The organism is Blastopirellula marina (assembly GCF_002967765.1).
In the GTDB taxonomy this organism is placed as follows: domain Bacteria; phylum Planctomycetota; class Planctomycetia; order Pirellulales; family Pirellulaceae; genus Bremerella; species Bremerella marina_A.
Map to the genome: position 1 here is coordinate 921,593 of NZ_PUHY01000012.1, position 57,671 is coordinate 979,263.

39 protein-coding genes (2 of these 39 running past the window's edge) are annotated in these 57,671 nt (G+C 53.9%); 23 read left to right on the forward strand and 16 right to left on the reverse strand.

The window, feature by feature from the left end:
• Nucleotides 1-3,313, reverse strand: the 5' portion of a protein-coding gene (locus C5Y83_RS20315; protein ID WP_105331572.1) for a hypothetical protein. Its footprint begins 689 nt before the window's first position; only the first 3,313 of its 4,002 coding nucleotides appear in the window; the start codon lies at nucleotides 3,311-3,313; its stop codon lies off the left edge, out of view.
• Between the two features lie 404 nt (nucleotides 3,314-3,717).
• Here C5Y83_RS20315 and C5Y83_RS20320 point away from each other — a divergent pair, with 404 nt between their 5' ends.
• From C5Y83_RS20320 to C5Y83_RS20345, 6 genes are all read left to right on the forward strand, one after another.
• Complete coding sequence (locus C5Y83_RS20320; protein WP_105331573.1) at nucleotides 3,718-5,385, forward strand: PQQ-binding-like beta-propeller repeat protein; 1,668 nt, start codon at nucleotides 3,718-3,720, stop codon at nucleotides 5,383-5,385.
• Nucleotides 5,386-5,766: 381 nt separating this feature from the next.
• Complete coding sequence (locus C5Y83_RS20325) at nucleotides 5,767-10,746, forward strand: PVC-type heme-binding CxxCH protein (RefSeq protein ID WP_105331574.1); 4,980 nt, start codon at nucleotides 5,767-5,769, stop codon at nucleotides 10,744-10,746.
• A 290-nt stretch (nucleotides 10,747-11,036) separates the two neighbouring features.
• The gene (locus C5Y83_RS20330) at nucleotides 11,037-14,831 is read left to right on the forward strand and encodes a S8 family serine peptidase (RefSeq protein ID WP_146117852.1); all 3,795 of its coding nucleotides are present in this window, start codon (nucleotides 11,037-11,039) and stop codon (nucleotides 14,829-14,831) included.
• 168 nt (nucleotides 14,832-14,999) lie between these two features.
• A complete protein-coding gene (locus C5Y83_RS20335) occupies nucleotides 15,000-17,861 on the forward strand; it encodes a DUF1553 domain-containing protein (RefSeq protein WP_105331576.1) in 2,862 nt (953 codons plus the stop codon).
• A 38-nt stretch (nucleotides 17,862-17,899) separates the two neighbouring features.
• Nucleotides 17,900-19,354 (forward strand): DUF1501 domain-containing protein, encoded by a 1,455-nt coding sequence (locus tag C5Y83_RS20340; protein WP_105331577.1) that lies wholly within the window; start codon nucleotides 17,900-17,902, stop codon nucleotides 19,352-19,354.
• A 487-nt stretch (nucleotides 19,355-19,841) separates the two neighbouring features.
• Entirely contained in the window at nucleotides 19,842-20,813 is a 972-nt protein-coding gene (locus tag C5Y83_RS20345) for an SPASM domain-containing protein (protein ID WP_105331578.1), read from the forward strand.
• 20 nt (nucleotides 20,814-20,833) lie between these two features.
• Here C5Y83_RS20345 and C5Y83_RS20350 read toward each other — a convergent pair whose 3' ends face one another.
• From C5Y83_RS20350 to C5Y83_RS20360, 3 genes are read right to left on the reverse strand one after another with little or no spacing between them, the layout of a single operon-like run.
• Nucleotides 20,834-21,385, reverse strand: a complete 552-nt coding sequence (locus C5Y83_RS20350) for a hypothetical protein (RefSeq protein ID WP_146117853.1) — start codon at nucleotides 21,383-21,385, stop codon at nucleotides 20,834-20,836.
• Between the two features lie 29 nt (nucleotides 21,386-21,414).
• Nucleotides 21,415-22,272 carry a ThuA domain-containing protein gene (locus tag C5Y83_RS20355; protein ID WP_105331580.1) on the reverse strand — a complete coding sequence of 286 codons (858 nt, stop codon included), beginning with the start codon at nucleotides 22,270-22,272 and terminating at the stop codon, nucleotides 21,415-21,417.
• A 24-nt stretch (nucleotides 22,273-22,296) separates the two neighbouring features.
• On the reverse strand, nucleotides 22,297-23,841 hold the full coding sequence (locus C5Y83_RS20360) for a family 16 glycoside hydrolase (protein WP_105331581.1): 1,545 nt from the start codon (nucleotides 23,839-23,841) through the stop codon (nucleotides 22,297-22,299).
• A 208-nt stretch (nucleotides 23,842-24,049) separates the two neighbouring features.
• Between C5Y83_RS20360 and C5Y83_RS20365 the strand changes: the two genes are divergently transcribed.
• Complete coding sequence (locus tag C5Y83_RS20365; protein ID WP_105331582.1) at nucleotides 24,050-24,598, forward strand: phosphatidylglycerophosphatase and protein-tyrosine phosphatase 1 family protein; 549 nt, start codon at nucleotides 24,050-24,052, stop codon at nucleotides 24,596-24,598.
• Nucleotides 24,599-24,642: 44 nt separating this feature from the next.
• Here the strand turns inward: C5Y83_RS20365 and C5Y83_RS20370 are convergent, their stop codons facing one another.
• The 3 genes from C5Y83_RS20370 to C5Y83_RS20380 form a co-directional block, all read right to left on the reverse strand.
• Nucleotides 24,643-24,996: a hypothetical protein gene (locus C5Y83_RS20370; RefSeq protein ID WP_105331583.1), complete on the reverse strand. Its 354-nt coding sequence runs from the start codon at nucleotides 24,994-24,996 to the stop codon at nucleotides 24,643-24,645.
• A 124-nt stretch (nucleotides 24,997-25,120) separates the two neighbouring features.
• Nucleotides 25,121-25,483 carry a 4a-hydroxytetrahydrobiopterin dehydratase gene (locus tag C5Y83_RS20375; RefSeq protein WP_105331584.1) on the reverse strand — a complete coding sequence of 121 codons (363 nt, stop codon included), beginning with the start codon at nucleotides 25,481-25,483 and terminating at the stop codon, nucleotides 25,121-25,123.
• 137 nt (nucleotides 25,484-25,620) lie between these two features.
• Nucleotides 25,621-27,369, reverse strand: coding sequence for a tetratricopeptide repeat protein (locus C5Y83_RS20380; protein WP_105331585.1), 1,749 nt, complete (start codon nucleotides 27,367-27,369; stop codon nucleotides 25,621-25,623).
• A gap of 168 nt (nucleotides 27,370-27,537) precedes the next feature.
• Between C5Y83_RS20380 and C5Y83_RS20385 the strand changes: the two genes are divergently transcribed.
• The 5 genes from C5Y83_RS20385 (at nucleotide 27,538) to C5Y83_RS20405 (ending at nucleotide 38,660) form a co-directional block, all read left to right on the forward strand.
• A complete protein-coding gene (locus C5Y83_RS20385; RefSeq protein WP_105331586.1) occupies nucleotides 27,538-28,833 on the forward strand; it encodes a PQQ-binding-like beta-propeller repeat protein in 1,296 nt (431 codons plus the stop codon).
• Nucleotides 28,834-29,293: 460 nt separating this feature from the next.
• Nucleotides 29,294-30,601, forward strand: coding sequence for a DUF1501 domain-containing protein (locus C5Y83_RS20390; protein WP_105331587.1), 1,308 nt, complete (start codon nucleotides 29,294-29,296; stop codon nucleotides 30,599-30,601).
• 234 nt (nucleotides 30,602-30,835) lie between these two features.
• Nucleotides 30,836-33,253: a PPC domain-containing protein gene (locus tag C5Y83_RS20395; RefSeq protein WP_105331588.1), complete on the forward strand. Its 2,418-nt coding sequence runs from the start codon at nucleotides 30,836-30,838 to the stop codon at nucleotides 33,251-33,253.
• A 127-nt stretch (nucleotides 33,254-33,380) separates the two neighbouring features.
• Nucleotides 33,381-35,771, forward strand: a complete 2,391-nt coding sequence (locus tag C5Y83_RS20400) for a DUF1549 and DUF1553 domain-containing protein (protein ID WP_233207318.1) — start codon at nucleotides 33,381-33,383, stop codon at nucleotides 35,769-35,771.
• A 96-nt stretch (nucleotides 35,772-35,867) separates the two neighbouring features.
• Nucleotides 35,868-38,660: a c-type cytochrome domain-containing protein gene (locus C5Y83_RS20405; RefSeq protein WP_158262428.1), complete on the forward strand. Its 2,793-nt coding sequence runs from the start codon at nucleotides 35,868-35,870 to the stop codon at nucleotides 38,658-38,660.
• Between the two features lie 90 nt (nucleotides 38,661-38,750).
• Here the strand turns inward: C5Y83_RS20405 and cysK are convergent, their stop codons facing one another.
• Nucleotides 38,751-39,692, reverse strand: a complete 942-nt coding sequence (gene cysK, locus C5Y83_RS20410; RefSeq protein WP_105331590.1) for a cysteine synthase A — start codon at nucleotides 39,690-39,692, stop codon at nucleotides 38,751-38,753.
• Nucleotides 39,693-39,835: 143 nt separating this feature from the next.
• On the opposite strand from cysK, the gene C5Y83_RS20415 reads away from it, so the two are divergent.
• The gene (locus tag C5Y83_RS20415) at nucleotides 39,836-40,201 is read left to right on the forward strand and encodes a cupin domain-containing protein (protein ID WP_105331591.1); all 366 of its coding nucleotides are present in this window, start codon (nucleotides 39,836-39,838) and stop codon (nucleotides 40,199-40,201) included.
• A 14-nt stretch (nucleotides 40,202-40,215) separates the two neighbouring features.
• Here the strand turns inward: C5Y83_RS20415 and C5Y83_RS20420 are convergent, their stop codons facing one another.
• On the reverse strand, nucleotides 40,216-40,608 hold the full coding sequence (locus C5Y83_RS20420) for a CbiX/SirB N-terminal domain-containing protein (protein ID WP_105331933.1): 393 nt from the start codon (nucleotides 40,606-40,608) through the stop codon (nucleotides 40,216-40,218).
• Between the two features lie 82 nt (nucleotides 40,609-40,690).
• Here C5Y83_RS20420 and C5Y83_RS20425 point away from each other — a divergent pair, with 82 nt between their 5' ends.
• A complete protein-coding gene (locus C5Y83_RS20425) occupies nucleotides 40,691-42,169 on the forward strand; it encodes an AEC family transporter (RefSeq protein ID WP_158262429.1) in 1,479 nt (492 codons plus the stop codon).
• Here the strand turns inward: C5Y83_RS20425 and pyrE are convergent.
• Together pyrE and C5Y83_RS20435 are read right to left on the reverse strand one after the other, a co-directional pair.
• Entirely contained in the window at nucleotides 42,153-42,707 is a 555-nt protein-coding gene (gene pyrE, locus C5Y83_RS20430; protein WP_105331593.1) for an orotate phosphoribosyltransferase, read from the reverse strand. The two genes, C5Y83_RS20425 and pyrE, sit on opposite strands and share 17 nt — an antisense overlap.
• A 105-nt stretch (nucleotides 42,708-42,812) precedes the next feature.
• Nucleotides 42,813-43,580, reverse strand: coding sequence for a hypothetical protein (locus tag C5Y83_RS20435; protein WP_114304693.1), 768 nt, complete (start codon nucleotides 43,578-43,580; stop codon nucleotides 42,813-42,815).
• Nucleotides 43,581-43,818: 238 nt separating this feature from the next.
• Here C5Y83_RS20435 and C5Y83_RS20440 point away from each other — a divergent pair, with 238 nt between their 5' ends.
• Nucleotides 43,819-44,061 carry a hypothetical protein gene (locus tag C5Y83_RS20440; RefSeq protein WP_105331595.1) on the forward strand — a complete coding sequence of 81 codons (243 nt, stop codon included), beginning with the start codon at nucleotides 43,819-43,821 and terminating at the stop codon, nucleotides 44,059-44,061.
• An 11-nt stretch (nucleotides 44,062-44,072) separates the two neighbouring features.
• Here the strand turns inward: C5Y83_RS20440 and C5Y83_RS20445 are convergent, their stop codons facing one another.
• The gene (locus tag C5Y83_RS20445; protein ID WP_105331596.1) at nucleotides 44,073-44,867 is read right to left on the reverse strand and encodes a PhzF family phenazine biosynthesis protein; all 795 of its coding nucleotides are present in this window, start codon (nucleotides 44,865-44,867) and stop codon (nucleotides 44,073-44,075) included.
• 148 nt (nucleotides 44,868-45,015) lie between these two features.
• On the opposite strand from C5Y83_RS20445, the gene pdxA reads away from it, so the two are divergent.
• The 8 genes from pdxA (at nucleotide 45,016) to C5Y83_RS20490 (ending at nucleotide 54,639) form a co-directional block, all read left to right on the forward strand.
• Complete coding sequence (gene pdxA, locus C5Y83_RS20450) at nucleotides 45,016-46,014, forward strand: 4-hydroxythreonine-4-phosphate dehydrogenase PdxA (RefSeq protein ID WP_233207295.1); 999 nt, start codon at nucleotides 45,016-45,018, stop codon at nucleotides 46,012-46,014.
• Between the two features lie 198 nt (nucleotides 46,015-46,212).
• Nucleotides 46,213-47,427, forward strand: coding sequence for a PQQ-dependent sugar dehydrogenase (locus C5Y83_RS20455; RefSeq protein ID WP_105331597.1), 1,215 nt, complete (start codon nucleotides 46,213-46,215; stop codon nucleotides 47,425-47,427).
• Nucleotides 47,428-47,550: 123 nt separating this feature from the next.
• Nucleotides 47,551-48,102 carry a hypothetical protein gene (locus tag C5Y83_RS20460; protein ID WP_105331598.1) on the forward strand — a complete coding sequence of 184 codons (552 nt, stop codon included), beginning with the start codon at nucleotides 47,551-47,553 and terminating at the stop codon, nucleotides 48,100-48,102.
• 43 nt (nucleotides 48,103-48,145) lie between these two features.
• The gene (locus C5Y83_RS20465; protein WP_105331599.1) at nucleotides 48,146-48,547 is read left to right on the forward strand and encodes a hypothetical protein; all 402 of its coding nucleotides are present in this window, start codon (nucleotides 48,146-48,148) and stop codon (nucleotides 48,545-48,547) included.
• Between the two features lie 776 nt (nucleotides 48,548-49,323).
• On the forward strand, nucleotides 49,324-49,815 hold the full coding sequence (locus C5Y83_RS20475; RefSeq protein ID WP_105331601.1) for a hypothetical protein: 492 nt from the start codon (nucleotides 49,324-49,326) through the stop codon (nucleotides 49,813-49,815).
• Between the two features lie 700 nt (nucleotides 49,816-50,515).
• Entirely contained in the window at nucleotides 50,516-52,024 is a 1,509-nt protein-coding gene (lysS, locus tag C5Y83_RS20480; protein WP_233207319.1) for a lysine--tRNA ligase, read from the forward strand.
• A gap of 100 nt (nucleotides 52,025-52,124) precedes the next feature.
• Nucleotides 52,125-53,822 carry an ABC transporter permease gene (locus C5Y83_RS20485; protein WP_105331603.1) on the forward strand — a complete coding sequence of 566 codons (1,698 nt, stop codon included), beginning with the start codon at nucleotides 52,125-52,127 and terminating at the stop codon, nucleotides 53,820-53,822.
• A complete protein-coding gene (locus tag C5Y83_RS20490; protein ID WP_233207296.1) occupies nucleotides 53,815-54,639 on the forward strand; it encodes an ABC transporter ATP-binding protein in 825 nt (274 codons plus the stop codon). Before C5Y83_RS20485 ends, C5Y83_RS20490 begins: the two co-directional genes overlap by 8 nt.
• A gap of 78 nt (nucleotides 54,640-54,717) precedes the next feature.
• Here the strand turns inward: C5Y83_RS20490 and C5Y83_RS20495 are convergent, their stop codons facing one another.
• The 4 genes from C5Y83_RS20495 to C5Y83_RS20510 form a co-directional block, all read right to left on the reverse strand.
• Entirely contained in the window at nucleotides 54,718-55,569 is an 852-nt protein-coding gene (locus C5Y83_RS20495) for a hypothetical protein (protein ID WP_158262430.1), read from the reverse strand.
• Nucleotides 55,509-56,285, reverse strand: a complete 777-nt coding sequence (locus tag C5Y83_RS20500; protein ID WP_105331605.1) for a hypothetical protein — start codon at nucleotides 56,283-56,285, stop codon at nucleotides 55,509-55,511. The genes C5Y83_RS20495 and C5Y83_RS20500 overlap by 61 nt, the downstream gene beginning before the upstream one ends.
• Nucleotides 56,282-57,082 (reverse strand): hypothetical protein, encoded by an 801-nt coding sequence (locus tag C5Y83_RS20505; RefSeq protein WP_105331606.1) that lies wholly within the window; start codon nucleotides 57,080-57,082, stop codon nucleotides 56,282-56,284. The genes C5Y83_RS20500 and C5Y83_RS20505 overlap by 4 nt, the downstream gene beginning before the upstream one ends.
• Before the next feature lie 212 nt (nucleotides 57,083-57,294).
• Nucleotides 57,295-57,671: the 3' end of a LysM peptidoglycan-binding domain-containing protein gene (locus tag C5Y83_RS20510; RefSeq protein WP_105331607.1), read on the reverse strand. 892 nt of this gene lie beyond the right edge of the window; only the last 377 of its 1,269 coding nucleotides appear in the window; its start codon lies beyond the right edge, outside the window; it ends in the stop codon at nucleotides 57,295-57,297.

Consider the following 57,671-nt stretch of genomic DNA (forward strand, 5'->3'; position numbering starts at 1 on the left):
CAATTGCTTCCGTGCGATTGATGTTTGTTCCCATTGCCTGAATGAAGAACGGCCAGTCATCTTCCGGCCACTGCTCGCGAACGCGTTCGATCCACGTTTCGACACCGCCATGCAAAATGCTGCGGACATTTCCACGGTTGAAGAAATGCTGAGTGAAAAGGTCGCGACCGTAGCGTTGAATGAATGCCTGCACTAGCTTCCATTGGGCCGCGTCGGAGAACTTCTCGACTGCCGACAATCGTAGCGTGCGACTATGATTCAGCCACACAATGAGTAAGTTTTGCGTGACATGCTCGAGGCATTCGACCAAGGCATTGTCTAGTTCCGTGACACCTTCTTTGGCGACTTCCCAACTCTGCGAAGAAGCAACCACGGCATCGATGATCGCAAGAAAGCCGGTCTCAAAGAGGGCGTCGAACTCAGTGATCGCACCCGGACCAATCGGATTGTCATTCTCCATCTTGCGGGCCGTGTCGAGCAGTTGCCGAGAAAGGTCGTACTGACCAACACGAGGAAGCCAATGTAGTAGTTCACGAATGGTCGACTGCCGCACGCGAGCCGAGACGATTCGTAGTGGGCCACCTCGCTTCGAGATCGGCACATACAGCAGCGGTTTATCTTTCAGTGTGTTTAACAGGGGAGGGAAGTGCTGCTGAACTGCATCCGTGTCGCCAGCAAGGATGGCTGCCAACAGATCGACGGCCAACGTCTGCTCAGCACCGATTTCATTCTCGAGGTTCTCAAGCGACTGCTTCTGATCCGGGGCGATTGCGGCCACGGCAGACGAAAGAATACGTGCCGCGGAAGCGGTCGAGACGGTTGTCATAATGATTCGTTCGAGCACGAATTCTTTGACGGCTCGTTGACGATCGTATTCGACCATCTCTTGGTGATCACCGCTGATTTCGCTCAGCTTGTATTGATTGACAACTAGGAGTAGTTCGAGCAGTTCGCGATAGTTGCTGATTGCTTGCTCGCGCCACTGCATCAGCTTTTCAACAACAACCGCTTCTCCTTCCGTGCGAATCGCTTGGAAGGCCGCCATTTGCCACAACTGCGCGATGCAGCTCAGAAACGAGATGTGTGTGTTGATGCGGCGCGACTCGGCTTGCAAGTCTTCACTTGTTTCGGAGTTACCCCCTTCGAAGATAGCACCCTCGTTGCCGTCGTCGGTGCTGTCCGTGTAGGTGACGTCCTCGTAAGCCGCGTCGAAGATATCGTCGGTGTCGGGCTCTTCGCCGTGGAACAGTGCTTCTAGCTCTTCGTCGAACTGTCCCTTCTTTGCGGTTTGTGAAAACCAGCCTGGGACCTTGTAGTACGGCCCAGCGTTGGCCTCTTGGAAGTCGAGAAAACGCTGGATCATCTTCCAGGTTTCTGCTTGAATCTCCGGTGAGTCATCTAGCGACGTACGATATTTTTGATACGCCAAGATCCACTGAGTCGCGATGCTAAAGTAAGACGTATCGAGATGATGCAGCGGAATCTCATCGGCACGTTCTAGCCAATGCATCAGCAAGGCAAGCGTCGTAACAAAGTCATTTCTTTCCAGCAGTGCTTCAATCACCAGGCCGTAGGCCTTAGGGGAATCAAACATCTCCGCATGGGGCGACCAGAAGGCGACGTCGCCAGCTTCTGCGCCAACTTTGTGCCACAGACGCAAGGCATCGGCAACGCGACGTGCGGCGGCGAATGCTTCGTCCCCGCTGGGCGAGTCGACGCTGGAAAGCTCGTGGGTAGCGAACTGGTGCCACCACATCGAAAACTCTTCAAAAGCCCAAGCGGTCTTGGAACGTGCCGCTTCGTCATCGCGAACGGCCGCTTCGCTTAACGCTTGCGACATCAAGTCGAAGATCTGTTCGATTAGCCGAGCCAAGTCATCCACGCGATGATCGCGAACGCTGTTCTCATAAGCAGGGAACAGGCTGAACTGACCGTCGAAGCCGAGAATGTTCCAAGGATCAACGATCGCCCCACATTCGATCGCTCGATGTAGTCGGTCAACGATCTTGTGAATGTAGTCAATCGTCTGGTCTAGATCACCTCGCTTCATGGCCTGATGGGCGAGCGTGATGAAGCATTCGATTCGGCACTGCATCCGCGCAGAGGCGGTCGGCACGATATCGACCTGCTTACTAGCCGCATCTGGATAGCCCATCCGCGAATAGATTAGAGCTAAACGCACGTGCGCGAGTTGCTTTGCGCGACGGTTGCTTAGGTAAGCATTTAAATGTTGCCGAGCCGCCCCGAAAGGCTGGCGACGCTGGATCGACTCTTCATTGAGCCGTTCGGCCATCGGGGCAGGGCAGCTATCGAGCAACTGGTTGTAAAAGCGATCACGGTAATTTGCGATGACGGGTACTAGCTTCGAGAGGGTCATCTCCGAATGGTAAGCACCCGGTCCGTTTCCGGTGATGCCGGCGCCCATCAGGATCACGCCGGCCAGTACCGCAGCCGCCTCGTAAACCAACTCGTCATGTGATAGGTCGCTCGGTGGATTCCTGTCAACTCGATCGGTCAGCGCTTCGAGCGTGACCTGTTGTACGACGAAGCGGGTATAGCGTCCTTGAAGGTCGATGTGATCCGGATCCCACTGGCCAAATTGATAGTTGGGCCGTTTGTTGACGGGATGCTCAAAGTCATAAGCTCGCGGGTCGATTGCCAGTTCATCGAGTTGATCTGGTGTGAAGCCGGCATCTTGCAAGATATCGTCGTTCGTGGCTTGCAGTAACTCGAGCGTCTTTTCGACGATCTCTTGGTGCCGACCCAAACAGGCGCCTGCTCCCTTCAGCCAGATCGGAATTGGCCGACAGAACTCGTGAGGGTACGGCTCAGTCTTGCGTGTTTCCAGGGCCGGTACAGGGCGATGGCCGATGTAGTCGTTCAGGTCTGCCAGGCAAAGTTTGCTAACTCTGCTTTCGTCCTCCCATTGATCGGAATGGGAAAGGACCGCCTGGGTGGCTCGGACAATAAAATAGGGAGAGAAGAGCCTCTCGCCGCTTTGGTGAAACAGTAAGTCCTGATGGAACTCAAGATAGGCTGGCAGAACAACATCGAACACATAGTGCAGGGCTGTTTCAGCCTGGCTGGACTGGGAAAGGGCGGCGGAAGAGGTCTTCAGGGCGGATAAACCCGATTTCATGCGTTCGCCAACGGTTTGCCAGGCCCAATCGTGATCGGGAGCCGTGGAGGGACACAGGAGGCGAAAAAGCTGGTCCATCGCGCTGGCAAAACGCGCGTCGTATTCTCCCGAAGAGAAGTTGTAATAACCGAGAACCTTCTCTAGCAGAGCATTCTCTTCAGATCGATCACCCATGTACCTGCCGTTTCATTTTCCTGAGCCCGCCATTTTGGGCAAAGGATGTAGTTTGCCTTCCCCTCAGAAGGGTGTTGTCCCCGTTGCTCAAAGTTCATGGTAGAGGGGACTGGCGACGGGGTCTAGGCGATACAACTCGCCGAGAATCGTCGAAAAACAAGGATTTAGCGAAAACCGGGCCAAAAACGTGACGACAGCATGTCATCTGAATTAAGATGGAAAAACTCGGCAAGGTATTTGCCTTTCGAGTGTTATGCTTGAAAAGTACGCCATCGGCGTCTTTTTTGATTACGATCTTATCTAAATTACCAAGTCCCACCTGGGGCGTTGGTACTAGTCTCGCTTGTTTCCGCCAGGAAAGCTGAGCCCGTCGATGTGGCTCAGTTGAAGGAATCACGACACCTATGCAAATTCAGAAACTCGCTTCGCGTCTTGCCGTGTTTGCCCTGGTCGCCATGGCTGCGACTCCTGCAATGGCTCAACTTGGGCCGCGAACGTTCTCTCCGTACGAATTGGAACGACTCGGGCTTGAGCAAGTCTGGTCAGGTCAACTTCCGATCGATCCCCATCGGTCAGAGATGGAGACCTTCCGTCAGATCGTCAGCCTTAAAGATCCTCTGGTCGTCTTTGAGGTCGAGCAGAACGGCAAGAAGGTCACCTTCAGCTCTAACGAACTGGACGTTCTTGGCCAGCCGATGGGTGAAGAGGGTGCGAAGAAGCAAGCCGACCAATACGTCGCCCGGCAGGACGAAAGTAAGGGAGAAGTAAAGGTCACTCGCCGCGAGGTTCCCAACGAAACCTTTCTGGTGCAAAGCAGTTCCGGCATTTTGATGTCGGTCGATGGTCGTACCGGCAAGACCGACTGGGCCGAACTTCGAGGCAATGCACGGTATCCTCAAACAACGGCCGACGCGAACGACGACATCGTGGTTTCCGTGAGCGGATTCAAGCTGAGTTGTCTACGTCGTGACAATGGTGCCGTGATGTGGACCCGCGAGTTGGAAGGTATTCCGATTTCAGGCCCCGTTGTGGGCGATCAATTCATTTACATTCCACTGCTTGATGGGACCGTTGTCGCCTATAACTTCGATGGAGGCCCACGTCTCGTTCCTCGCTATAAGTCGCTCGGCAAGATTCGGATGCCGGTCTTCGCGACACCAACTTCGATTGCTTGGGCGACGGATCGCAATTACTTCTACGTCGGTTATGCCGATCGTCCCCTGGTTCGATATCGGATTGAATCAAGTGGCGAGATCATCGCACCACCAAGTAATTACGGTCCGCTACGTCTGTTCTTTACAACAGCCACCGGCTACGTCTATTGCATCTATTCGACTGATGGGTCGATCCAATGGCGTTTCTCGTGCGGCGAGCCGATCGACAGCTCGGCGATTGGTATCGGCGATTCCGTCTTTGTGACGCTTCAGCGTGGCGGCATGTACAAGTTAGGTATGGAAGAAGGGGACGTTCGTTGGTTCGTGCCGCGGATCAAAAAGTTTCTGTCTGCCGGTGACCAGTACGTCTACTGCTTGGATGATGATGACAACTTGGTGGTCGTCGACATCAACTCCGGGGCTCAGGTTGGGGCCATGAGCCTGCAAGGGTACGATTTCTTTCACACCAATTCGAAGACCGATCGAATTATCATTGGGTCGAAAAAAGGAAAGATGGTTGTCTTACGTTCGAGTGCGTTGCCTTACCCTCTGGTCCATGTCGACGTGAAGAAACCGGGTGAAAAGCCAGATCCTTCGGCCGCTAAACCTGGTGCGGAAAGTGCAGCCCCAGCTGGCGATGGCTCGAATCCGTTCGCGTCTCCAGCAGCTGCGGGCGGTGGCGTTGCCGATCCATTCGGTGCACCGGCCAGCGGTGGCGGTGCAGCTGCTGATCCATTTGGAGCTCCGAGTGGTGGTGGAGGTGCGGCCGATCCGTTCGGCGGAAGTAGTGGCGGCAGTGATGCTTCCGATCCGTTCGGAAGTGGATCGAGCGATCCATTTGGAAGCGGCGGATCAAGCGACCCGTTTGGTGGCGGATCGGATAGCGGAGCCGGCATGAGCGATCCATTTGGCAACTAAGCAATCGCCAATTGGCTAACTTGAAATTCACGAGCTCGCGGCGAACCTAGTTTTGCCGCGAGCTTTTTTCGTAACTCTCTACCCCATTGTATTCCTATCGCTTAGCCAGCTAACAGCATTCGGCAGACAGGTCGAAACATGGATCGTGTGATAAAATGGGGGTGGATTCGCCTTTGGATAGTGCATTCTGGGGCGATTTCCAGCTAAACTAACCAGTTCACTATTCGCATGTCGGTCCCGCTTGGCTAACCCCCGCGAAGCTGGCGACGCCATGAATCATTCCTCGCAAGCCCCTCCCAATTTTCGTTACCTCTATCGTATTCGCGCGCGGATTGCCGCGGCGACATCGATTCACCCATGATTGCAGGAGATAGAACTCTCATGACCAAGCATCTCGCATGGCTAGTCGCCGGCGCTATGGTCGCCCTTTGTGCGATCAGTCCGGTTCAGGCCGATGACGAAGGTTTCAAGCCGATATTTGATGGCAAGTCCTTGAACGGCTGGAGTGGAGCCGAAGGTTTTTGGAGCGTTCAAGACGGAGCGATCACCGGCACGACCACTTCCGAACATCCCACTAAAGGCAACACGTTCCTCATCTGGGAGCAAGGCAAGGTCGACAACTTTGAGTTGAAGCTGAAGTACAAGATTGTCGGCGGTAACTCTGGCATTCAGTATCGTTCGACCGACTTGGGTAACCACGTTGCCAAAGGGTATCAGGCCGACATCGATAGCGGAGATACCTACAGCGGGATCAACTACGAAGAACGTGGCCGCGGCATCCTTACCCAACGTGGCGAAAAAACCATCGTGCATGATGGCAACAAAGATCCAAAGAAAGAGCGATTCGCCGAGTCGGCCGATCTGCAAGCCAAGATCAAGAAGGAAGATTGGAATGACTATCACATCATCGCCGACGGCAATCACCTGATCCACAAGATCAATGGTGTTGTCATGTCGGAAGTGATCGACGAAGGCGAAAAGGACGCACGAACCAGCGGCATACTTGCCCTTCAGTTGCATGCTGGACCGCCGATGCAGGTTCAGTTCAAAGACATCATGCTGAAGCGACTTCCAATGCAAGAGGGCAAGAAGAAAGTTGTCTTCGTGCCAGGTCGCCCTAGCCACGGGTACGGTGCCCACGAGCATATGGCCGGTTGTCGTCTGCTGATGTTGGCGCTGACCGAGAACATGCCCCAGTTTGAAGCTGCTATCTACGAAGGTGGTTGGCCGTCCGATCCGACTGCTTTTGACAATGCGGACGCCGTGGTCGTTTATTGCGACGGTGGGCCAGGGCATTTGCTCAATCCTCATTTGGAAGAATTCCAAAAGTTGATGGATGACGGCGTCGGTCTAGCTTGTATTCACTACGGTGTGGAAACCACCAAAGGAGAAGCTGGCGACAAGTTCACCGATTGGATTGGTGGTTACTTCGAACCATGGTGGAGCGTTAATCCGCATTGGACCGCCTCGTTTGAGAAGTATGGCGAGCACCCCATTACCAATGGAGTCAAGCCATTCGAGATCAACGACGAATGGTACTACAACATGCGATTCCGCGAAGGCATGAAGGACGTCACGCCGATTCTGACCGCAGTTCCTCCGAAGAGTACGCTCGATCGTCCCGATGGTCCGCACAGTGGTAATCCGCATGTTCGTGCTATGGTCGGTCAACCGCAACATGTTGCGTGGGCGGCTGATCGCGAAAATGGTGGCCGTGGCTTCGGTTTCACGGGCGGTCACAACCACTGGAATTGGGCCGATCCTAACTTCCGAAAAACGGTCCTGAATGCAATCGTCTGGATCAGCCACGAAGAAGTTCCGGCGGAAGGCGTCGAATCGGCATCGCTTTCGCGTGACGACCTGGAAGGTTTGATTCCTGGTCCGCGTCCCGAGCCTAAGAAGCCGGCTCCGAAGAAGGAAAAGAAGGTTTCGCTGAACGTGAAACCGAAGTTCAAGAGCCAGGTTGTTACGACCAGTACTCCTGGCAATCAGGTCGACGTTAGTGTCGACCTGGAAGGGGCAAAGCAGCTGTTTCTCGTCGTCACGGACGGCGGGAACGGCTTCGCTTGCGACTGGGCCGACTGGGTCGAACCAAAGTTGGTTGGCCCCAAAGGAGAAAAGAAGCTGACCGATCTGAAGTGGAAGCGAGCCTCAGCCGATTGGGGTAATGTTCAAGTCAATCGCAATGCTGGTGGTCAACCGTTGGTCGTCAATGGTCATACCGTCGAGTTCGGTATCGGCGTTCATGCGAACTCCGTTATCGCGTTCGACTTGCCAGATGGTTACACCAAGTTCGTTGCTAAAGGTGGTCTCGATAACGGCGGTACCAACCAGCAAGACGGTACTGCGACTTCCGTGCAGTTTGCAGTCTATACCCAAGATCCTGGTGACGTTTCCGCAACTGCCGCAAGCAGTGGGCATGACCCTGAGGACGCCGTCGCTGGCTTGGATGTTTACGATGGTCTGGAAGCGACGCTTGTTGCGGCCGAACCTGACTTGAAAAGCTTGACGAACATCGATATCGATCATCGGGGCCGCATCTGGGTGTGCGACGTGATGAACTATCGCGGTAACAACGGTTCGCGTCCCGAAGGGGATCGCATTCTGATTTTGGAAGATGAAGATGGGGACGGAGTGGCCGACAAAACGAAGGTCTACTACCAAGGTCGCGATGTCGATACGGCGATGGGAATTTGTGTGCTGGGCAACAAGGTAATTGTTTCTGCCGCACCGAATCTGATCGTTTTCACCGACGAAGATGGCGACGACAAGCCGGACAAAAAGGAACTACTGTTCACCAAAACCGGCCAACCACAGCACGACCACTCCGCCCACAGCTTCCTCTTTGGTCCTGACGGCAAGCTTTATTGGAATGTTGGTAACACAGGCCGCCATGTTCACGATGCCCAAGGGAATGTTGTCGTTGACGTGGCAGGCAACGAGGTCGTGGATAACGGCAAACCTTACTTTGGTGGTATGCCGTTTCGCTGCAATCTGGATGGAAGTGAATTCGAGGTATTGGCCCACAACTTTCGAAACAATTACGAAGTGACGGTCGACTCGTTTGGTACTCTGTGGCAAAGCGACAACGACGACGACGGCAACCGCGGTGTCCGCATCAATTACGTAATGGAATATGGTAACTTCGGCTACCTCGATCAAATGACAGGCGCCGGTTGGCGTACACCACGTACCAACATGGAAACCGAAGTGCCGCTCCAGCATTGGCATTTGAACGATCCTGGCGTGGTGCCGAACCTGCTGCAAACGGGTGCTGGATCGCCAACGGGGATTTGTATTTACGAAGGAAACTTGCTTCCTAAAATCTTTCAAAACCAAATCATCCATTGCGATGCGGGCCCCAACATCGTGCGGGCTTATCCCGTCAAGAACGATGGTGCCGGCTACTCTGCTGAGTCTGTCGATATCCTTAAAGGAACACGTGACAATTGGTTCCGCCCGGCTGACGTCTGTGTCGCTCCCGATGGATCGATTTTTGTCAGCGACTGGTACGATCCAGGCGTCGGTGGCCACGGCCAACGCGATCTTGATCGTGGGCGGTTGTTCCGCGTTGCACCGGAAGGTGTGAAGTACAAGGTGCCAAAGTTCGACTTCTCGAGCGTCGATGGTTGTATTGCCGCTTTGAAGAACCCAAACCTAGCTACGCGTTATATGGCTTGGACCAACCTGCACGCTAAAGGAGCAGAAGCCGAATCGGCTTTAAAGGCCGCTTATGATTCGTCGAACGATGCTCGTTATAAAGCTCGCCTGATTTGGTTGTTAGGAAACATCGAAGGTACGGGACAACAATACGTCGACTTGGCCCTCTCTGTTGACAATCCCAACCTGCGAATTGTCGGCTTGCGAATGGCCCACGAACTAAAGATCCCAGCCACAGAAGTGGTGGCAAAGATTGTAGATGACAAGTCGCCCCAGGTGCGGCGTCAAGCGGCAATCGAACTTCGCTTTGACGGAAGCGACGCCGCTTCGCAGCTATGGGCGAAGCTCGCCCAGCAATACGATGGGAAAGATCGCTGGTACTTGGAGGCCTTAGGTATTGGTGCTGACCTGCACTGGGATTCCCGTTTATCTGCTTACTTGAAAGCGATTGGCGGCAAGGTGGATACGGCTGCTGAGAAGGACATCGTGTGGCGAAGTCGCGCGAGCCAGACACCTTCGATGTTGGCGGATATGATTGAAGATACCGCCAATCCTGCCGAACAGTTGCCACGACTCTTCCGTGCCTTCGACTTCCAGCCGAATGCGGAAGGGGTGAACAATGCCATGGTTGCATTGGCATTTGGTAATTCACGTCAAGATAATGCCGAGACGATGATCATTTCCGAATCGGTCAAACGCTTGCGGAATTACGATGTTGCTAAAAATGCTGAATCAGCCGCTGCGATGGACAAGGCGCTCAGCAAAGTGGCGGGCAGTTTAGCGTATGTTGAACTGGTGGATCGCTTTGAGCAGGCGAAATACTATCCACAACTGCTGGCCCTGGCGATCTCGCAGCCTGAATCGGAAGCAGGTGTCGCGGCTGCCGACGTACTACTTCGACGCGGCCAGAAGGATCTCTTGCAAAGCGTTCTTACCGAAGGAACTCCTGAGGATAAGGTCGCGCTGACGACTGCAATTTCTAACAGCAGCAGTGGTCAGGCAAATGCTTGGATGCGACGGATGCTCAACGATTCGTCCCAAGACCTTCAAGTTCGTCGCATCGCCGTGAAAGGCTTGGCCAGCAACAAGGGCACCGCTACTCAGCTTCTCGAGATGGCCAAAGCCGGCAAACTGGACGAAGAACTGATGCAGGCCGCAGCGGCACCGTTGAAGATTTCCGTGTGGGGCGACATCCGTCAGAAGGCGTCCGAAATCTTCCCCCAGCCTCCTTCCAAGGATAACAAGCCGCTGCCGCCGCTCGATCAATTGGTGAGAATGCGTGGTTCGGTTGACAAGGGAAAACAGGTGTTCGCGACGACGGGAACTTGTAGTAAGTGCCACGTGGTGAATAAAGAAGGCAAAGAGGTTGGGCCTAACTTGAGCGAGATTGGTTCGAAGCTGGGACGAGAAGCGATGTTTGAATCGATTCTTTATCCTAGTGCCGGTATCAGCCACAACTACGAGAACTGGGCGGTTCTGACCGATAGTGGCACAGCCATCACCGGACTGAAGACCAGCGAAACGGCCGATTCGATCACGATCACTAACTCGGAAGGGTTAGCTCGCAAGATTCCGAAAGACGAAGTCGATGAGATCCGCAAGCTTCCAATCTCGGTCATGCCGAATGATTTGCAGCGACTCATGACGGTTCAGGAACTGGTTGACGTGGTCGAATACATCTCGACGCTGAAGAAAAAGTAACTTTCTTCTTTCAGTTATTAATAGACGCTTTTCAGGCACGGGTTCATCTCGTGCCTTTTTTATGGGATAGACGGCCGATTGAGCGAACACTTCATGCGCTGGCGAGTCTGAATATCGGAGTTCATGCCCCTCGGTTGTCCCATTCTGCCGATTCTGCGGAATTTTCTACATTTGGGTGCTTCGCCCAGGTGTAGGTTACGACCTACAATAGAGGGTTTGCGTCGACTTTGCGGCCGCAGCGTTCCCGATACGAATTGATTCCTCGCGAACAGATCCAACCAAAGCCAGCCATGATCCGACTTGCCTCTGCGTTCCTTCTTGCCCTTACCTTCTGTGCACCATGTCTCGCCCAGGAGAAGTTTCCAGCGGCCGACCTTCTTCCCAAGAAGGAAATCGGCGCCACCAAATTTCTAGAGCAGCATCCAGAATTTGACGGTCGCGGTGTCGTTGTCGCCGTGTTCGATACCGGCTGCGATCCAGCTGCCCCTGGTCTTCAGGTTACATCGGATGGCAAACCGAAGATCATCGATATGATTGACGGTTCTGGCAGCGGCGACGTTCGTACTTCAACTGTTCGTAAGGCTGAAGAGGGCAAGCTGGAAGGGCTTACTGGACGAACCTTGACGATACCGAAGAAATGGAAGAACCCCAGTGGCGAGTATCACTTAGGAATGAAACCCGCCTACGAGCTTTTTCCTGGCGGAGCGATTCCGCGAGTGAAGTCGGAACGGCGTAAACCTTGGGACGAAGCAGTCCGCAGCAAGATCGAGGAATTCACCCGCGAAATTGCCAAGTTCGAGAAAGAGCATCCCAAGCCGAACGACGAGCAGAAGAAAGAAAAGAAAGAGCTCGATATTCGCCTGAAGGAATTGACCAAGCTGCAAGGTAGTTGGGACGACGCTGGTCCGATCTACGACTGCGTTGTGTTCAACGACGGCAAAGCTTGGCAGGCCGTGGTCGATACCGATGAAGATGGCGACCTGGCCGACGAAAAAGTGATGACGAACTACCGTGTGAAGCGACAATACGCCACCTTCGGCGAAGTCGATCTCGTGACCTTTGCGGTCAACATTTATGAAGAAGGCAATCTGCTGAGCATCGTGGTTGATGCTGGAACTCACGGAACGCATGTCGCCGGGATCATTGGCGCGAACTATCCTGACCGACCAGAATTGAATGGTGTGGCTCCCGGGGCTCAGATTGTGTCGGTCAAAATTGGCGACACGCGACTTGGTTCCAACTCGACTGGAACGGGCGAAGAACGTGGTCTGATTGCCGTTCTCGAGAATAAATGCGACCTGATCAACATGAGCTACGGTGGTGCTTCCCCTGAATGGAACACGGGTAGAACGGCTCGCCTTTACTCGGAAATCGTAAACCGCTATGGCGTGATCTTTGTATCCAGTGCCGGGAATAATGGTCCTGCATTGAGTACCGTGGGAAGTCCTGGTGGGACGACCTCGACGATTTTAGGTGTGGGCGCCTATATTCCACCAGCATTGGCCAGCACCGGCTACTCGGTGCGCGAGGAGCTCGCCGAACGCCCCTATACCTGGTCGAGTCGTGGTCCGACAATGGATGGCGACTTGGGCGTTGATATCAGTGCTCCAGGCGGGGCAGTTGCTCCCGTTTCACGCTGGTCTCTCTCTCCAGGCAAGCTGATGAACGGTACCTCGATGTCATCCCCGAATGCTTGTGGTGGTATCGCATTGGTCTTGAGTGGTCTTAAACAGGAGAAGATTCCCTATACGCCAGAAGCGGTGAAGCTGGCCGTTAAGAACTCGGCTCGCCCGCTAGAAAACGGGTCGGTGTTCGCTAACGGCGCCGGCCTGATTCAAGTGGGGGCTGCTTTTGATTGGCTGAAGGAATACGAAGAAAAAGTCGAACCGGAAGTTCGCTATGTCGTTACCGTTCCCAGCCTTCGAACCAAACGTGGTGTTTACTTCCGCGAACGAGATGATGCCACACGCGTCCATGAAGTAACGATCGATGTCGATCCGGTCTTCAACCAAGACGCAAAGTATGATCCTCGTGCCAATTATCAAGCGGAGTTTAATCTCAAGTGCGATGCGGACTGGGTGACGATTCCCTCAAGCTTCTTCGTCTATCATGGTGGGCGTAACTTCAAAATCGAGGTCGACCCACGTAAGCTCGATCCAGGCGTTCATTTCACGCAGGTCGAAGGCTACTACGCCAATCACCCTGAAATGGGACCACGATTCCGTGTCCCAATCACGGTAATCGTTCCTGAGTCGGATCATGCCAGCCAAGAATTCCATAAGACGCTTCGACTGGCCCCTGGCGAGATCGATCGTTCTTTTGTTGAAGTGCCGATCGGGGCCACGTGGGTGAACGTTCGTTTGAGAGCGACTGGGATTGAAGATACCAAACTGTTCATCTTTCACGCGATCCAGCGATTAGAGGATCAAGCCTACAGCAAACTCGAACAGCAAAACTTCCTGCCGCTTGAGCCAGGCGAACTACGTGAGATCAGCTTTCCTGTTGAGGAAGGCAAAACGATCGAAATGACGCTGGCGCAGTACTGGTCGACTCTCGGTGAAACGGAAGTCGAGATGGATGCCACCTTCTATGGCATTCTCCCCAGCCCAGGGGCCTTAGCGTGGGATGGTAACAATCCGATCCATCGCGTCGATGTGCAAACGGTGTTAGGCCCAATACAAATTCGCCCGAGTGCGAAGTTCGAGAAGCTTCGGAAGACGTTGCGACCAGCGAAGAGCGAGATTGTTCCGCTCGACCCACAACGCGACGAACTCCTGGAAAAGCAAATGATTTACGGTCTGACGTTGACTTATGAGTTGACTTTGTCCGAAGACGCCAAGGTCGCTCCTGAGCCTGTTACTTATGCCAACGGATTTGATTCCTATTCGGGTGGCGTTTACACGATTTACGATAAGAACAAACGTGTCGTGAACATGGGAGCAGGCGGTCGCGATACTTCGCTTGAGAAAGGTAAGTACACACTCACCTTCTTTTTCCGCCATGAAGACCGCGACGAACTGCTCAAGATCGAAGACATGCCGGTTTGGCTCGACTTCGACATCAGCCGCCCAGGTATTCGGACTTACGACAATTACGAAAATGCCTTCAATCGTCGTGGCGGGTTTGGCTCCGAGTGGCTTCGCCCTGGCGAATTGGTTCCCGTTTACCTTACTACGGATCCCAAGAGTATGCCTAAGATGGCCTCGCCTGGGGATTTGCTGCTGGGTGAAATTCAGTTCGGTGATCCCGATGCCAAGCTGAGCGGTGCTTCACGTCGCCCAAAAGGCTTCGCTCTCGAGTACATCGTGCCAGTGCCAGCCAGCGACAAGCCAGAACCATCTGGTGACAAGCCGAAAGGAGATAAGCCAACTCTGGAAGACAAATTGTTCGAGACCAAGCTGGCATTCCTTAAGACCTTGAAAGGCAAGGATCAGCAAGAGGAGTTCAATAAGTTGTTCGACGAGTTGAATGAAGCCAAGCCGGACAACGTCGAGGTCTTGCAGGTAAAGCTGAACAAACTGGACGAAAACGACCGGAAAGATCACCTGCCTGAGGTCGTCAAAGCTGCGGATACGGTCTTGAAGGCGATTCCAAAAGGGAAGGTTCGGATGTACTTCGCTCAAAGACGCGATCCGGAGACCGATGAAGAGAAAGAAAAAATGAAGGAAATGACCGAGCTGAAGGAAGCATTAATCGATACGCTTTACCGCAAAGCTCGGGCGATCGCCTACATGGATCTGCCGGAAGACGATCCGGAACATCCCGAGAACAAGGACATTCGCAAAGCTCCAAAGGACGAGGAGAAGCGAACCAAGCTGTTCGAGAAGGCGTTCGATCAACTGTCGAGTTGGGTCGATACAACCGAAAAGAAGTACGCATTGCTGCACCTGCGACGCTTGCGTCGGCACGGCCAGGAAGGTGAAGCGCTGCAGTTGATCAACAAAATGATTGCGGAAGATCCGACCAATCTGTTGCTCTATAAGAAACGATCCGACATCTACGGCGAGCTAGGCTGGAAATTCGCGGAAGAAAACGAAGAACAGTGGCGCCTTCTCCGCAAGCGGGACGAGTTTCTGCCAAACTAGGCTCGTCAGAAAAAAGAGTTGCAAATTGGGTGAATAAGTGCCCAATTTGCAACGATCTAGTGGCCCGAATGAGGATCGAATCTTGTACCATCGCCCGAATTGAGAAATAATGCGGAGAGGTTGAAAGCCTTTCATATTCCTTCCTGATTTCCCCTCCTGCGGTGATCTATGAGAACCCTTTGCCAAACGCTTTTGGCTATTGGTTGCCTCGCGCTGACGACGACAAACATCTCTGCGGCAGATGCGGAAATTGATTTCGGTCGCGACATTCGCCCGATTTTGTCTGGTAAGTGCTTCCATTGTCATGGGCCTGATCCAGAAACACGGGAGGGTGGTTTGCGCCTCGATGATGCTGAAGCAGCTTCGGCCGAGCTCGATAGCGGCGAGATCGCGATCGTTCCTGGTAAGCCCGACGAAAGTGAGTTGATCGCCCGAATCGTCACCGACGACGAGTCGATCCGCATGCCTCCGCCAGAGATCGGCAAATCTCTTTCGCCCGCCGAGCAGAAGCTTCTGAAAGACTGGATCGCGCAAGGGGCGAGATTTTCTCCGCACTGGTCATTCGTCAAACCAGCCAAGTCTGAGTTGCCCACGACCTCACAGCCAGATTGGGTAAACAAGCCGATCGATGCCTTTATTCTGAAGCGTCTCGATGAAGTCGGACTCACACCCGCTGAACAGGCCGATCGGTACACGCTCGCTCGCCGCGTTTCTTTCGCATTGACTGGCTTGCCCCTTACCGTCGAAGAAACCGACGCATTCGTGAACGACAAATCACCGGATGCCTATGAGAAAATGGTCGATCGCTTGCTGGCTAAGCCGACCTACGGCGAACGCTGGACACGCGTCTGGCTGGACATTGCCCGATACGCCGATTCGATGGGGTATGAAAAAGACAACCCGCGAACGATGTGGCCATATCGTGATTGGGTGATTCGTGCAATCAACGAGAACAAACCGTTCGACCAATTCAGTATCGAGCAACTGGCCGGTGACCTTCTGCCTGAGGCGAACGAACAGCAGATCATCGCTACGGCGTTCCATCGTAATACGATGACCAACACCGAAGGAGGAACCAACGACGAAGAGTTCCGCAATGCGGCCATCGTCGACCGGGTGAATACCACGGTGCAAGCTTGGATGGGGCTGACTATGGAATGTGCTCAGTGCCACACGCACAAGTACGATCCGATCACCAACCAGGAATACTTCGAGTTCTTCGCGATCTTCAATCAAACAGCCGATGCCGATCGCAACGACGAATCTCCGTTGCATCGCATGTTCACCGATGCCCAGTTGCAACAGCAGGAAAGCCTCAAGTCGCAAATCGAACAGGCGAAAGCTGACTTGCAGAAGATGTTAGAGAATTCGACTAACATTGCCCTTTCTGAGAACAAGCCGAACGTCGGCCGTTATGTACGGGTCGAACACATCGCCGATGGTGCCTATCTGCATATTGCTGAAGTGCAGGTTTTCTCGGGTGAAGAAAACGCAGCGATGAAGGGGAAAGCATCTCAGGTCAGCGTCGATTATGATGGCCCCGCTGCAAAGGCGATTGATGGCAACACCAACGGTGACTTCTTCGGCGGTATGAGTACGATTCATACGAAACAGGAGAAGAACCCGTGGTGGGAAGTCGACTTGGGGTCGACAATGACCATCGATAAGGTCGTCGTTTGGAATCGCACCGACGGGGACTTGTTCAATCGCATGAAGTCGTGCCGGGTCGTGATCCTCGACGAGAATCGCCAACCGGTTTGGGCCGGCCGGATGAACTCACCGTTTAATCCTAGTGCTGAGTTTATCCCACCGAAAACGGTTGATGGGATGGACGAGTCCGCCCGTGCGGAATTGGCAGCCTATCTGAAAGGCAACTCGCCTGCGATTGAGAAGCAGCGGAAGAAAGTTGCTGATCTGGAAAAGAAGCTGGAAAACGTCAAACCGATCACAATGCCGATCATGCAAGAGCTTCCTGAAGACAAGCATCGCAAGTCATTTATCCAGCTTCGAGGCAACTACCAGTCGCACGGCGAGGAAGTCCATGCCAGTGTGCTCGATAGCTTTCATGCCTTCCCGAACGATGCAAAGACCGATCGCCTTTCGATGGCCAAGTGGCTGGTCGATAAAGAGAACCCGCTGACTGCTCGCGTGGTGGTGAATCGACACTGGGAACAGTTGTTTGGCATGGGAATTGTCGAAACGAGCGAGGACTTCGGTTCGCAGGGGGAGTTGCCCACACACCCACAACTGTTGGATTACCTGGCAGTCGAATTAATGGAGCACGATTGGGATACGAAGTGGCTCGTTAAGGAAATCGTGATGAGCAACGCGTTTCGTCAGTCTGCTAAGACAACACCTAAGAAATTGGAAATCGACTCTCGCAATCAATTGGTTTCTCGCGGACCACGCGTGCGACTTTCGGCCGAGATGGTACGTGATCAGGCGTTGGCAGTAAGTGGCCTGTTGAGCGACAAAATGTATGGGCCCTCTGTGCGACCTCCGCGTCCGAATTTAGGACTGAAATCGGCGTTCGGTGGTTCGACTGACTGGGTCACGAGCCAAGGCGAAGATCGCTATCGTCGCGGCTTATACACCAACTGGCGACGCACGACGCCCTACCCGTCGATGACGACGTTCGACGCTCCGAGTCGCGAGGTATGTGTCATTCGCCGGATCACAACGAATACACCTCTGCAAGCTTTGGTTACTCTAAACGATCCTGTCTACATCGAAGCCGCTCAGGCGTTCGGTCGAAAAGTTTGGCAGCAGAAAGACCTTTCGGTTGAGGCGCAAGTGGAGTTCGCCGTTCGTCGCTGCTTGGGACGCCACCCCAGCGAAGCGGAAACGCAACGCTTGGTAGAACTGTTTCATACGGCCAAGTCGCGATACGCTGCCGTGCCGCAGGAAGCCCAGAAGATGGCGACCGACCCGATTGGTCCGTTGCCGGAAGGGGCATCCGCGGAAGAGCTGGCGGCTTGGACGTTAGTAGGAAATGTTCTGTTGAATTTGGACGAAGCCCTGAATCGCTAGTCGACGAGAAACCACATTAGTCGAAACGAGAATTGCTGATGGATCCCGTACAACGTTCGCTGCAGAACATTACGCGTCGATACTTCCTGTCGAAGTGCCAGGCCGGCATCGGCGGCTTCGCACTGAGCTCGCTGTTGGGCAACTCGAGTATGGCCAACGAAGCGACTTCCGCGACCGATGCTCTGTCGGCGACGCGGCCACACTTTCCAGCCAAGGCTAAGTCGGTCATCTATCTTCACATGACCGGTTCGCCGCCGAATCTTGATCTGTTCGACTACAAGCCTGAGTTGATCAAGCATAATGACCAGGATTGCCCCGCCGAGTTTCTCGAAGGACGAGAGTTCGCGTTCACGACCGGTACGCCCAAGCTGATGGGCACACCGCACAAGTTCCGCAAGGTCGGCAAGTCTGGCATGTGGATGTCGGATGCGTTAACGCACCTGGAAGATGTCGTCGACGATCTTTGCTTCGTCCATTCGATGAATACGGATCAGTTCAATCACGCGCCAGCGGAACTCTTGCTCTTCACCGGCTCGCCTCGTTTGGGGCGGCCCTCGATGGGATCGTGGGTCACTTACGGGCTCGGTTCGGAAAACGCAAACTTGCCTGGTTTCGTGGTGTTGGTCTCCAGTGGATCGAATCCGGCTGGTGGTAACAGCGACTGGGGCAGCGGGTTCTTGCCCTCGGTTTATCAAGGTGTGCAGTGCCGCTCGAAGGGGGATCCAGTTCTGTATCTGAATAACCCGCAAGGGATGGACAAATCGATGCGGCGGATGACGCTGGATGCCCTACATGATTTAAACGAGATGGAGCTTGAGCGAACGGGTAATCCTGAAACGGAAACTCGAATCTCGCAGTATGAGTTGGCCTTCCGCATGCAGATGGCTGCCCCAGAGGCCATGGATCTTGGGCAAGAAACACAGTCGATGCTTGATGCTTACGGCGCGAAGCCAGGCGAACCATGCTTTGCCAACAACTGCTTGCTCGCTCGCCGCTTAGTTGAGCGTGGCGTGCGTTTCGTTCAGTTGTTTGACTGGGGCTGGGACTTCCATGGAACAGGCAAGGGAACTGGGCTTGGCGAAGGTCTGGTCGAGAAGTGTGCGACCATGGATCGCCCTGTGACAACGCTTCTCAAAGACTTGAAGCAGCGTGGGTTGCTCGATGAAACACTCGTTGTATGGGGTGGGGAATTTGGTCGAACCCCGTTCCGCGAAGGTCGAACCGCTGGTAGCAAAATTCTCGGACGCGACCATTACCCGGATGTCTTCACCCTGTGGATGGCTGGTGGCGGAATTAAGCCAGGCTGTTCCTACGGTGCAAGTGACGAACTCGGGTTCAAAGTGGCCGAGGACAAAGTTCATATCCACGATCTTCAAGCCACGATTTTGCACTGCCTGGGCATGGATCACGAGCATCTTACTTATCACTTCGCCGGTCGCGACTTCCGATTGACCGATGTGCACGGTAACGTGGTGCACGACATCTTGGCGTAACAATCACTGCGTCCTTATCGCGTGAACCTGGTGGCGATTGCAACCGTTATTGCGATCGCCAATCTACAAGCATTGCTAGCACCCTCAGGCATCTTAGGGGGTGATTGATCTTGCTTCAAAACACAAAAGTCGGAATCATCGACGCCAAGCAGTCTGTAGAGTTTCTCAGATCGGCTACGTATTTGAGATTGAGGCGATTATTGCGTTGTGAATACCTCGACTTATCTGGCGAATATGCCTCTGGATTCACGCCTTGCCCTCGCCGCAATCTCAATCACTTGCTACCGAACCAGAAAGACTACAGGCTTTTAATCCCACCACGGCCCCGATCGCGTGAATCGTGATCGATCCGCCCATTCGTGCTGCGTTGCTTCTCTCTCCCACGCAACGGCGGACCGGCCAGATCGTTCGATATGGATTAATGACAACGTGGTTGGAGCGATGATCTTCGCTTGCTAACGCGCCTTTCAAGAAGTTCAGGAATTCGATGATTCGGTTGAAGTATGATCCCTGGATGTTGGCTTTGCAGATGGTCGATGCCAGCGGGACACGCAGAATCAGTTTGTCGCTCGACCGCTTGGCGGAAATTCTGGCGGAAGTGGGACGAGTCGAATCAGTGCGTACCGTTCAGGTTCGAGGCATCGAAGCCGATCCCGGCGAATTGGTTGACTTGGTACAACGCGGACGAATGATTGCCTTGGTTGGATTTCCGCACCGCGTGTTGCTGACCACCGGACTGGGGATGATGCGGCAAGAGGTTGAGGAGGTCTTTCGTGCGTTTACGTCGATCGAGTTCTCGTTGCCAGCATCTCTTCGCGAGAAGCTTGCTCCAACAAGTAGAGTCGATGTCAACTCGGTTGAAGAACATCTGGCCGAGTGGTTCCGAACGATCGAATACTTTGCCCGCGTGAAAAAGGCCTGGCAGATGTCCGCGGACTTAGTCGTTCGTCTTCCCAGTGAAAAGCTCTCAATCGATCTGTGCCAACGCTTGGATGCCCTTAGTTGGCGGTCGGCGTTTCGTGTTCAACGGGCCTGCGGTGCGGCTGCATTCTCTCTTGAAGAGCAGCAAGCTCAATATGGTATGAAGTTGTGTGAAGAACCGTACCGGGTGATGACCTTCAGCGCCGGAGGGCAACTCACCGGTTGCAGCGGTGATCAACGGCAACGCGTCTATTTCGGTGGTTTGGGCGAGGTTTCGCTGGAAGGTCTGTGGGAAGGAGCTGCCATGGAAGCTTGGCGGCTGAACCGAACAACCAATCAGTGCCAAGGGTGTGCTGGCCTGGGAACAACCACGCGGCGACCATCCCTAATCGGAATCTACGATTCCCTTGGGGAGCAAAACTTCCACGAGTTCCCACAACAACAATTACGTCGAATCGCGGAACAAACTGAGAGCAAGGCGAGCAACGGCCTTCGGGCGAAACGAGAGATCTTTCGCACCCCTCGGAAAGCCTCGTAATACAAGTCGCGATCGGTTTCCTATCTGCTGCCGAAGATTCGTGAGAACCAGCCCTGTTTCGGCGGGTGGAAGTGTAGCACTTCCCAAGGCTGAGGATCGTCGACAGGGAGATCCTCGTCGTAGCGAAAACCTCCCAAGGCCACGAATAGATTCACGGCGACATCGAAGATGAAGTCGACCTGATCGTCCGTTCCGATCAATGAATTTTGCTTCGCGAAGATTGATTGATAGCAATCGGGCAGCCCGCCGGTAGTTTCGATGTGGTCAGTGCCCTTGAACCCGCCTTCGTGCCACACCGACCAGGTTTCTTGCCCATCGACTAGTGCGGTTAGACTGCTATGCATGACCGTTTCGCTCACTTCAAGTCGGAAAACGGAGCCTCCGAGCGAGAGCGTATGTAAAATCCGATCGCTGAGAACGGGATCGTTGAGATAGAGGCCGTATGCCCCACTAGGAAGCCTGGCTCCGCAGACCGGGTCGTCGTCTGGGAAATCGACGAACTGACGCGATGGTGTGAGCGAGGCTTCGTGAAAGATGGTCTGGGGATCTTTGCCGAAAACGACGGCGTTCACAACATTGAATCCCATAAGTGGTGTCTGTCCTACTTGGCAGGCGTGGGAGCTTTGTCCTTGTCTGGATTCGGCTTGCTGAGGTCGATCTCTTTCGTACCGGTTCCTTCAAATCCTGGCTTGGTCGTTCCGTCTTCGTTCAGACCATCAACCGTCCACAGCACGCCACGGGCAACCAGTCCCAGCCAAGCGTCGTTGTTCATCGTCTCGTTGAAGTGGCCAAGCGAAGTGGAAAACGTCTTGGTTCCCTTGTACTGATTGGTCCAGACGACGGTGTGATCTTTCTTGGTATCAACACCGTAGGCTTTGGCCAACGGGGTCGAGTTGTCCCAGGTCTTTTCGATCTTATAGAGCTCGCCGTTGGCAACTTTCCAGTTCTGAGGAAAGCCTTGCATGATCGGATGATCACTTTCCAGCGTGATCACGTCTAAGGGGTGCTTCCCCTCATGGCTACGCGAGGTCATGCCGATCAGCTTGCGCCACTCGTCGGTTTCCGCATTGCGGTAACTATGCATCGAGCAGTGGACAAAGATAGCGGGGATTTTGTTTTCAGTGTGGGCATTCACAATGCCTTCGACGAATGCAACGTCGTCGACGTGGCCATAGCATTCGTTGTGTACGACCACGTCGTATGGCTTAATCCAATCGTGATTCTTGTAGACGGGAACTTGGACCGTGCGATCGCTTCCGGCCAGTTCGACATCCCACTCGATGTTGACTCGCTGACTGAGTCCTTCGGTGATGATCTTGATCTGGTTGGGATAGTCGTGGCAGCAGCCACCGGTAATCAGTAACCCTTTCAGCTTCGCTTTTTCCTGGGCACCAGCGACGCCAGCAGACGAGATCACACAAAGGGCGACAAGCAAAGTAGGTACGAATCGAAGAGACATGAGGGGAGGTTCCTTGGGGTGAGGTTATTTCTGAGCCGTTTCGCTGGCACTTGGGGCAGTTGGGCCATCGAGATCACCCAGCGAAAACTGAATGCCGTCAAGATAGAACTTCAAGATCTGCGGGTTCCAATAGATTTCCTCGCGATGCCCTAACGAGCTATAGAAGACGCGACCCTTGCCCCATCCGCGAACCCACGAAACCGCAAAGTCGCCGTCGGTACGATGGATTCCGCCTTTTTTCATGTTGGTGTTTTCAACATCCAAGGAAAGCAATACGTGCAATGCTTGACGCGAGTAAGGATCGCGGAATTGGTAGATTTCGTCGACGATGCTGAAGTTCTCGCCACCAAAAGCGGCCATCAACGGGTGATCGGGATCATCGACTTTGATACCGACGTTTTCGTGCCATGGGTGACCATGAAAGTAGCCACCAACCATCTTGCCGAACTCAGGCCACTTGTAGTTGGCATCGCTGGCAGCATGAAAACCGACCAAGCCTTTGCCGTTGCTCACGAAGTCGAGCAGGCTCTTCTTGAAAATCTGTTCGGCTTCTTCCTTGGTCATCTGCTTGCCGGCGGCGGCAAGCTTTTGAATGTCTTCGTCACGCGGCTTGATCCATTCGCCGGTCGTGTTGACCATGACCATCGAGTCGTACTGATTCAGCACTTCTGGCTGCAACATGGTCAGGTCGTTGGTGATGCGGGCGCTGTAAGCGCCCGTGTGTTCACCCAACATTTTGGTAGCCACAGCCCCGACCGGAATCGAGCTGTGACGAAAGCCGTCGTAGCGAATGAAGACCAGTACGTTCTCTGGCTTCTTCGGTTCGACGCGTGCTTTATCTGGCATGGCCTTCTCGAGCTTTTCCAACTGCTCAGGCGTGACCAGTTCGCGGATGTAGATATTGCGGAAGTAAAGCGTGTTGCCGTGGTTCTGAAGTTCGATCTGACCGGTGCGATAGATTGGCTTGTCGCGTTCCCAGTAGTTTTCCAAAACAACGTCGTCGACAACCAGCTTGCCGTTTAACTTTACCGTAACGCGATCGTCCACCATGCGGATGAAGAAGGTATTCCACTCACCGACGGCATTGTCCGCATTGGCAATGGGTTCGCTAGGGTTCTTTTGGTTGTTGTACAGCCCACCAGAACCGACACCCTTCGGGTTAGGCCCCTTGTTGGAAGGATCCCAGATCTGAACTTGCGGACTACCACGCAGATAGATACCGCTGTCGCCAGCTTCTTTGATCTTGAAGTCAACGTACATTTCGAAGTCGGCATAATCCTTCGCGGTACAGATGCTCTGACCTTTACCGTCGAACACCAGTACGCCATCTTCAACCGACCAGTGGGCGTTCATCGACTCGTCCGCTTTGGCTTGCTCTTCGGCGAGCTTTTCTTTGGACATCTCGGCTCGGGCTTTCGGATTGGCGACCAATCCTTTCCAGCCAGAAAGATCTTTACCATTGAACAGCGCTTTGAAGCCTTGCGGCGGCTGATTCAATTTGGGCTCTTCAGCAAACACGAAGGTGGACATGCTTAACAGCAGGCCGACACTACACACCAGACGCAACATTGATGCGTTCTCCTCAGGTAGTAATTCAGGTGGGAAGGGGACAATTGTTTGCCCGATGGGAGGGTTGGTCCGTTCAATTCGTTTAGTGAGGGTAGGACCAGAGACCGCCAACCATCATAATCGGTGCTGTGGGCGTTGGGAATCAATTGCCGTGGATCCCCGGGCGGAAACGTTCGATGGGTAAGGAATTCACCCGAAATAGTGGACTATGAAGCGTTTTTTGCAGCATTTGTACGCACGAGCGATTTATTGGCCGTCGTACTTCTATAACTGGACGATGATCCGTCGCCTGAAGTGGTGGCGGTGGTACGACGAAATCGACGAGCACGTTTTCGTGGGGGCGGTTCCTTCGCGCAAAATGGCCGAAGACTTGGCGGCCAGTGGGATCGCAGGGGTGATCAATACTTGCCAGGAATACGAAGGACCGCTCGACATCTACAAGCAGCATGGGATCGAGCAGTTGTACCTGCCGACGGTCGACTTCACGCCGCCAAGTGTCGAGGACATCGACGAAGGTGTGCAATTTATTGAAAAGTATGTTTCCGAAGGCAAAGACGTCTACGTGCACTGCAAAGCTGGACGTGCTCGGAGTGCCACGATTGTTCTGTGCTGGTTGATGAAAGCGAAGGGCATGACCCCAGAACAGGCCCAGGTTTACATGAAAGAGAAGCGTAAACAGGTGCTTTCTACGATCTACCGTCGCCCAGTGGTTCAAGCCTATTACCGAGGCCTGCAATCGGCCGCGAAGTCGTCATGAGCCACCAGGCTGAGGTGATAGGCACTTCTGCCTCGATGGTTGAGTTAAATCGCCCCGCCAGCCGCATTAGCGTGATGCATCGCATCGAGCACAGGGTGAATTAAAAACTGCGAGCAGTAAATGGTTACGGCGATCGGTAACACAATCGTCACGCCAAGTGTCAGGACGGTGACCAGAATCTTCGACCACAAGGCATACTTCGGACTCAGCCAGATCAGCGGCAGCCCGAGTGGTCCGAAAGTTAGAATCACCGTCCAGATCACGACGTGACTGCTAACGATAGCTCTAGCCGCCGGTGGCAAGCCTGCTTCGATGGTCACTGGAGCGGGAGGCGGGGAAGGGGAGGATACGGCCGGCAACTGGTGCGGCGAATCCAAGAGCTCGGTATGACCAGACATGATTCACCTTAGGGTGGTAAGAGTGCGCGCAACAGGACACTCAAGCCTAGGTCACCCACACCATATGGCAAATCGTGGATCGATCTTCGGATATAATCGCCCGATCTAGCGATCGATGTGGAACTTACGACTTCAACTCGACCGGCACGGCATCGATCTTAGCAGCAAGAATAAAGTCGTTTTCGCTCAATCCGCCGATCGCGTGCGTCCACAATTCAATCGAAACGTTGCGATATCCAGCGATGTGCAAGTCGGGATGATGGCCATCTTCTTCGGCGATTTCGGCAACCTTGTTGAAGAAGTTCATGCCGGCCATGAAGTTCTTCACGGTCCAGTCTTTTCGGATGCGTTGGCCATCGTGGGTCAGGTACCAGCCGTTCAGATTGACCAGTTGATCGGTCGCCTCGTTGAGGGTGCAAGGGTCAACACCTCCTTCGCATGGCTTGCATTTCTTCTGCGTTAGCTGCTCGGTTGTTTGAATGTCCATCGCAATCCGATCCTTTCATGAAAAAAGCCCTGACCTTGGGAGGCCAGGGCGATGAATGTGTTGGCGCGCCTCCTTGCTGCCATTCTTGCGAAACCGGACGAGCGAGGCAAACAGAAAGTCTCAACCCAAAGGCCGAACTATGAGACCGGTGCCATATCGGGAGCTGGTTCGGTCATCTTCGGTTCCGGCTTCTTTTCTTCAGCCTCTTTCTCGGCTGCTTTCAGCTGTTCCTTCACTTCGGAAGCAGGGCCGGCGATGGTATCCATCGTGCCACCTTCCTTCGTGTTTTGGATTTCCCGCCATGGCTGATTCTTTTCGTAGGCGGTCAGTTCTTTCTTCAAGTGGTCGCGAATCTCAGCTGACGACTCGTCGTCGCCCGCAAGCTTCACGGCTTCCTTCGACCATTTGCGAGCCGCCTCGAAATCCCCTTTCTCCGCATAAGCCGCTGCAAGCGTGCTGAGGATGTGAGGGGCTTGATAGTCCGTGTCTTCACATGCTTTCAACGCATATTCAACCGACTTCTCGCCGTTACGAACGTCATCCTTCGGTGAGGTCGCCATTACCCAAGCCAGGTTATTAAGTACACCGCTTTTTTGATCATCTTCCAGCTTCAAAGCGGCCTCGTAAGCTTCAACTGCTTCGGCATGCTTGCCATAAGAAAGCAAAGCATCCCCTTTGCCGTGCAAAGCACTGGCGTTGTCTGGCTGATCCTTAAGTATCGATTCGAAGATCTCGACTGCTTTACGAGGACGCTTGTCGAGTTGATAGAGGGAGCCGAGTTGCAGGCGAACGCTGATATTGCTTGAATCGCGAATCAGCAAGGCTTCGAAGTCTCGGATGGCTTCTTGAAAGTTGCCGGCCTGGGCATTGAGCGAGGCTCGCATCAGCAACGCTTGGGCGTTTCCGTTGTCGGCGGCTAATGCACGCTCGACGTCGCGAAGCGCCGCGACATAGTCTTCTTTCTCGACGTATAGACTGGCCCGCATCAGGAGCGCCGGGACCGAACGTGGTTGGCGAACCAGAACTTGATCGAGGTCTTCGATGCCTGCGTCAACGTCACCAGCCATGATCTTTAAGCGAGCACGAAGCAGGTAACCGACCGCTGCATTCGGATTGGCTTGAATGATCTTGTTGACTGTGTTTAGCGCCTCATCAAACTTGCCGATCTTGGCGAATGTTTCCGCATAGGCTTGCAAAGAGGTCAGATCACCAGGAGCCAGTTGTTCAGTGACCATCTTCAGATCCGCCAATGCTTCTTCGTACTCTTCTTCTTGAAGATGTAGAATGCCTCGAAGGCGATAAGCATCGACATTGTTCGGATCGGACTTGATCGCTTCGGTCAGGATCTCGACTTGCTTTTTGGGGTCCTGAGTGAATGCAAGCGATACGACCAATGCCTTGGCGTGATACTCGCCACTTTCTTCGAGCAGTTCGACAGCTTTATCGATACTCTTTTTGGCTTCTTCCTTGTTGCCGTCTGGAAGCATCAGCAGACGAGCTTTCAGGAAGTACAGCATCCCAACTTTGTCGTCGTATTTCAGACCCTTGTCGACTTCGGCGACAGCTTTGTCACGCAGGTCTTTCCAGTCTTTGCGTTGCTGGGCCTCTTCTAAGATTCCTTTGGCCATCGCATCGGCCCGTTGGTATCGTACGGAGGTGAGTAGCTGCTTGGCGAAGACTTGATCTTCTTGGTGCAGGCCTTTGTCCAGAGCCGACTCGCAAAGATCGGCCACCTTCCCCAAGTCTTCCATGCTTTCGGCATCGAGCTTGAGGTCGATCGCTTTATCGAGATCTGCCTGGCCGGCGTAATCTTGTGCGGTGAGGGGCAAAGTGGTGCAGAGACCGCAAACGACGGCGATCGCCAAAATAAGGGTGCGCCCAACCATGATGTTTTATCTAACTCCCTGAGAACATAACGTTAGCGGACTGGGGTAGAATGTTATTCTATGCGATTAGGTAGCCCTTGCCATGACGAGAATTCAGGGAATTTGTTTCGATCGCGTAGATTGCGAAGCAGAATTCTGTTTGTTGAAACTTGACCTGGGAGACGCACGATGCGATTATTTTGCGGTTTTTTGGGCATGTTGGTGCTATTCTCAGGCTGCCGACAAGAGCCTGTCGAAGAGATACACTCCCCGACGGCAAGCGCAGACGATGTTGCTCATCCAATCGAGTTTCCGCCAGGTAGCTGGCCTTGGTGGCGCGGCCCAGATCGTAATAACGTTGTCACGGAAAATGTTGTCGATTTTCAGTGGTCAAGTCAGCCTAATGTGGCTTGGAGTGCGAAAATCCAGGGACTTGGACACTCCTCGCCGATTGTCGTAGGCGACAAGGTTTTGATCACGACGGCTGACGAAAAGCAGGAGTCGAAGTCCCTTTTGTGCTACGATGCGGCGACTGGCAAGCCGCAGTGGACCCGTCCGATTCATCAGGGCGGTTTCATGCGAACCCATCAAAAGAACTCTCAAGCGTCATCCACGCCGGCCAGTGACGGAAAATATGTGTTCACCGCGTTCATGGTGAAGGACTCGTTGTACGTAACCGCCGTCGATCTGGCGGGACAAATCGTTTGGCAGAAGGAAGCGGGGCCGTTCCGCAGCCAACATGGCTACGGCAGTTCACCGGTTATTTTCGATTCTTACGTGATCGTCCTGGGAGATTCCGATGGCCCCGGCTTTTTAGCGGCCTTGCGTCGTGATACTGGGGAGATCGTATGGCGAATCTCACGTTCGAACCAACCCAGCTACGGCACGCCCATTCTGGCGGATATTGCCGGGAAAACGCAGCTACTTGTCGGCGGTACCGGGCATACGATCAGCTACAATCCTGAAAACGGACAAGAGATCTGGCGAGTATCTGGCCCGGCGAAGACAACCGCGAACACGCCCAATGTTGCAGGAGATCTCGTGATTTCCAGTGGTGGTTACCCCCAAAACGGCGTGTTGGCGATTCGAGCGGACGGAACCGGGGATGTCACTTCCACGAATTTGGCCTGGAACGCTCGAGAGCGAATCTATGTCCCCTCGCCTCTGATCAATGCTGGAAAGGTCTTTGCCGTAAATGATGATGGAATAGGCCTTTGCTACGATATCGAGACGGGGGAACGACTCACTCGGCAGCGAATCGGCGGTAACTTCAGTGCCTCATTGACGTTATACGGCGACCACATGCTCGCCCCAGACGAACAAGGCACCATGCACATCTTTAGAGCGACGAGCGATTTCGACGAAATTACTACGTTTCGCTTGGACGGCAACGGCTTTGCAAGTCCTGTATTTGCCGGGGGAAAGCTGTTTTGGCGGACGTCGACCCATCTATACTGTCTAGTTCCGGGCACGCCTGCCCCCTAAAGCTAGTCGTCACGAAACATGCTGTTATGCGATCGGATGAAGAAACGACGAAAAACCAGCTAAGCGTCGTCCCAAAAGTGAAGGCTTGATATGTTCCAAGCCTCTTGAGATAAATGGGTTACGTGGATTCTGGGGCTCGAGGGAGATGAGGATTACAGCGGTTATATTTCTTTTGACAACCCTCTGATGTATCGTTATATTAGCCCTTCGATGGATAAGGCTACTTCTATCTGAAGGCGTTTTTCCCGTCACACCCTACCTATGATGCCTACCTAAAGTGATCGTCATCCTGATTCGACGGTCAGCTACTGTCAATTGTTCGCGTCGAACTCCCTTGCGCTTCCTTCGAGGGTCGGTCGCGGATCCTTCCGTTTTGCTCGAATTGCCGTGAAACCATTCAGCAAGTTCGAGTCATTCCATTAAAGCAACACGCCTCAAGATTAAACTGTTGGAGATGGCCATGACGAAGTGCAAGGGGAATCCGCTCAGTCGACGTAACTTTCTGACCGTCGGTGCCGCCGCTGGTCTCGGACTGACGATGTCGGACATGTTCCGACTTCAAAAGGCTCAAGCCGAGATTAAAGATTACGACTTCATCGAAGCCAAGGCGAAGAGCGTTATTCACATCTACCTGCCCGGTGGTGCCGCCCAGCAAGAATTGTGGGATCCCAAGCCTTACTCGCCGATCGAGTATCGCGGCGAGATGAAAACGGTCAAAACCAATACGGGCGAATACTTCAGCGAGTCGCTTCCTAAAACAGCAGGAATTGCTGACAAGTTGTGTATCATCCGCTCGATGACGCATGGTGAAGCGGCTCACGAACGTGGTACTCACAACATGTTCACCGGGTATCGCCCGAGCCCAGCGTTGAAGTTCCCCAGCTTTGGGGCAGTGGTCAGCCATGAGTACGGCCCACGTAAGAATCTGCCTCCTTACGTTTGCGTTCCGAATGTTCCTAATGAATTCGCAGGGACGGGTTACCTCAGTTCTTCGTTCGCTCCTTTCTCGTTGGGTGCTGATCCAGCGAGCGGCGGATTTAAGGTGCGTGACTTGAGCCTGCCAGGCGGCGTCGATGAATCTCGCTTCTATCGTCGCCGTTCGGCGTTGGAGGCGGTCAATTCGTACTTCGCTCAGAAGAACGAATCGGATCAAGTGGCCGCCATGGACACCTTTTACGAACGAGCCTACAGCCTGGTTTCTTCGCCGGAAGCTCGTGAGGCATTCAACATCGATGCGGAAGATGCCAAGCTGCGTGACGAATATGGTCGCAATACCGCGGGCCAGCGTATGCTGATGGCTCGCCGCTTGGTTCAAGCAGGCGTCCGCATGGTCACGCTCACCTATGGTGGATGGGACATGCACAACCAGATCACGAACAGCATCAAACGCCAAGTGCCAGACTTCGACCAAGCCTTCGCGACTCTGATTCGTGACTTGGAGCGTCAGGGCATTTTGGATGACACGCTCGTGATGGTTTCCTCAGAATTCGGCCGTACGCCGAAGATCAATAAGGATGCCGGTCGCGATCACTGGCCGAAGGTGTTCAGTGTCGCCCTTGCGGGTGGTGGTCTGAAGAAGGGCTACATTCATGGTGCCTCGAACGCTACCTCCAGCGAGCCGGAACTCGACCCGGTCGGCCCAGAAGATTTGGCAACGACCATGTACCACCAAATGGGTATCGTGGCGGACAAAGAGTTGATGGCCCCGGGCGATCGTCCGATTGAAATCGTCGACGGTGGCAAGGTAATCAAAGAGCTGTTGGCTTAAGATTTGCAATAAATCGCGCCCTAAATATCACTGCAAAGCATGAAAAAACTTCGTCTTTGTGGTGGGCGAGTTACAATGAAAACGAGTCGGCCTGAGGCGAAATCTCAGGCCGATCCTGTCATCCCACCCCAAAAGTGGTCGTTCCGCTACTCGCCGGCTTTGCCAATCGCTGGCAGGGAATGATCAATCTGACCTACCTTCCGAACGTTCCTTTCAACTGGACGCGGTGCCTTTATGAAACGCTTCCATCTTCTTGCTTTGGTTTTGGCCGTTACCTCGTTGGCGGCAACTGCCGGTTGGGCTGCCGAACCAAATTTGCAACGGCTTGATCCGCCTGGATTTCAGCGCGGGACCGAAGTCGAAGTCACCCTTCGCGGTGATCGAATCGAAGACGCCGAAGAATTGATGTTCTACGAACCTGGAGTGACGATGAAGTCGCTCGAGAAGGTTGACGCGAAAAGTGCCAAGGTGGTCTTGAACGTCGCCCCAGATTGCCGCTTAGGCCAACATGGTTTGCGGCTTCGTACAGCTTCCGGCATTAGTGACATCAACTTGTTTTATGTCGGCGCCTTGCCTGAGGTGGAAGAGAAGGAACCGAACAACGACTTCAAAGAACCTCAGCCGATTGAGTTCGGATCGACTGTCAATGGTGTCGTGCAGAACGAAGATGTTGATTACTTCGTTATCGAAGCCAAGAAGGGGCAGCGTATTTCCGCCGAACTGGCCGGTTTGCGACTTGGCCGGACCTTCTTCGATCCCTATCTGGCAATCCTGAACGAACAGCGTTTCGAGCTCGCCAAGAGCGACGACGAACCACTGGTCTTCCAAGACTGCGTTTGCTCGTTAATTGCTCCCGAAGATGGCAAGTACATCATCCAGGTTCGGGAAAGCAGTTACGGCGGTAACGGCAACTGTGTTTATCGCCTCAGTGTTGGTAGCTTTCCACGGCCGTTAGGTATTTACCCAACCAGCGGTAAGCCTGGGGAAGAGATTGACGTGACCTGGCTCGGCGATGCATCTGGCATTCAATCGGCGAAGGTCAAACTGCCAGAAACCCCTGGCGAGTTTCTCTACTACCCAGAAGACGAGTATGGAATTGCTCCGTCGCCCAACCGTTTGTTCGTATCGGATCTACCCGACACGACGGAAGTCGAGCCGAATGCCAATCAGGATCAGGCAACTCCCATGGAAGCCCCAGGGATGGCTAGCGGTGTGATCGGCGAAAAGGGAGACGAAGACTACTTCAAATTCCCTGCGAAGAAAGGTCAGGAATACGACATCCGAGTTTACGCTCGCGAAGAGATTCGGTCGTATCTCGATCCCGTGATCAATGTCTTTCAGGCCGATGGGAAACATATTCAAGGAAACGATGATTCCAACGGTAACATCGACAGCTACCTACGAATCAAAGCGCCAGAAGATGGCGACTTGGTCATTCGTGTTCGCGATCACCTGAATTCAGGCAGTCCGCTAAACGTTTATTGTGTCGAAGTGACCCAGCGAAAGCCAGCATTAACCATCGAAGTACCTGAGGTTGAGCGATATAAAGCCCGTACGGTCAGCATCCCGCAAGGCAACACGATGGCAGTCATGCTTTCGGCCCGTCGCGAAAACTTTGGTGGGGAGCTGAATTTCAGCTTCGAGGATCTGCCAGAGGGTGTTGAAGTCACCACGTTCCCGATGGCGGACAACACGAACCTTTTGCCGGTTCTGCTTTCCGCAAAGGCTGATGCTCAGCCGAACGGCAAGTTGGTTGACGTGGTCGCTCGCCCAACCAACGAGGACTTGAAGATTGAAGGTCACATCAAACAGCGAAGTATGCTGGTGCGTGGTCAAAACAATCGCGACATGTGGGGACACGACGCCAATCGTTTGGCGGTTGCCGTAACCGAGAAAGTTCCGTTCAAGATTGAAATTGTGCAGCCCAAAGTGCCGATCGTGCGAGATGGCTCGATGCAATTGAAAGTGGTTGCGACGCGTGATGAAGGCTTCGATAACGAGATTCGCATTCGTCTCTTGAACGATCCGCCAGGCATCGGCGCATCGCGTTCGATCAAAATCGAGAAGGGCAAGAACGAAGCCTTGATCCCGATGACGGCCAACGGTGGTGCTCAAATTGGCACCCACAAGATCTGCGTTCTCGGAACCGCCGGGTACAAAGCAGGCAGCGTGGAAGTGGCGACGCCGTTCGCTGATTTGACGGTCGAAGATCGTTTGGTCGATTTCGCCTTCAACAAGGCGGCCGTCGAACAAGGCCAAGACACCAAGGTTATTGTCGGCTTGAGTCCGAAACGAGACTTCCCAGGCGAGGCGACCGTCCAACTGCTGGGCCTTCCGGCCGGGGCGAGTTCCGAGCCGATCAAGGTGACCAAGGACGTGGAAGAAGCAGTCTTCGACGTGAAGGTTGCTAAAGACGCGAAAGATGGGAAGCATGCTTCGATCGTGGCTCGCATCACCGTCAGTCAGAATGAAGAGCCGATCATTCAGACCAACGGCAACATCGAACTACGGATCGACAAGCCGCTGCCGCCGAAGGTAGCCACCGCTGCACCGCCGAAAGCGGAAGCGAAGAAGGAGGCTCCGAAGCCTGCTCCAGAAAAGCCGCTAACTCGCTTAGAACAATTGCGACTAGCCAAAGAACAAGGCAACTAGTTCTTCCTTGTTTTTCACTGCCTACCCAGCTCCCGATATTTCGACCCACCCAGGATTTCCGGCGTAAGCCAGAGGAGAGCCAACCGTGAAACAATACGGCATCGCTCAATGGATGATCAGCGGACTCATGTTATGCCTGGCGGTTTCGACTGCCCGAGCCGAGAGTTCGATTCGCGAAATCAACGTCTATCCTTCTTCGATCGAACTGCTCACCAGCCGTGACTCGCAGCGTTACATCGTGGTCGCCACTCGTGACGATGACGTAACACTGGATGTCACCGCCCAAGCGACAGTCGCGTTGGCAGACGAAAGCAAAGTCAAACGGGACGGCAACTTGATTCTTCCCGCAGCCGATGGCGAAACGACGTTGTCGGTCGAATATGGTGGCCACAAGGTCGAAGTTCCCGTGAAGGTCGAGCAAGCGAGCGATGAGCGTCCCGTTAGCTTTCATCTCGACGTGATGTCGGTTTTCATGCGTGCCGGTTGTAACACCGGAAGTTGCCACGGGGCGGCTCGCGGTAAGGATGGGTTCCGGCTCTCGCTGTTCGGTTTCGATCCGAACGGAGACTACTTCCGCACGACGCGCGAGCAGGCAACTCGCCGTATTAATCTGGCCAATCCAGAATCGAGCTTGTTGCTGGAAAAGGCGATCGGCGCCGTGCCACACACCGGTGGTAAGTTGTTCGATAAAGACTCCGAGTATTACGCGACCCTTCTTCGTTGGCTGGAAACGGGTGCTAACCAAGATGAAGGCGAAGTGCCGCGCTGCCAGAACATTGAAATTTATCCGCCTAAAGCAGTACTAGAAGGGGAAGGGGCCCAGCAGTCGTTTATCGTCAAGGCTTTTTACTCGGACGGTACAACTCGAGATGTGACCAATTTGGCCGTCTTCATGTCGAACAATGACAACTCGGCACCGATCGATGCCGACGGTCTGTGTACAGCATCGAAGCGAGGCGAGGCGTTCGTCATGGCTCGCTTTGAAACGCACACGGTGGGGAGCCAGGTCATCGTGCTGCCGAAAGAATTGCAGTACGAGAAGCCTCAAATCGCCGGTAACTACATCGACGAGTTGGTGGGCGCCAAGTTGCACAAGCTAAGGATTCTGCCGAGCGAAGTCTGCTCGGATGAAGAATACCTCCGTCGAGCCACGGTCGACATTACCGGCAAGCTGCCAACGGAAGAAGAGTATCAAGAATTCATCGCGGATACTTCCGATGACAAGCGAGCCAAGTTGGTCGATCGTTTGCTCGAGCGGAAAGAGTTCTCTGAAATCTGGGCGATGCGTTGGGCCGAGTTGTTGATGATCAAGAGCACCAACACCGTCAGCCAAAAGTCAGCCTTTCTTTATTACAGTTGGTTGACCGAGCAGATCTCAAACGATGTGCCGCTCGACCAGATGGTCCGTGAAATCTTGACCGCTTCCGGTGGTACGTTCAGTAGTCCGGCAACGAACTACTACGAGATCGAACGCGATACCTTGAAGACGGCAGAGAATGTCGCCCAGGTTTTCATGGGACTGCGAACTCAATGTGCTCAGTGCCACAACCATCCATTCGATCGTTGGACGATGGACGATTACTACGGATTCGCCGCGTTCTTCTCACAGATTGGCCGTAAGAACACCGAGGATTACCGGGAACGCATCATTTACGATCGTCGCAGCGGTGATGTTCGGCACTTGGTTGACAACCGCGTGATGGAGCCAAAGTTCCTGGGTGGCGTGGTTCCGGACATGAAGGGACGTGATCGTCGTGAAGTGCTCGCTGAGTGGTTGACTGCCCCTGAGAATCCCTACTTCGCTTCCAGCGTGGCGAATCGTGTTTGGGCCAGCTTCTTCGGTGTGGGGATCGTCGATCCGGTCGACGACGTCCGCGTGAGTAATCCAGCCAGCAACCCGGAACTATACGAGACGCTCGGTAACAAGCTGATCGAATACAACTACGATTTCAAGAAGCTCGTTCGCGATATTTGTGCCTCAACCGCCTACCAACGAAAGACCCTCCCCAACGATAGCAATCGTTCTGATACGAAGAACTTTGCTTATGCTCAGGTTCGCCGAATTCCGGCCGAACAGCTTCTCGATTGCATTAGTGCAGCCACCAATCATGATGAGAAGTTCGGCGGTTTGCCGCTCGGTGCGAGTGCCGTTCAGATCGCCGATGGTCGGACTTCGAACTACTTCCTGACGACCTTTGGCCGAAGCCAACGCGAAACGGTTTGCAGCTGCGAAGCCACTACCTCGCCGACTTTGTCGCAAGCGTTGCACATGCTTAACGGTTCCGCGACGCAAGGTAAGATTTCGCAAGGTAAGCTTGTGGAAGGCTGGGTCAAGGAAGGTTTGAGTGAGGATGCAATCATCGAGAAAATCTTCATTCGTTGCCTCAGCCGAAAACCGAGTGCCGAGGAACGTGAAAAGCTTTTGGCGACCATGAAGGAAGAAGAAAATAAGCAGCGCGGGCTGGAAGATATCTTCTGGGCGGTGCTCAACTCGCGTGAGTTCATGTTCAATCACTAAGCGAGAATGCTAGAGATTTTGGCCAAGCTTCCAAATCGTGGAAGCTTGGCACCCCACCAAAGTTTGCCTGCCTTTTTTCCGCACAGAGAACGAGCGATGCGATACTGCCTGCCTTTCCTCCTCCTGTTCGGTTTGACTACGTTTGCCACTGCTGCTGACGATGCCAAGCCTGCGGGGGACGACGCGCCGAAGATTACCTTCGAAGATCACGTGCGCACCATCTTTCGTGAGCACTGCTTCACGTGCCATAACCAAAACGACGCCAAGGGCGGTTTGAATTTGGAAAGCTACGGCGCGACGATGGAAGGGGGAGCTAGTGGCGAGGTTATCATCGAACAAGATGTTGAAAGCTCGCGTTTGTTCGCCCTGATCAGTGGCGCGGAAACGCCCAAGATGCCACCAGGCTCCGACTTGATTGCGAAGGAAAAGCAGGACATCATCCAGAAATGGATTGAAATGGGAGCCCTGGAGAACAGCGGCTCGAAGGTCAAAAAGAAGAAAAACACTGGCTTGGCGATGAGTGGTCCGGTGAACACCGGAAAGCCAGAAGGTCCGGCCGCGATGCCAGAAGGCTTGTGGAAACAACCGGTCATGGACCTGGATGGTTCCGGGGCAATCACCGCAATGGCACACAGCCCGTGGGCTCCGTTAGTGGCTATCGCCGGTCAAAAGCAAATTGCCCTCTACAACACCGACACGCTCAAACTAATGGGCGTTATCCCTTACCCGCAAGGCATCCCCTATATCCTTCGCTTCAGCCGAAACGGCGAACTGTTGATGGCCGGTGGCGGACGCGGTGGTTACTCGGGAAGCGTCACGCTGTTCGACGTAAAGACCGGCAAGTCGATCGTTACTGTTGGCGACGAATACGACGTCGTGCTGGCCGCAGACGTCACGCCAGATCACTCGCAGATCGCACTGGGTGGTCCGCAGCGTTTGATTCGCATTTACTCCACGGCTGACGGGTCGATGCTTTACGAAATCAAGAAGCATACGGACTGGGTGACCTCGCTGGCCTATAGTCCTGATGGTGTTTTACTGGCCTCAGGAGATCGCGCGAACGGTTTGTTTGTTTGGGAGGCGGATACTGCTCGTGAATACCTGAATCTGCAGGGCCACAAAGAGGGCATCAACGCCGTCAGCTGGCGTTCGGACTCTAATGTCTTGGCATCCGCGAGTTCGGACAATGACGTCAAACTTTGGGAAATGGTGGAAGGCAAGAACATCAAGTCCTTTGGAGCCCATGGTGGCGGATCCGAATGGGTTAGCTATACCCATGACGGTCGCATGGTTACCGCCGGTCGTGACAAGGTCGCCAAAGTTTGGTCGGGCGACGGTAAGGAGCTGAAGAAGACCCCTGGCTTCGCCGACCTGACCTTGCGTGCGGTCTTCAATCACGACGGCACGAAGATTGTCGTGGGCGATTGGACCGGTGAGATCCGAGTCTACAACGTGGAAGACATGCAAGAGCTTGGCAAGCTGAACGCGGTGACCCCAACCTACGAGGAGTTGATCACTTCGTTACAAGGCGAGATTGGCACGTTCGATAAGGCAGCTTCCGAGGCCAGTGGTGCTGCCGCAGCGGCGAAGCAAGCCTGGGAAAGCCATCTTGGCGCCATCGAAAAAACGAAGCAAGGTTCAGCCGAAAGCAAAGCTGCCACCGATGCTGCCAATGCTAAGGTTGCGGAACTGAAGAAGGCTGTTGCGGACGTTGAAGGTAAACTGAACCAGCATCAGAAAGAAGTGGCTGCGAAGCAGGCCGATGCCGAGAAGTGGTCGGGCGAGATCGCCAAAGCCGAGAAAAACATCGGTGACCTGAACGCAAAGCTGGAAAACTACAACAAGAAGATCGAAGAGAAGAGCTCGGTAATGACCGCCCTCAAGGCGAACCAGGCCGAGCATCAGAATCAGCTCAACGATTTGAAAAGTGGCTTGGAAAAGAAGCAACAAGCTCAAGCATCCGCCGCCCAGAAAGTAACCGACCTTGACGCAAAGATCGCGGAAGCGACGAAGCAGAAGGAAGAGGCGGCTGACGATCAGAAGGAATCGAAGCAAAAAGAAATCGATACTTTCACCCAAGAACGCACGGCCGCTCAAGCGGAAGTCGACCGCTTGGCGGGCGAAGTCAAACAAGCAACCGAAGCGATCACCGCCAAGGAAGCGGAGCTAAACAAAGACGCTGAAATGATCGCGGCTGCGGAAGCAGAAGTAAAGCAGCTGGAAATGGAAACCGCCAAGGCAACGCAAGAGAAATCGAATCTAGAGAATGCTCTAGCTTCTGCCGAAGAGAACAAGAAAGCGGCCGTCGCTCATAAAGCTGAGGCAGAGAAAGCGGTTGCGGACGCGAACAAAGCTCGAGAATTGGCGGCCAAGCAGTTGGCCGATCAGCAGAGTCAGATCGCGAAGTATGCTGATCAAATGACGAAGTTGGCTGAGCGGCTGAAGAAACTAGAAGAGGGCAAGGCAAACCTCGAGAAGGATCTGAACGAAAAGGCAGCTGCTGCGAAAGCCTCGGCAGAGAAGGCCGCGGCCGCAAAGCAAGAGCTGGAGTCGCTCAAGGCGGAACAAGCAGAATTCGCTGCCTATCCCGCCAAAATCCAGGCCGAACAGCAAACGCTGCTGACGGGCTTGAAGACGACGGAGCAGACTCTGACCGAAGCTCAGGCCCAGCAGGCCGAAATGGAAAAGCAGATGGAAGCCAAGCTGGCCGAAATCGCGAAGCTGAAAGCGGCTTTGGATAAGGTGATGGAAGAAAAGTCGGCAGTCTATGCCAAGCTCAGCGAGCAGAAAAAGAAGGTCGAGCAAGGTACCGACGAAATGTCGACTGCGCAGGCCAAGCTGGAAGAATTGAAGCGGCAGCTCGAACTGCTGCAGAACGTTTACCAGTAATTGAACATCTAGTGTTACGAAGCAAAAAAGGCCGGCTTGATTTGCTCAAGCCGGCCTTTTTCTGTGAATACAATTGAATCGAACGCGGTCCTAGCCTTCCAGGCCACCAAATAGGGGCGTTGAAAGGTAGCGTTCGCCGACGCTGGCCAAGACAACCGCGATTCGCTTGCCCTTCATTTCGGGGCGAGCGGCGAGTTGTGCGGCGGCCCAGATCGCGGCACCACTGCTGATACCAGCGACCAAACCTTCCTCTTTGGCCAACATGCGAGCCCATTCGAAGGCATCTTCGTCGTCGACTTGAATCGTTTCGTCGATCACGGAGGTGTCGAGGTTATTCGGAATGAATCCAGCACCGATCCCTTGAATACGGTGCTTACCAGGCTCACCACCACTGATCACGGGTGAATTCTTAGGCTCGACGGCAATCGCTTTGAATTCTGGATTCTTCGATTTGATGAATCGAGCCACACCGGTTATTGTTCCACCGGTACCAACGCCCGCGATAAGCGCATCGACCTTGCCGCCCATGTCTTCCCAAATTTCAGGGCCGGTAGTTGCTTCGTGGATTGCTGGGTTGGCCGGATTATCAAACTGGCCAGGCATCCAGGCACCTTCTTCGTTGGCGACCATCTCAGCAGCCGTGCTGATTGCGCCCTTCATTCCTTCGGCGGCCGGAGTCAAAACCAAGTTCGCGCCCATGGCACGTAAAAGCGCGCGGCGTTCGAGCGACATCGATTCCGGCATGGTCAACGTCAGCTTATAGCCTTTGGCAGCACAGACGAAGGCCAACGCAATGCCGGTATTGCCGGAGGTTGGTTCGATGATGTGGGTGTCTTTGGTGACGACACCACGTTTTTCTCCGTCAGCGATCATGGCGTAGCCGATGCGGTCTTTCACGCTGTTCAGCGGATTAAACCATTCACACTTGGCGAAAACTTCAGCGCCTCCCTGGGGGACAATCCGATTGATATGTATCATCGGGGTATCGCCAATGGCATGGCATGCATCGTCAAACGTCTTACTGCGGGGCATGATTGGTTTCCTTCGTTTTTTCTATGAGAGCGCGAAGCTTGGATGATTTTTGCGCCAAGTATCAATAAACGCCCAATTGTGTCAATAAGATTCTCTCACAGGCGTAAGTCTTCCGCCAGAACACTCAACGAGGCTAAATCGACATGGATATCGTCAACCTGAACGAAGCTCCTCCTTTCACTACGAAAGATGGCTCTGAAATCCGCGAACTGCTGGCTCATCGGAACTCGTGCATCGAGAAGCAAAGCCTGGCCGAAGCGCGACTTCCCGTCGGAGCCAGTACAACAGCGCATTATCACGAGAAGACCGAAGAGATCTATTACATCACGCACGGTCAGGGGAAGATGCAGATTGGCGAAGAACTACTCGATGTGAGCGTCGGGGATGCGATTGCCATTCCGCCAGGTCAGGTCCATCAAATCACGAACACCGGGACGGAAATCCTGCGTTTGTTGTGCTGCTGTGCACCTGCCTACGAGCACGACGATACGATTCTGGTCGACTTGTAAGTTTCGTCGCCGGCTTAATCCAGGCAATCTTCGATACGATCCTGAATGATCTTTAGCATCAGCGGGTGAGGTCCCAGTGGGTGCGTCACGGTGAAGCTGACTCCCGCATGGTTAGCGGACGCCTCCCTCGCCAATTGGGGGATGTCCTCGTGCCAATGCCGGCCGGGGGACAGGAAGTAGGGGTGGACGATGATTCGATTCGCGCCCTGGGCGACGCAGCGGGCAAACGCCTCAGCAATCGATGGTTCGGCCAACTCCATGTGGGCTGGCTCGACAATTCCGAAGTCGCTCGTCTGACGAAATTGCTCGACGACCTCCAGCAGCAGATCATTGCTTTCGGCCCTTCTCGAGCCGTGATCGACGATGATGATGCCAAGCTTCGTGTCGTCGTTTGTGGTTTTTCGCATCGAACGGTTTCAATTTGTTAAAGGAGGACTAAGCCCGATTGTTGCCGGGCTTGCGAGCGATTACGCTGGGACGATGTCCCTAATGCAAGTCATTACGATTCTAAGCATCACGGCGGCGGTTTTCACAGTGATGGGGATCGGCGCCGCCGCTCGATCCCTGCATTGGCTGACACGCGAAGCCGATGCTGGCATCTTGAAGCTGTCGATTCGCGTTTTGATGCCGTGCTTCATCTTTCAAAAAGTGGTCGGTAATCCGGCTTTCGATGAGGCCAGCAATGTCATTCTGCCGCCGATCTGGGGTTACATGGCCGTGGCAATCGGGTGCTTGATCGCCTATTGCTTTGCTCGCGGTAGCGGAGCAGTCCTTGGATTCGATACGTCGGATAAAGTCCACTCTTTTGCTATCTGTATTGGGATCTTCAATTACGGGTTCATTCCCATTCCGCTGATCTCGGAAATCTTCGGAGAACGGGCGTTGGGCGTGTTGTTTCTGCATAACGTCGGAGTCGAACTGGGGATTTGGACGATCGGAGTTAGCTTGGCCAGTGGCGGGCTGACCAAAGGTTGGTGGAAGAACGTTCTCAATCCTCCCAGTATCACGATTGTTATTTCATTGGTCATCAACGGGCTGGGCTGGGCTCACTTGGTACCGGAATTCATTTCACAAATCACCGGAATTTTGGCCAGTGCCGCGATTCCTGTCATGATGCTGCTGATCGGAGCGACTTTCTACGATCAGATCTTTCATGCCAAGGTCGAGGGCGATCCCAGCAGTCCCTGGCCGGCTTACGTGTCGTCGGTTTTACTGCGGTTGTTGGCGATTCCGGTACTCTTTCTGTTAGCCGCAATGTGGTTGCCGATTTCAGTGGAACTGAAACAAGTGGCAGCAATTCAAGCTGCCATGCCAGCGGCCGTGTTTCCTATTGTCTTAACAAAACACTACGGCGGGGATGCTCGGACTGCATTGCGGGTGGTCATGGCCACGACGGTCGTGGGATTTGTTACAATTCCCTTGTGGATCTCGACAGGTATTTCGTGGCTCGGCCTCGAGAATACCGTACTTGAGCAAACACCCAAGGAGGCAACCGTGGGACCAAAGTTAGAGCCGGTTGAAGCGATGCGCGTGGTAGGCATCTCCGTTCGCACTTCGAACCGCAAGGAAATGTCGCCGGAAACAGGCCAGATTCCATTGCTCTACCAGAAGTATGAATCCGAGAAGATCGATCAGCTCGTTCCTAATCCGGTCGATCCACAAAAACGAATCGCGGTATATGCCGATTACGAATCGGATCAGTCGGGCAAGTTCACGATCTTGCTAGGTCGCCAGGTTGCGGCGGATGCGGAGATTCCAGATCAGCTGGACAAGGTTCGCATTCATCGAGGCAACTATCTGCATTTCGTCGGCGAAGGAGAGATGCCAGCGGTGGTTCCCCAAACCTGGGAAACGATCTGGAATTACTTCGCTGAAGATACTACCCACACTCGCACGTACGATGCTGACTTCGAGATCTACGACGAAGCCAGCCCCAATCGGGTCGATATCTTTATTGCGGTGGAGTGATTCCGAAGTCTTCAATCGTCAGGAGGGTGCGAAGTTCGTACCCGGCGTCGGCGAAGGCCTTCTTGCCACCTTCCATCCGGTCGACAATCGCAATCACGCCCAGCACCTTGAGGCCGGCCGCTTCGACTTTTTCGATCGCCTTGAGCGAACTTCCCCCAGTCGTGACGACGTCTTCCACGATCACGCACGAGTTGCCTGAGACGACAGGGCCTTCTACATCCTGTCCAGTGCCGTGAGCCTTGGCTTCCTTGCGAACGATGAATCCAGCGAGTGATTTCCCCTGAACGGCGGCCATGGTGATGACCGAAGCTGAGATCGGATCGGCACCAATTGCCATCCCGCCCACCGCGTCAGGCAGGCTGTCGCCTAGCATCTCCAGAATGCCGAGACCTACCTGAAGGGCGCCTTCGCTAGAGAGAGTTACCTTGCGACAGTCGAGGTAGTACGAAGCCTTCTTGCCGGAAGCGAGTGTGAAGTCGCCAAACTTCAGGCCCTTTTCTCGCACGATCTCGATCAGACGTTGTTTGTCGTACTGCATTTTTGTGGTTCCTCGACTGCGGGACATTCACCGTATGGATGACCATGGTAACGCATCACGGGAAGTTGGCGGAGGGGGCTCCGGATTGCTGGATTGCCGAGAGGATTATTCTGGCAGTCGTTCGTCGTTCGCGCCGGCCGCCGGATAGATATCTGTCCCCGGCAAGGCTTTTCGTAGCTTCTGCAATCCCTCGGGCGTGACCTGGGTCTCTTGAAGATAGAGCGCTTTCAGCGACTTCATCTGTGCCAACGCTGGGATACTAGCGTCGGTTACGTTCGTACCTAGCAGGAAGAGGACTTCCAAGTCTTCCAGATTAGGAAGCTGGGCGACTGCGACGTCACCAATATCGGTCTTGGCGAGGCTCAATAGCTTCAAGGTCGAAAGATCTACGAGCGGATCAACCGCGGCATCAGTAAATCGAGCGTGAAATAAGGTTGGCTCAGTATCGGTGATGACCGATCCACCGACATAAAGCTTTTCGATCACCGGCAAATCGGTCAGGTGAGTCAAAGCATCATCGGTGATTTGGGTCCCTCTCAAGTCCAAGACCAATAGATGTTGGAGGCCAGTGACCAACGCCAAGTCTTTGTCGGTTACTAAGAGTGGGTTCGGCGTGGTGATGATTTGTATTTCACCTTCTGCGTTTCGCCCAATCTCGAAGCCAACGTGACGGAACTTGCTGACAATCGGATCCTGGTCATTATCGACGCGCTTCGGCAGAGGCGGCTTGGAAACCCAGTTTAGAAACCAAACGCCGACCAGCATCAACACGCCCAATGTGGCTAAGGCAGACAGCGCAAGGATCAGTTCCATCCGCCACGTTTCGCGGTGGGGGCGTTTCGGATCATCTGGGGCAGAGAAGTGCGATGTCATGAAAAGTAGGCTGCCGAGGGGGATGTTCGAGAAGCCCCAAGGATAACATCAACCCACCCTAATGTGCCACGATTTGATCGAAGTGTCCTGTGCTATCACTTGAGGTGCGGGAATTGAAAGATTCTATGAACCGCCCCATGGCACACCGCGTAACAGAAACCATCCCCAGGCGAGGTTCACGACGGAGAGCAACTTCGGTCCTGGCGATGAAGTTCGATTTCACACGGAGGGTAATCAAGTGACCAAGAAACGACACGCATCTCGTAGCAGCAAACGCTCCGGCTTCGGCACGATTGGCGGACTGCTGCGAGCGGTCGCACTGGAAGGCTTGGGAATTGCGGTGTTCGCCTCGCTGGTCGGTTACCCATTGCTAACCCAATGTCAGTCCCGTGTCTCCTGTCTCGATTCGGAACCTTCCGTGATCGATGCCGGGATGCACACGTTGCTGGCGAAAGTTGGTCTGGTGCACGATCGCGACTAGATCGAGCACGTTTAGCACAGGAGTTCGATCTTAGCAACGGTTACCGCGTGCCCTCGTAGGAGGGCACGGTCGTTTCGAACCTCGACTTCGACTTCACCCCCGCGCGGAGATGCTTGATACGCACTCAGCGTTTTCTTGCCGAGCCGCTTGCTCCAATATTCCCCTAGTAAACAGTGAGCCGAGCCCGTAACTGGATCTTCGGGAATCCCGCAGGCTGGGGCAAAGAAGCGGGAAAGAAAGTCATAACGGGGATCGTCGCTGGCTGCGGTAACCATAACGCCCCTGGTTGTCGCCGGGGCCAACTGGGCGTGATTCGGTGATATTTTCCTCAGCATTTCCGCCGAGGGAATTTCGATCAACCAATCCCAGGCGTTCTTTCCGCAAAAACTGGCATCAGTAATCCCTAATGCTTCCAGCAGACCTACTTCCGGGGTGAGTGGCGAGACCGGAGCGATTGGAAAATCGAGCTCAATCTTGTCTGCCACGCGCGACGCGGAAAGCGTACCACTGCGTGTTTCAAACGCGATCGTGCGATCGGTCGTAATTCCACCTACCTGCCACAAGATGTGAGCCGATGCCAAAGTGGCGTGCCCGCACAAATCGACTTCGACGACTGGCGTGAACCAACGGAGCCGTAACGCCTCGCCTTCCGGATAGACGAATGCCGTCTCGGCGAGATTCATTTCCGCAGCCACTTGCTGCATCCAGTGGGGATCGGCAGGTTCGTCCAAAAGACAGACCGCGGCTGGGTTGCCGGCAAAGGGCTTCTGTGAGAACGCGTCGACTTGATACAGCGTGTGCGACATGAAGACTCCCTCAAGTGGAAAGCAAAGCAGTAGCGTGTTTGTCGGACGCAAGTTGACGGAAGTGGGTTCGCCCACCTCGGCGAAAATCGACTGGCAGCTACAATAAAGTACGTGTACCCCACTCGCTATCCCCTGGAAAGTTCCTCGCGTGTCGCAACCTCGAATCATCATTACCATGGGCGACCCGGGCGGCGTTGGCCCGGAAGTTTGCCTGCAGCTGCTTAGCGATCCGAAGCAGTACGCACCAGCGGTTCCGATTGTGTTTGGGGATGCCGCGATCTTGCAGAAGGTGGCCCGGAAATGCGAGTTTCCTGAACCGACAACGATTGTGCCGTACGATGCGTCGCTCGATCTGCGGGCAATCCAGGAGGCAACGGTGGTCGACTTCGGAACGATCGATTGTGAGACCTTCGTCCCGGGCAAAGTGACTGCGGAGGGGGGAGAGGCTTCGTATCAGTACATCATGCGAGCGATCGACGCGGCACTTGCAGGCAAAGTCGATGGCATCACTACCGGGCCGATTAATAAAGAAGCCCTCCATGCGGCCAAACATTTTTACCCTGGTCACACCGAGATCTTTATCGAACGATGCGGCCACGAATCGGGCTGCATGATGCTGACAAGCGAGTTGCTGACTTGCAGCTTTGTAACCACACACGTTGGTTACCGTGATGTGCCGGAGTTGCTCACGATTGAGCGGATCGGAGAGGTTATCGATCTCACGGTTGATGCGATGCGAAAGATTCGTAAACGCGAGCCCAAACTGCTAGTTTGCGGACTCAATCCGCATGCGGGCGAACATGGTTTGTTTGGCGATCGCGAAGAGGAGCGAATCATCATGCCGGCTGTGCAGTTCGCGCGTGATAAGGGAATTCAGATCGATGGACCGGTCCCACCCGACACCGCCTTCTTAGCCGACCGCCGACCGCTGTACGACTGCGTGGTTTGCATGTACCACGATCAGGGGCATATTCCACTCAAGGCCTTGGCATTCGACGTGGCGGTCAATACAACGCTGGGCTTATCGATCGTACGAACCTCGGTCGATCACGGCACCGCGTTCGATATTGCCTGGCAGGGCAAGGCTAAGGTTTCGAGCATGATTCACGCGGTTCGCCTGGCAGGAGATCTCGCCAACCGGTCATGATCGCTGCTGAGATGCCGATGTTGATCGGACGTCGTGACTGACCCCCGTCGGTTGAGAATCTTGTCTCTCGTTTTGCTTTATTTTTCAGGCACCACTGCACGTGGAATCTGGGTAACGGTCTAGCTAGAATAGAGCGGGCGTTTTCTGAACGCCTTAGCCCGTGCATCTTTCCCAACTTTCTGATTGAGCATCTCGAATATGAATCGTTTGTCGCGTTTGTTGTGTGTCGCCTTGCTGATTTGCGGACTGGCTGCGCCTGTCTTGGCTCAAAAGCCTGAAGATGGTCCTCCGATTCCCAATGACCCTGTTTTGCCGGTGAAGCCGAAGAAGACATTCACCAATCTGCGGATCCGTCGGCCAGTGACGATCACCAATGCCGGTGATGGTACGAATCGAATCTTCTTTGCCGAGCAGCAAGGCGTGATCCTGGCCGTGCCAAACGATCCAGAAGTGGAAGAGGCCGAAGTCTTCCTCGACATCGAAAACGAAGTTCGTTTCAATCCAAAGCAGAATGAAGAAGGGCTGCTTGGCTTGGCTTTCCATCCAAACTTCAAAGAGAACGGCGAGTTCTTCCTGTACTACACCATCAAGAAAGGCCTGGTCTCGCACGTCTCGCGATTCAAGACCTTGAAAGATGATCCGACCAAGGGAGATCCGAGCTCAGAAGAAATCTTGCTGACGATCGAGCAGCCGTACTGGAATCACAACGGTGGTAGCATCGAATTTGGTCCTGATGGCTACTTGTATGTTGGGCTGGGTGATGGTGGTTCTGGTAACGATCCGCACGGCAACGGTCAGAACCTGGGAACTTGGTTGGGTTCAATCTTGCGAATCGACGTCGACAAGAAGGACGAAGGAAAGAATTACGCAATTCCCGCGGACAATCCTTTTGTCGATACCGAAGGTGCCAAGCCTGAGATCTACGCGTATGGTCTGCGTAACATCTGGCGATTGACGTTCGACCGCGAGACCGGTGCTTGCTGGGTTGGCGATGTCGGCCAAGGTATCTGGGAAGAGATCGACATCATCACTAAGGGTGGCAACTACGGCTGGAATGTCCGTGAAGGTTTGCATCCGTTCTCGGAGCAGTACGCCAAGCCCGGTGCGAAGTACATCGATCCTATCTTCGAGTACCATCACAACGTGGGTAAGTCGATCACCAGCGGCTACGTTTATCGTGGTAAGAAGGTGCCACAGTTGGAAGGAAAATTCCTGTACGCTGACTACGTTGCCGGTAAGATCTGGGCGCTGGAATACGATTACGAAACCGGCAAGGCTGGCAAAAACTATCGTATCGAAGAACCTTCCAATCCACCGGTCGTCTGCTTTGGCGAAACGGAAGATGGAGAGGTGCTGATGAGCGCAATCTTCGGGGAATACGGTTCGATTTACGAATTCGTCCCTGCTGAATAATTGGCAGCGGATCGCGCAAATTGCGTGACCCTGGCAAGAAATTAGCCAAGAATGGCCGATACCTGACGAATTCCCCAGCGGGACTCGCATGGTATCGGCCTTTTTCTTTTCCCATGGTGATCCATGAAGCAGTCAATTTTGATTATTGGTTTGGCGGTCCTTGCGAGCGTCACCTATGGGATCATCCATGATCAAATTACCGCACGGATTTGTGTCGAGTACTTTACCATTGGTCATGTGCCGATCCTTGGCGGAACGCAAGATCCAACGCTGCTGGCATTTGGCTGGGGCTTTCTGGCGACGTGGTGGGTTGGGGTGATGCTGGGTATTCCGGTCGCATTTGTATGCCAGACAGGTTCGATGGTCACAAAGTCCGCGAAGGATCTCGTGGTTCCTCTAGGTGTGCTGATGGTTAGCAGCGGCCTATTGGCATGCGCGGCCGGTATTGTTGGATATTCGTTAGCATCTCGCGGGCAGATTGAACTGGTAGGCAGAATGGCCGAACTGGTACCGCCGGAGAAGCACGTTGCCTTTTTAACCGACTTATGGATCCACAATGCGAGTTACGCCGGCGGTTTTCTCGGTGGCATCGTGTTGATGATCTGGATCGTGATCGATCGATATCGAATCACATACGGGAAGAAGACCGAGACGCTCCGGCCGGTTGTTGGGTGAAGCCGTCTTGGGATGATCGCCAGTCATAAGCAGGAAGGAAATCATGGAGGCAATCTACCGACGTTTCAGCGTCTTCCGTCGTGTTACGACCAAAGCATCGCACGAGGAAGTTATGAACGAACTTGAGGACGCATTGCGCAGCACTGTGGGAGGAAGCATCTACCGTGAGGGGAATGCCTTTCAAGTCTATGGTGGCAACAACAATCTGTCGTTTGGTTTCACCGCTGATGTAAACGCGTACGTAATCGTCAAATCGGTGAGCGAAGAGACCTACGAATTCGATGCCCAGATTACGCTTCAACCGAATCAGCTGTTCTGGATAACCGCCATCGTAGGAATATTTTGTCTGCAATTCCTGTGGATCTTCAATGTGTTCTACTTCGTGATCGATCCACGTACGAACTATCAGAGAGCGCTTGATCGGGTCAGCCTACCTGCGGCTTGAAGCAAGTCAATTCTCCGTATGAAAGATACTTCGACGGTTCCGCCAATGCAGAAGTGTCCTCTTCGAATTTGGGTCGAACTTCGCAAAACGAGTGAGCGTACGAGGTCATCCATCGGAAACTGGATGGCTTTTCTTTCCTGCCCAAATCAAGGGCTTTCGCCCTTGGACGTTCGCCTTCAGACAAGAGAGCCCCGACAACGGGCAGGCTTAAGCCGGCCATAGGCGGTGAGGCTTGCCGAAACATTCTATCTTTCTCGGCTTGCCACATCGACGGTAAAGCTTTCAGGGCGAAAATATACATAGCTAACGAACTGACTTCGAGCGATTTCTCTTGCAGGATCAGTTCCCCCGAATTGGCGACTCTGGTTGGCCCGTTTCCCCCGACGTTTGCCCTTGCCGGCCCGAGTCGCCTTTTTTGATTCTTGCCGATAGGACGATCCTTAAGCTCGGTTGCGGAACCCCGTATCGTGCTAGCAACCGCAAGGGAAAAAAACGACCAATAAATTTTTCGACCTATATGACCTTATGAGGCGAGCAACCGCCCACATCAATTGATTGAAGGAGGGCATTTTCGCGTAAGAAAAGTGGTCAAAAATAGACCTTCGAAAAAGCATTGCATTGTTTTACGCAATGGAGGAATATCATTCACAGGACAACGCAAAATGCGTGTTAGTGAAGTTTAAATTAACATCGAGAAGAGCCGAGCGAGGGCCTGAACAACCTGAGCTCAAACAACCCACCTTAAAAAGACCTACCGGATCAGAGGAGATATGCAGATGAGGAAACTCTTCACTGCTCAGTTTGGTAAGACGGCGCTAACATTCGTCATTATGGCTGGCGTCCTTAGCGTCGCTTTCGGCGAATCGGTTTACAACAAAGCCTGTTATTTGAACTTCCTGGCTTTAGAATCCTTTCCCACGATGAATCCTTTGCAGCGAGACAAGTTGGTCTCGCAGATCGATTACGAAGACGAGATTGGTCTGAAGCATCGTTTGTTTGTTTTCGAGTCGCCGGTCAACAATCAGAAGTCGACCTGTCGCGTGCTGGTGACGGACGAAAACTATAACGTTACTTCGTCTTGGAATGCGGACCGGACCAACAAGCTGCTGAACGTCGGTTTCATGAAGCACACCAGCCCTCCTGTACTGGAGATTGTTCGCTGCAGCAACGCTTCCGACTCGCTTAGTTGTGAGCATCTATGCTTGCACATGGGTGTCCTGCAATCGTTTGAATACAAGCCATCCAAGAGTCATGTCATCGCACGCTAATCATGCGTCGACGATGACCACCGATTGACCCATGTTGTAACCCCAGTAAAATCTTGCGGTAACTGGGGTTACATTCTTTCTGTGATCAATGTGAATCTGAGCTGGCCCCAGGATCGTCCCGCATGCTGCGTCACGAACTTCGGAAGGGGCTATGTCCGCCAAGCCAACCAATCGACCGTCTAAGTATCAAGTCTTCCTCCTGTGGTCGAACGACACGGTTAGCCAGTGTCGTGACGTGCGGAAGTTCTTCAAAGAATTCAACAAGAAGACGGCCAAGCCTGAGTTCGGTGTTACATTCGAGATCATCGATCACTGTTTCGATACCGATGACAAGGGACACCCAGGTGCAGTCCCAGCCGAAGAGTTGTTGGTGAAGAGCAAGGATACGCTCGCGCTGACGATCGGCCTTTGCACTGACGACGAAACCTCGCTGAATCCTTACACTGTCGACAAGGCTCAGCACCAGCTTGATCTGGTGGTCGAAAGCGCTCAGCAGAATAAGTTTCATCAAGCCATCTGGTTTGTTCTTCGTCAGCAGGACTTGGAACGAGAGCAGATCGCCGGCGAAATCCACGATCTGTTGCGTTTGCCGGAAGGTCTAAAGCCGGACAACGTCTGCCTGTTCAACGAAGGGGACAAGTTCGCCGACGTTCTGGCTGATAACCTGACCAAGCTTCTCTCTGGCGACGATCGGCCCTGGATCGAAGACGAGAACGCTGCCGTGCACGCAATCGAAGCGGCACGCCGTCAAAAGATGGAAAAACTGGTGCAGCTCGGCATCGATCCTTGGGGACATCGCTTCGACGATCAGCAGGCGATCACCGACGTTCGGGCCCTAGAGGGAGAAATCACCGAGCAGAAGACAACCAGCGAAGGTGGCCGCGAGCAAACCGTTTACAGCGGTCCCAAAGTACGCGTTGCTGGTCGCATTGTTTTGATGCGTCCGACGGGCAAGCTGATTTTCATCAACCTAGTCGATCGAACCGGAACGATTCAATTGTTCCTTGGCCAAGCTCAAGTTGGCGAACGCAACTGGGATATCGCCCAGTGTCTCGATCTGGGCGATATCATTGGTGTCGACGGCGAGCTGAAGAAGACCAAGACGGGCGAACTAACGATCTTCGTCGAAGAACTCCATTTCCTGACCAAGACGCTGGAAGCACCGCCAGAGAAGCATAAGGGGATTACCGATCCGGAACTGCGACAACGGATGCGGTATGTCGACTTGGCCTACGGCGAGGGAGTCCTCGAACGCTTCGTGCAGCGAACGCAGATCGTCCGTTCGATTCGTGAAACGTTGGTTGGCGAAGGTTACTTCGAGATTGAAGGCCCGACGCTTCATACTATCGCCGGTGGTGCGGCCGCTCGCCCGTTTGAGACCTTCCACAACGCCCTCGGGATGCCGCTGGTCATGCGGATCGCCCTCGAGCTTCATTTGAAGCGACTGCTGGTAGGCGGCATGGAGCGTGTCTTTGAACTGGGACGCGTTTATCGCAACGAAGGGATCAGCCCGCGTCATAATCCTGAGTTCACGATGCTGGAGGTCTATCAAGCCTACGGCAACTACGAAACGATGATGGATTTGACGCAGAACGTCATTGTCAACGCATTAGACGCGATTGGAGCCGGCCGAAAGGTTCCCTTCGGCGACAAGGAGATCGATTTTACGCCGCCGTTCGAGCGACGTTGCTACCGTGACCTGTTGGCCGAGCACGCGGGGATCGATCCTGCCAACGACGCCGAGGTGATCGCCTGTGCTAAGAAGCTGGGCCTCGATACGGAAGGGAAGCATCCCGACGTTGTTCGCAACGAAATCTTCGAGGAAACGGTCGAGGACAAGTTGGTCGGGCCGATCTTCGTGATCGACTATCCTGCTAGCATTTGCCCGCTGACTAAGCGAAAAGCGGGTCAGCCAGAAATTGCCGAACGTTTTGAACTGTTCATTCACGGCATGGAACTGGCCAATGCCTACACCGAGCTGAACGATCCTGATTTGCAGGAAAAGCTGTTCCGCACACAACTTGAGGGGATGGCCGAAGAAGACTCGATGGCGCGCATGGATACCGATTTTGTGCGGGCTTTGCGGAACGGAATGCCTCCAGCCGGCGGACTTGGTATTGGCATCGACCGCCTGGTCATGTTACTAACTAACAGCTCGACAATTCGCGAAGTGATTTTGTTCCCGCTGTTGCGGCACGAGGCGACCTAGGAAGGTCGCTGATTCCCCCTGATCCCCCCAAAGATAGAAACCTGCCCCGCGAGCGGAGGCGGGGGAGCAGAGAGAGTGCCGCTTTGCCGAAGGATTGGCAATGTACAAGTTGATGCTCTGTCTGCGTTATCTTCGGACACGCTACATCGCCCTGGCGTCGATCATCAGTGTCACGCTGGGCGTGGCGACCATGGTTGTCGTCAATTCCGTGATGTCCGGCTTCTCGCACGAGATGCACGTCCGTCTGCACGGCATCCTCTCGGACATTGTCATGGAAAGCCACAGCCTGGATGGCTTCTATCAGTGGCAAGGGCACATGAACGCGGTGAAGCAGGTCGCTGGCGATTCGATCGAAAACATGACCGTCACAGTCCACGTGCCGGCAATGCTTGATATCTATCATCGCAACGAATGGGTGCCACGTCAGGTGACCGTGATCGGCATTGATGACGAAACCTATAACAACGTCAGCGATTTCTCAAGGTACTTGAAGCACCCAAGCAACCGTGCTCAAGTCAATTTCAGCTTGAAGGATGGCGGCTACGAAGGTCCCGAAGGTTCAACACTGACCGAGTCGGGCTGGAACTATCGTCGCGGCAAGATCGCTTATCAAAAGGCCTTGGAAGAAGAGATGCAGCGATTCGAGATCATGCATCGCACCGGTCGCATGCCTGGTCAGACACAAGACGATCCCAACAAAATCGCCGCTACGCCTAGCCCACTCCAAAATCAATCGGCCGAATCAGTGAAGCCGAAGTTCTCGGACGATCCAGAAGCCCCACCCCTGCCAGGCGCTCCGCCGCAGGAAGTTGCTCAGCGGATGGCACAAAACGAACCGGCCCCAGTTGGTGCGGCCGAGGTAGAAGGGGATCCATTCAATCAACGCCATCAGTTCTCGATGGAAAACACGTTCGATCCGATGAAGCACCAGTCACCCGGCATCATCCTGGGGATGGCCGTCGCCAACATTCGCCAGCGAAACGCTGAGGGAGAAGTCAAGGATTACTTCCTCGCAGTTCCGGGGGACGATGTACGACTGACGTTCCCTTCAGCCGAGAGCCCACCGCAAGCCGTTAGCGAAACGTTCACCGTTGTCGACTTCTACGAAAGTAAGATGAACGAATACGACGCTGGGTTTGCGTTTGTTCCCCTCAGCAAGTTGCAATCGCTGCGTTACATGACCCATCCTGACTTAGGGAACGCGGTCTCGACGATTCAGATTCGATTGAAGCCGGGGGCCGATCTGGCCGCGGTAACCAATCAACTGCGTGCTGCGTTCCCACCGGAACGTTACCCTTTCCGCATTCAATCGTGGAAGGACATGCAGGGGCCGCTGTTGGCTGCGGTGCAAATGGAAAAGACAATTCTCAACATCCTGCTGTTCCTTATCATTGGCGTGGCAGGTTTCGGGATCTTGGCGACGTTCTACATGATTGTGGTCGAAAAGACGAAGGACATCGGCATTCTGAAATCGCTCGGTGCGAGCGGTGGTGGAATCATGAGTATCTTCCTGGGATACGGCTTGTCGCTGGGCATTGTCGGTTCTGGCGTTGGTTGTATTCTCGGTTTGCTCTTTGTGTGGAACATCAATCACATCGCCAAGCTGATCGAGATCATCACCGGTCGCGAAGTGTTTGATCCGACGATCTACTACTTTCAAGAAATCCCCACAATCATCGAACCAATGGCCATTGTCATGGTGGTGACCGGGGCGATGTTGATTGCCGTGTTGGCAAGTGTGCTACCGGCGATTCGCGCCGCACGACTGCATCCGGTGGAGGCCCTCCGTTATGAGTAATACGATGAGCGATAGCTACCTCAGCACCACCGTCCCAGCTCCTGGTGTGCCGCCACAGCCGGCCGCTAAGAAGCCCGCACCACACATCAATACCGACCGCTTCGACACGCCGATCGAAGTCGATCGACCGATCCTGCGAACGACCGGCCTCTATAAGAGCTACCGCAAAGGACAACATGTCGTTCCGGTTCTTCGTGGCGTCGATTTCGTCGCGCACGAAGGTCGAGTCACCTCGATCATTGGGCAAAGTGGTTCCGGTAAGAGCACGCTGTTGCATTTGCTGGGGACTCTCGATGTCCCAGATCAGGGTGAGATCTTCTTTGAAGATAAGCGAACCGATAACTTGCCGATCCGTCAGCGTGACCGGATTCGCAATGGCCAGTTCGGCTTGATCTTTCAGTTCTACCACTTGCTTCCGGAACTGACGACGCTGGAAAACGTGCTTACTCCGGCGATGATCTCACACGGTTTTTTCAAGTATTGGACTGCTCGTAAACAGCTTCGAGAACGCGCCAAGGAAGTTCTCGACCTTGTGGGACTTGGGCATCGTTTGACCCACAAGCCACGCGAATTGTCCGGTGGTGAGATGCAGCGAACAGCGATCGCTCGCGCTTTGATCAGCAATCCGAAGGTCCTTCTTGCGGATGAGCCAACCGGTAACCTCGATCGGCAAACCGGTCAGGAGGTGCTCGGTATTCTTCGGAAACTGAACGAAGAGCAAGGACTGACTATCGTGATGGTCACGCACGATCAAAGCATTGCAGACGAAGCGGATGCGATTGTCCGTTTATCGGAGGGATGCGTCGAGACGGTATAGCTCGAACCGTCGTTCGATCTGTTGGTGCTGTTGAGGCTTTGGAGGGTTGGTCGGACATCACCTTCGGTGTCTTGCTACCTATAGCGGAGACCACCAAATCTGACACCATGGCATCTGCTTTTTCAAGTCTTCGATAGCAGCCCGGCTGGTGGGCGTTCGTCGCAGCTTCAATTCTTTCAGGTTCTTTAGCCGTACCAGTTTCTGTAGCCCTTCATCTGAAATGCGGGTTCGTGTAGCGTCCAGGTATTCCAGCGAATCAGGTAAATCGTCGAGAACTTCATCGGAAAGATGGGTGCGAGAAAAGCCGAGCCACTTCAGTTGGCTATCTCGCAAGAATGGCATCGGACGGCGACCGATAGAAGACTCGGAAACGGCAAGCGTTTCCAAGTTAAAACGATCGAGCAGATACTCAAGTTGGTCTTCTGAAACCGCGATGCCAGCCAGCGAGACCCCCTCGAGATCATCCAGACGTTCAATTTCCCGCAAAAAATCGTCAACCTCTCCGCGGCCGTTCTTGCGAAAATAGGCGATCTTAATACGTTGAAAGAGTGGTTCCGCACCGATTGCCTCCATCCACTCAGGGGCTCGTTTAACATCGACGTAGGCCATTTGGACATTGGGCCCCGGCGGCGTCGCGATGGTCGCCGATGGTGAAGATTGGATGGGTACGGCTTGCCGCTGGATCAGCTTCCACGAAACATTCCATCCGCGTTCCGCCAGTTTCTCGGAGACCTCTTCGTGAAGATGCCCCATCCGCAACTGGTGGCTAACCCAGCCCAGTCCGATTGCCACCAAGCCTACAAAGAGAAGTAAGAACCGCATCGACCAGCGCAAACGCCAGTTTCGTACGGGCAGCTTTTTGGCGGTTGTTATTTGGTCGTTTGCGCTGTCCAAGGCAACCTTAACTCCTCCCACTCGATCTCGCACCATGGCATCTTCTTTCGCAAGTCGTTGATCGCCGATTTGGTGGTTGGTGTTCGACGAAGAATTAACTTCTGCAGATTCTTCAAACGAACAAACTTCTCCAGGCCATCGTTACTGATGCGAGTTCGCGTGGCATCGAAGTATTCCAGCGACATCGGCAAGTCATCGATCGCTGGATTCGAGAACTGTGTCCTAGCGACCAGCAGCCACGTGATGTTCGAGTTCTGAAAGCAGGGAATCGGTCCGCGACCGAGCTTCATAGATTGCAGGTAAACCGACTCGAATTGAACGTGATCGAACAAGGTTTCCAATTGCGTTTCGGTCAATGGAGCGTTATACGATGAAAAGTGCGGCAACTGTTTCAAACGCACAATTTGCTGGACGGCGAGGTCGACTTTCTCAGGAGACTGGTCGGAGATTTGAACCCGGCTGAGACGCTGAAACATGGCTCCCACGCCTAGTCGTTCCATCCAAGACGGCAGTTTCTTTTCGACGCGATAACTGTTGGGGCTAAGCGGGGTCGTCTCAACCAGTTTCCAGTCGATCGATACGCCCAGTTCACGCAGCTTCTTGGCGGCGTCTTCATGCACATTGCCCATCCGCATCTGGTAGCTAACCCAGGCCATGCCGATAGCGATGAGGCCGATGAAGACAAACAGCACGCGGAGTGACCAGCGAATTCGCCGTCGAGTTCTTCTAACCGACGCTTCGGTATCGCTCATTGATTGATGACTCCGAAAGGCCTCGGCTGCCATACGATTTCACACCATGGCATCGAATCTCTTAACTTTAAGACGGTCGACTTCTCGATGTCAGTAAGACGAAGGTTGATATGCGTCAGTTTCTTGAGGCGGATCAGACTTTGCAACGAAGCTTGGCCAAACGTGCAACCTTCTAGATCGAGTCGCTGGAGGTTATCAGGAAGGCTGCTCAAGAATTCAGTTGATACATTGCTCCTTCGCAAACGTAATTCTTTCAGCTTGGAATACTGCATTGCAGAGAGCTCATGCAGGCCAATATTGGTTTCATCGAGCCAAAGCGAATTGAGGTCGACGCGTTCAAGTAGAGATTCTAATTGGTAGCGATCGACCGAAGAGTGATCGAGCCAAATCTTATCAACGCGATCGAGCTTGGCGACATGCTTGAAGAATCTACTGACTGGACCGGGGCTGCCGTGCACAATACGAATGCTATCAATCCGTTGGAACATACTGACGCAGCCCAGCGAACGCATCCACTCTGGTTCATGCTTTTCCTTTTGGGTGATCGTTACCGGTTTTGGGGAAAAACTAACCCAGACCTGTGAAGGTACGTTCCGATAAAGCTCCCACTCGAGGATCGCGCCTTGCTCTTGCAGATGGCGACTGACTTCTAGATGCGTATTGCCTATTCGCATCCAATGGGCCGGAATCGCTACCAAGACACTGGTCAGCGTAATCCCTGCGATGAAAACACGGAGCGACCAGCGAATTCGCCAGCTTCGCGTTTTCGGCGTGGACTTGCTGACCGACTCGTCCATAGCTGGCTCAAATTGATAGGTGCGTTGTAAGACAGGCCTCTAGCGGTAGGCTAACGGTTGGCCAGGTAACTGTCAAACAAATGCTGCCGGACGCTGATTGAGCAATCGCTTTTGCGTGAGAAACGCTCAAACAATTCGCGCAAATGCATCATGCGTCCCGGGACGGGATTCGCAGGGACGCAATTCGGAGCCAAATTGGCGATGAGAGAAGCTTACCGCTGAACGACCACTTTCGAGCCAACGGATAGGATCTCGTACAGGTACTCGGAGTCTGGCTTGCTCACGCTGATCGAGCCGCCCGGGCCTCCGGTGCCGTGGACGACGATGCCGCCATCCAGATGAATCGCGTGGCCGCCGTAGGGATTGGCGGGGTCGCTCGAGGACAGAACGCTTTGGCTGGCCTGATCGAAGAACTGCGGATTGGCTTCTTTTCGCAATACTTCGTGTTCACCTTCCGGAATGATCGCTCCATTTTCGATGGTGATGGGGAAGCGGCCCGCGTAGCAACCATCGACTTCCAAAGCGAGTTCGTTGTGGGTCATGTCGATCTTGGCGGTGAACGGACCTTGGACAACCTTCAGTTTCTGGC

Bases quoted from the DNA above. Each gene is read 5' to 3' on its own strand.
- C5Y83_RS20365 (WP_105331582.1), top strand. From the start codon at position 24,050: ATGAAGCGTTTTTTGCAGCATTTGTACGCACGAGCGATTTATTGGCCG.
- C5Y83_RS20490 (WP_233207296.1), top strand. From the start codon at position 53,815: ATGAGTAATACGATGAGCGATAGCTACCTCAGCACCACCGTCCCAGCT.
- C5Y83_RS20485 (WP_105331603.1), top strand. From the start codon at position 52,125: ATGTACAAGTTGATGCTCTGTCTGCGTTATCTTCGGACACGCTACATC.
- C5Y83_RS20400 (WP_233207318.1), top strand. From the start codon at position 33,381: ATGTTATGCCTGGCGGTTTCGACTGCCCGAGCCGAGAGTTCGATTCGC.
- C5Y83_RS20385 (WP_105331586.1), top strand. From the start codon at position 27,538: ATGCGATTATTTTGCGGTTTTTTGGGCATGTTGGTGCTATTCTCAGGC.
- C5Y83_RS20460 (WP_105331598.1), top strand. From the start codon at position 47,551: ATGAAGCAGTCAATTTTGATTATTGGTTTGGCGGTCCTTGCGAGCGTC.
- C5Y83_RS20395 (WP_105331588.1), top strand. From the start codon at position 30,836: ATGAAACGCTTCCATCTTCTTGCTTTGGTTTTGGCCGTTACCTCGTTG.
- C5Y83_RS20360 (WP_105331581.1), bottom strand. From the start codon at position 23,841: ATGTTGCGTCTGGTGTGTAGTGTCGGCCTGCTGTTAAGCATGTCCACC.
- C5Y83_RS20380 (WP_105331585.1), bottom strand. From the start codon at position 27,369: ATGGTTGGGCGCACCCTTATTTTGGCGATCGCCGTCGTTTGCGGTCTC.
- C5Y83_RS20370 (WP_105331583.1), bottom strand. From the start codon at position 24,996: ATGTCTGGTCATACCGAGCTCTTGGATTCGCCGCACCAGTTGCCGGCC.
- C5Y83_RS20355 (WP_105331580.1), bottom strand. From the start codon at position 22,272: ATGTCTCTTCGATTCGTACCTACTTTGCTTGTCGCCCTTTGTGTGATC.
- C5Y83_RS20415 (WP_105331591.1), top strand. From the start codon at position 39,836: ATGGATATCGTCAACCTGAACGAAGCTCCTCCTTTCACTACGAAAGAT.
- pyrE (WP_105331593.1), bottom strand. From the start codon at position 42,707: ATGCAGTACGACAAACAACGTCTGATCGAGATCGTGCGAGAAAAGGGC.
- C5Y83_RS20405 (WP_158262428.1), top strand. From the start codon at position 35,868: ATGCGATACTGCCTGCCTTTCCTCCTCCTGTTCGGTTTGACTACGTTT.
- cysK (WP_105331590.1), bottom strand. From the start codon at position 39,692: ATGCCCCGCAGTAAGACGTTTGACGATGCATGCCATGCCATTGGCGAT.
- C5Y83_RS20465 (WP_105331599.1), top strand. From the start codon at position 48,146: ATGGAGGCAATCTACCGACGTTTCAGCGTCTTCCGTCGTGTTACGACC.
- C5Y83_RS20425 (WP_158262429.1), top strand. From the start codon at position 40,691: ATGCAAGTCATTACGATTCTAAGCATCACGGCGGCGGTTTTCACAGTG.
- C5Y83_RS20420 (WP_105331933.1), bottom strand. From the start codon at position 40,608: ATGCGAAAAACCACAAACGACGACACGAAGCTTGGCATCATCATCGTC.
- C5Y83_RS20325 (WP_105331574.1), top strand. From the start codon at position 5,767: ATGACCAAGCATCTCGCATGGCTAGTCGCCGGCGCTATGGTCGCCCTT.
- C5Y83_RS20505 (WP_105331606.1), bottom strand. From the start codon at position 57,082: ATGGACGAGTCGGTCAGCAAGTCCACGCCGAAAACGCGAAGCTGGCGA.
- C5Y83_RS20500 (WP_105331605.1), bottom strand. From the start codon at position 56,285: ATGAGCGATACCGAAGCGTCGGTTAGAAGAACTCGACGGCGAATTCGC.
- C5Y83_RS20455 (WP_105331597.1), top strand. From the start codon at position 46,213: ATGAATCGTTTGTCGCGTTTGTTGTGTGTCGCCTTGCTGATTTGCGGA.
- C5Y83_RS20495 (WP_158262430.1), bottom strand. From the start codon at position 55,569: ATGGTGCGAGATCGAGTGGGAGGAGTTAAGGTTGCCTTGGACAGCGCA.
- C5Y83_RS20335 (WP_105331576.1), top strand. From the start codon at position 15,000: ATGAGAACCCTTTGCCAAACGCTTTTGGCTATTGGTTGCCTCGCGCTG.
- C5Y83_RS20435 (WP_114304693.1), bottom strand. From the start codon at position 43,580: ATGACATCGCACTTCTCTGCCCCAGATGATCCGAAACGCCCCCACCGC.
- C5Y83_RS20375 (WP_105331584.1), bottom strand. From the start codon at position 25,483: ATGGACATTCAAACAACCGAGCAGCTAACGCAGAAGAAATGCAAGCCA.
- C5Y83_RS20330 (WP_146117852.1), top strand. From the start codon at position 11,037: ATGATCCGACTTGCCTCTGCGTTCCTTCTTGCCCTTACCTTCTGTGCA.
- C5Y83_RS20345 (WP_105331578.1), top strand. From the start codon at position 19,842: ATGATTCGGTTGAAGTATGATCCCTGGATGTTGGCTTTGCAGATGGTC.
- C5Y83_RS20320 (WP_105331573.1), top strand. From the start codon at position 3,718: ATGCAAATTCAGAAACTCGCTTCGCGTCTTGCCGTGTTTGCCCTGGTC.
- C5Y83_RS20340 (WP_105331577.1), top strand. From the start codon at position 17,900: ATGGATCCCGTACAACGTTCGCTGCAGAACATTACGCGTCGATACTTC.
- C5Y83_RS20390 (WP_105331587.1), top strand. From the start codon at position 29,294: ATGACGAAGTGCAAGGGGAATCCGCTCAGTCGACGTAACTTTCTGACC.
- C5Y83_RS20475 (WP_105331601.1), top strand. From the start codon at position 49,324: ATGAGGAAACTCTTCACTGCTCAGTTTGGTAAGACGGCGCTAACATTC.
- C5Y83_RS20445 (WP_105331596.1), bottom strand. From the start codon at position 44,867: ATGTCGCACACGCTGTATCAAGTCGACGCGTTCTCACAGAAGCCCTTT.